46 protein-coding genes, 3 pseudogenes and 1 CRISPR repeat array (2 of these 50 only partly in view) are annotated in these 56874 nt (G+C 69.3%); of the genes and pseudogenes, 33 read left to right on the top strand and 16 right to left on the bottom strand.

Annotation, left to right across the window (positions count from 1 at the left end; translation table 11 throughout):
- The 7 genes in view from DFQ15_RS06785 to cas2e are tightly spaced (at most 29 nt apart) and all read left to right on the top strand, a layout consistent with a single transcriptional unit that may run on beyond the window.
- Positions 1–1481, top strand: the 3' portion of a protein-coding gene (locus tag DFQ15_RS06785) for a type I-E CRISPR-associated protein Cse1/CasA (RefSeq protein WP_110465245.1). 142 nt of this gene lie to the left of the window's left edge; 1481 of the gene's 1623 nt are visible here — the last part of the coding sequence; its start codon lies off the left edge, out of view; it ends in the stop codon at positions 1479–1481.
- Positions 1474–2025, top strand: a complete 552-nt coding sequence (casB, locus tag DFQ15_RS06780) for a type I-E CRISPR-associated protein Cse2/CasB (RefSeq protein WP_199399827.1) — start codon at positions 1474–1476, stop codon at positions 2023–2025. Before DFQ15_RS06785 ends, casB begins: the two co-directional genes overlap by 8 nt.
- Positions 2026–2054: 29 nt before the next feature.
- Positions 2055–3236, top strand: a complete 1182-nt coding sequence (cas7e, locus tag DFQ15_RS06775; protein WP_110465243.1) for a type I-E CRISPR-associated protein Cas7/Cse4/CasC — start codon at positions 2055–2057, stop codon at positions 3234–3236.
- A 2-nt stretch (positions 3237–3238) separates the two neighbouring features.
- Positions 3239–3979 carry a type I-E CRISPR-associated protein Cas5/CasD gene (gene cas5e, locus DFQ15_RS06770; RefSeq protein WP_110465274.1) on the top strand — a complete coding sequence of 247 codons (741 nt, stop codon included), beginning with the start codon at positions 3239–3241 and terminating at the stop codon, positions 3977–3979.
- Positions 3976–4743: a type I-E CRISPR-associated protein Cas6/Cse3/CasE gene (cas6e, locus tag DFQ15_RS06765; protein ID WP_110465242.1), complete on the top strand. Its 768-nt coding sequence runs from the start codon at positions 3976–3978 to the stop codon at positions 4741–4743. The genes cas5e and cas6e overlap by 4 nt, the downstream gene beginning before the upstream one ends.
- Before the next feature lie 9 nt (positions 4744–4752).
- Positions 4753–5646, top strand: a complete 894-nt coding sequence (cas1e, locus tag DFQ15_RS06760) for a type I-E CRISPR-associated endonuclease Cas1e (protein ID WP_110465241.1) — start codon at positions 4753–4755, stop codon at positions 5644–5646.
- Complete coding sequence (gene cas2e / locus DFQ15_RS06755) at positions 5618–5935, top strand: type I-E CRISPR-associated endoribonuclease Cas2e (RefSeq protein WP_110465240.1); 318 nt, start codon at positions 5618–5620, stop codon at positions 5933–5935. Before cas1e ends, cas2e begins: the two co-directional genes overlap by 29 nt.
- A gap of 55 nt (positions 5936–5990) precedes the next feature.
- A CRISPR array of direct repeats spans positions 5991–9740; the repeat unit is 29 nt; unit sequence GGTTGCCCCGCGTGAGCGGGGATAGGCCC.
- Positions 9741–9826: 86 nt separating this feature from the next.
- On the opposite strand, the pseudogene DFQ15_RS18190 reads toward cas2e, so the two are convergent.
- Positions 9827–10300: pseudogene (locus tag DFQ15_RS18190) on the bottom strand (IS66 family transposase); the annotation flags it as partial.
- A 36-nt stretch (positions 10301–10336) separates the two neighbouring features.
- On the opposite strand from DFQ15_RS18190, the pseudogene DFQ15_RS06740 reads away from it, so the two are divergent.
- A pseudogene (locus DFQ15_RS06740) lies at positions 10337–10672 on the top strand (ATP-binding protein); the annotation flags it as partial.
- Between the two features lie 183 nt (positions 10673–10855).
- Here the strand turns inward: DFQ15_RS06740 and tnpB are convergent.
- Positions 10856–11191: an IS66 family insertion sequence element accessory protein TnpB gene (gene tnpB, locus DFQ15_RS06735; protein WP_110465239.1), complete on the bottom strand. Its 336-nt coding sequence runs from the start codon at positions 11189–11191 to the stop codon at positions 10856–10858.
- Positions 11192–11613: 422 nt separating this feature from the next.
- On the opposite strand from tnpB, the gene DFQ15_RS06730 reads away from it, so the two are divergent.
- Positions 11614–12465 (top strand): outer membrane lipoprotein, encoded by an 852-nt coding sequence (locus DFQ15_RS06730; protein WP_110465238.1) that lies wholly within the window; start codon positions 11614–11616, stop codon positions 12463–12465.
- 329 nt (positions 12466–12794) lie between these two features.
- Positions 12795–13736: a YihY/virulence factor BrkB family protein gene (locus DFQ15_RS06725; protein ID WP_110465237.1), complete on the top strand. Its 942-nt coding sequence runs from the start codon at positions 12795–12797 to the stop codon at positions 13734–13736.
- A 95-nt stretch (positions 13737–13831) separates the two neighbouring features.
- Here DFQ15_RS06725 and DFQ15_RS06720 read toward each other — a convergent pair whose 3' ends face one another.
- The 3 genes from DFQ15_RS06720 to DFQ15_RS06710 all read right to left on the bottom strand — a co-directional run bounded on the left by DFQ15_RS06720 (position 13832) and on the right by DFQ15_RS06710 (position 16775).
- Positions 13832–15031, bottom strand: a complete 1200-nt coding sequence (locus DFQ15_RS06720) for an amidohydrolase family protein (protein WP_110465236.1) — start codon at positions 15029–15031, stop codon at positions 13832–13834.
- Between the two features lie 160 nt (positions 15032–15191).
- Positions 15192–15872 carry a TetR/AcrR family transcriptional regulator gene (locus DFQ15_RS06715; protein ID WP_110465235.1) on the bottom strand — a complete coding sequence of 227 codons (681 nt, stop codon included), beginning with the start codon at positions 15870–15872 and terminating at the stop codon, positions 15192–15194.
- A gap of 129 nt (positions 15873–16001) precedes the next feature.
- Positions 16002–16775: a ferredoxin--NADP reductase gene (locus DFQ15_RS06710; protein ID WP_110465234.1), complete on the bottom strand. Its 774-nt coding sequence runs from the start codon at positions 16773–16775 to the stop codon at positions 16002–16004.
- A 384-nt stretch (positions 16776–17159) separates the two neighbouring features.
- Here DFQ15_RS06710 and DFQ15_RS06705 point away from each other — a divergent pair, with 384 nt between their 5' ends.
- The 11 genes and pseudogenes from DFQ15_RS06705 to DFQ15_RS06655 all read left to right on the top strand — a co-directional run bounded on the left by DFQ15_RS06705 (position 17160) and on the right by DFQ15_RS06655 (position 31447).
- On the top strand, positions 17160–18782 hold the full coding sequence (locus DFQ15_RS06705; protein ID WP_110465233.1) for a 6-hydroxynicotinate reductase: 1623 nt from the start codon (positions 17160–17162) through the stop codon (positions 18780–18782).
- A 5-nt stretch (positions 18783–18787) separates the two neighbouring features.
- Positions 18788–19744 (top strand): UPF0280 family protein, encoded by a 957-nt coding sequence (locus DFQ15_RS06700; protein ID WP_110465232.1) that lies wholly within the window; start codon positions 18788–18790, stop codon positions 19742–19744.
- Positions 19745–19764: 20 nt separating this feature from the next.
- Entirely contained in the window at positions 19765–20406 is a 642-nt protein-coding gene (locus DFQ15_RS06695; protein WP_110465231.1) for an amino acid synthesis family protein, read from the top strand.
- 142 nt (positions 20407–20548) lie between these two features.
- Positions 20549–21133, top strand: coding sequence for an amino acid synthesis family protein (locus DFQ15_RS06690; RefSeq protein WP_110465273.1), 585 nt, complete (start codon positions 20549–20551; stop codon positions 21131–21133).
- 70 nt (positions 21134–21203) lie between these two features.
- Positions 21204–22403: pseudogene (locus DFQ15_RS06685) on the top strand (ABC transporter substrate-binding protein).
- A 152-nt stretch (positions 22404–22555) separates the two neighbouring features.
- Positions 22556–24550 (top strand): ABC transporter permease, encoded by a 1995-nt coding sequence (locus tag DFQ15_RS06680; RefSeq protein WP_110465230.1) that lies wholly within the window; start codon positions 22556–22558, stop codon positions 24548–24550.
- Positions 24547–25413, top strand: a complete 867-nt coding sequence (locus tag DFQ15_RS06675; protein WP_110465229.1) for an ABC transporter ATP-binding protein — start codon at positions 24547–24549, stop codon at positions 25411–25413. Before DFQ15_RS06680 ends, DFQ15_RS06675 begins: the two co-directional genes overlap by 4 nt.
- The gene (locus DFQ15_RS06670; RefSeq protein ID WP_110465228.1) at positions 25413–26141 is read left to right on the top strand and encodes an ABC transporter ATP-binding protein; all 729 of its coding nucleotides are present in this window, start codon (positions 25413–25415) and stop codon (positions 26139–26141) included. The genes DFQ15_RS06675 and DFQ15_RS06670 overlap by 1 nt, the downstream gene beginning before the upstream one ends.
- Positions 26142–26332: 191 nt before the next feature.
- The gene (gene pncA / locus DFQ15_RS06665) at positions 26333–27043 is read left to right on the top strand and encodes a bifunctional nicotinamidase/pyrazinamidase (protein ID WP_110465272.1); all 711 of its coding nucleotides are present in this window, start codon (positions 26333–26335) and stop codon (positions 27041–27043) included.
- 76 nt (positions 27044–27119) lie between these two features.
- Entirely contained in the window at positions 27120–27656 is a 537-nt protein-coding gene (locus DFQ15_RS06660) for a (2Fe-2S)-binding protein (RefSeq protein ID WP_110465227.1), read from the top strand.
- The gene (locus tag DFQ15_RS06655; RefSeq protein ID WP_110465226.1) at positions 27653–31447 is read left to right on the top strand and encodes a molybdopterin cofactor-binding domain-containing protein; all 3795 of its coding nucleotides are present in this window, start codon (positions 27653–27655) and stop codon (positions 31445–31447) included. Before DFQ15_RS06660 ends, DFQ15_RS06655 begins: the two co-directional genes overlap by 4 nt.
- A gap of 196 nt (positions 31448–31643) precedes the next feature.
- Here DFQ15_RS06655 and DFQ15_RS06650 read toward each other — a convergent pair whose 3' ends face one another.
- The 5 genes from DFQ15_RS06650 to DFQ15_RS06630 form a co-directional block, all read right to left on the bottom strand.
- A complete protein-coding gene (locus DFQ15_RS06650) occupies positions 31644–33146 on the bottom strand; it encodes a M20/M25/M40 family metallo-hydrolase (RefSeq protein WP_110465225.1) in 1503 nt (500 codons plus the stop codon).
- Between the two features lie 533 nt (positions 33147–33679).
- On the bottom strand, positions 33680–34324 hold the full coding sequence (locus DFQ15_RS06645; protein ID WP_110465224.1) for a bactofilin family protein: 645 nt from the start codon (positions 34322–34324) through the stop codon (positions 33680–33682).
- Between the two features lie 117 nt (positions 34325–34441).
- Positions 34442–35245: a hypothetical protein gene (locus DFQ15_RS06640; protein WP_110465223.1), complete on the bottom strand. Its 804-nt coding sequence runs from the start codon at positions 35243–35245 to the stop codon at positions 34442–34444.
- 72 nt (positions 35246–35317) lie between these two features.
- Entirely contained in the window at positions 35318–36511 is a 1194-nt protein-coding gene (locus tag DFQ15_RS06635) for a glycerophosphodiester phosphodiesterase (RefSeq protein WP_110465222.1), read from the bottom strand.
- Positions 36512–36736: 225 nt separating this feature from the next.
- Positions 36737–38536, bottom strand: a complete 1800-nt coding sequence (locus DFQ15_RS06630) for a putative bifunctional diguanylate cyclase/phosphodiesterase (protein ID WP_110465221.1) — start codon at positions 38534–38536, stop codon at positions 36737–36739.
- A gap of 503 nt (positions 38537–39039) precedes the next feature.
- On the opposite strand from DFQ15_RS06630, the gene DFQ15_RS06625 reads away from it, so the two are divergent.
- A complete protein-coding gene (locus DFQ15_RS06625; RefSeq protein ID WP_233504320.1) occupies positions 39040–40761 on the top strand; it encodes a glycoside hydrolase family 28 protein in 1722 nt (573 codons plus the stop codon).
- 27 nt (positions 40762–40788) lie between these two features.
- Here DFQ15_RS06625 and DFQ15_RS06620 read toward each other — a convergent pair whose 3' ends face one another.
- Both DFQ15_RS06620 and DFQ15_RS06615 read right to left on the bottom strand, forming a co-directional pair.
- The gene (locus DFQ15_RS06620; RefSeq protein ID WP_259292630.1) at positions 40789–41265 is read right to left on the bottom strand and encodes a YidB family protein; all 477 of its coding nucleotides are present in this window, start codon (positions 41263–41265) and stop codon (positions 40789–40791) included.
- A gap of 56 nt (positions 41266–41321) precedes the next feature.
- On the bottom strand, positions 41322–41912 hold the full coding sequence (locus tag DFQ15_RS06615; RefSeq protein ID WP_110465218.1) for a DUF4124 domain-containing protein: 591 nt from the start codon (positions 41910–41912) through the stop codon (positions 41322–41324).
- Between the two features lie 571 nt (positions 41913–42483).
- Here DFQ15_RS06615 and DFQ15_RS06610 point away from each other — a divergent pair.
- Positions 42484–43389 carry a GGDEF domain-containing response regulator gene (locus DFQ15_RS06610; RefSeq protein WP_233504319.1) on the top strand — a complete coding sequence of 302 codons (906 nt, stop codon included), beginning with the start codon at positions 42484–42486 and terminating at the stop codon, positions 43387–43389.
- Between the two features lie 47 nt (positions 43390–43436).
- On the opposite strand, the gene DFQ15_RS06605 is transcribed toward DFQ15_RS06610, so the two are convergent.
- Positions 43437–43787, bottom strand: coding sequence for an H-NS histone family protein (locus tag DFQ15_RS06605; RefSeq protein WP_110465216.1), 351 nt, complete (start codon positions 43785–43787; stop codon positions 43437–43439).
- Positions 43788–44213: 426 nt separating this feature from the next.
- On the bottom strand, positions 44214–45266 hold the full coding sequence (locus tag DFQ15_RS06600) for an NAD(P)-dependent alcohol dehydrogenase (protein WP_110465215.1): 1053 nt from the start codon (positions 45264–45266) through the stop codon (positions 44214–44216).
- 394 nt (positions 45267–45660) lie between these two features.
- On the opposite strand from DFQ15_RS06600, the gene DFQ15_RS06595 reads away from it, so the two are divergent.
- The 3 genes from DFQ15_RS06595 (at position 45661) to DFQ15_RS06585 (ending at position 47481) form a co-directional block, all read left to right on the top strand.
- Positions 45661–46839: a metallophosphoesterase gene (locus DFQ15_RS06595; protein WP_110465214.1), complete on the top strand. Its 1179-nt coding sequence runs from the start codon at positions 45661–45663 to the stop codon at positions 46837–46839.
- Positions 46840–46924: 85 nt separating this feature from the next.
- A complete protein-coding gene (locus tag DFQ15_RS06590) occupies positions 46925–47110 on the top strand; it encodes a hypothetical protein (protein ID WP_110465213.1) in 186 nt (61 codons plus the stop codon).
- A 155-nt stretch (positions 47111–47265) separates the two neighbouring features.
- Positions 47266–47481, top strand: a complete 216-nt coding sequence (locus DFQ15_RS06585; RefSeq protein WP_110465212.1) for a hypothetical protein — start codon at positions 47266–47268, stop codon at positions 47479–47481.
- 102 nt (positions 47482–47583) lie between these two features.
- Here the strand turns inward: DFQ15_RS06585 and DFQ15_RS06580 are convergent, their stop codons facing one another.
- Positions 47584–48552 (bottom strand): recombination-associated protein RdgC, encoded by a 969-nt coding sequence (locus DFQ15_RS06580; RefSeq protein ID WP_110465211.1) that lies wholly within the window; start codon positions 48550–48552, stop codon positions 47584–47586.
- Positions 48553–48782: 230 nt separating this feature from the next.
- Between DFQ15_RS06580 and DFQ15_RS06575 the strand changes: the two genes are divergently transcribed.
- Positions 48783–49379: a Spy/CpxP family protein refolding chaperone gene (locus DFQ15_RS06575; RefSeq protein ID WP_233504318.1), complete on the top strand. Its 597-nt coding sequence runs from the start codon at positions 48783–48785 to the stop codon at positions 49377–49379.
- A 77-nt stretch (positions 49380–49456) separates the two neighbouring features.
- Here the strand turns inward: DFQ15_RS06575 and DFQ15_RS06570 are convergent, their stop codons facing one another.
- A complete protein-coding gene (locus DFQ15_RS06570) occupies positions 49457–49858 on the bottom strand; it encodes a hypothetical protein (RefSeq protein WP_110465210.1) in 402 nt (133 codons plus the stop codon).
- A gap of 215 nt (positions 49859–50073) precedes the next feature.
- On the opposite strand from DFQ15_RS06570, the gene DFQ15_RS06565 reads away from it, so the two are divergent.
- From DFQ15_RS06565 to DFQ15_RS06540, 6 genes are all read left to right on the top strand, one after another.
- Positions 50074–50616, top strand: a complete 543-nt coding sequence (locus DFQ15_RS06565) for an acyloxyacyl hydrolase (protein ID WP_110465209.1) — start codon at positions 50074–50076, stop codon at positions 50614–50616.
- 164 nt (positions 50617–50780) lie between these two features.
- Positions 50781–51572: an endonuclease/exonuclease/phosphatase family protein gene (locus DFQ15_RS06560; protein WP_110465208.1), complete on the top strand. Its 792-nt coding sequence runs from the start codon at positions 50781–50783 to the stop codon at positions 51570–51572.
- Positions 51569–52846, top strand: coding sequence for a cardiolipin synthase ClsB (gene clsB, locus DFQ15_RS06555; RefSeq protein WP_110465207.1), 1278 nt, complete (start codon positions 51569–51571; stop codon positions 52844–52846). The genes DFQ15_RS06560 and clsB overlap by 4 nt, the downstream gene beginning before the upstream one ends.
- Positions 52847–52907: 61 nt before the next feature.
- Positions 52908–53963, top strand: coding sequence for a lysylphosphatidylglycerol synthase domain-containing protein (locus tag DFQ15_RS06550; protein ID WP_110465206.1), 1056 nt, complete (start codon positions 52908–52910; stop codon positions 53961–53963).
- Positions 53964–54045: 82 nt separating this feature from the next.
- On the top strand, positions 54046–55344 hold the full coding sequence (locus DFQ15_RS06545) for a putative DNA modification/repair radical SAM protein (RefSeq protein ID WP_233504317.1): 1299 nt from the start codon (positions 54046–54048) through the stop codon (positions 55342–55344).
- Between the two features lie 511 nt (positions 55345–55855).
- Positions 55856–56874, top strand: partial view of a UdgX family uracil-DNA binding protein gene (locus DFQ15_RS06540; protein WP_407703854.1) — the 5' portion only. 463 nt of this gene lie beyond the right edge of the window; the window shows 1019 of its 1482 coding nt (coding positions 1–1019); it begins with the start codon at positions 55856–55858; its stop codon lies off the right edge, out of view.

Genomic DNA, 56874 nt, shown 5'->3' with positions numbered 1-56874 from the left:
GCGACTTCCCCGCCCTGCGGCCGCACCAGCGCCATCCGTGGCACGCCTTCCTCGCGCAGCTGGCCGCCGTCGCCTTGCACCGGGCAGGCCAGGCCGAACCTTGGGCAAACGCCGTGGACTGGGAGGCCGCCTTGCTGGCGCTGACGCCGGACGATGCGGACGGTGCGGCGTGGTGCCTGGTTGCACCGCCCGAGCGGCCGGCGTTATTGCAGACGCCCGTGCCAGGCGAACGCGTGGACGACTGGAAGAACGTGCTGCATGCCGCCGATGAGCTGGACATGCTGGTCACGTCCAAGAACCACGACCTCAAGGGCGCTCGCGCCTACCGCGCCGAGCCGGACGACTGGCTGTTCGCGCTGATCAGCCTGCAAACGCAGGAGGGTTTCCTGGGCGCCGGCAACTATGGCATCTCGCGCATGAATGGCGGTTTCGCCAGCCGCCCCGGCGTGGGTATTGCCCCGCTAGGCGCTTGGGGCGCGCGCTGGCGCGCGGACGTGCAGACGCTGCTGGCCCAGCGCGATGCCATCGCCGACCAACAGGGCTTTGCGGCCAACGCCGGCCACGCTCTACTGTGGCTGCTGCCCTGGGCTGGGAGCGATTCGCTGGCCATGGCCTCGCTCGATCCGCTGTACATCGAAATCTGCCGGCGCGTGCGTTTGACTGCCAACGACGACCGTCTGAGCGCGCGCGTCACAGGCAGCAAGACAGCGCGCGTCGCTGGCAAGGACCGCAACAACGGTGTCACCGGCGACCCCTGGACGCCGGTCGACACGGCCGACGGCAAGGCGCTCACGGTCTCGGGCGCGGGCTTCGAATACAAGCTCATGGCCGAGCTGCTCACGGGCGGACGCTTCACCCAGGGCGCCGCATGGCACCTGGATGGCTGGCCGCGCGACGCGAGCCTGCAACTCGTTGCCCAGGCGACCGTGCGCGGCCAGGGCAAGACCGAGGGTTACCACGAACGACGTATTCCCATCTCGCCCAAGCTGCGCGGCCGTCTCGCAGGGCCGCAGCGCGTAGCGGTCGCCGAAATGGCCAAGCACCGCATCGCTGCCATCGCTGCCCTTCGCAAGCTGCTATGGAGTTCGCTGGTGATCCTGTTAGCCAACGGTGATGGCGACGACCGCAACGACAGTATCAAAGACAAGGCAGGCCGTTTCGCACGGCCTTTCGAGCTGGGCGAGGACGTGCGCTTTTTCGACGACCTGGCGCGGGAGGCCGAAGCGGAAGACGCAGATTCCGCCGCACTGCGCGTGCAATGGATGTTGGGCTTGGTCGAGCGCGCCGAACGCGTCCTGGAACAAGCCTTCGAGGCCGGTCCGCGCAGCGCCATGCAGCGCTACAAGGCACGCGCGGCGGCACTGAGCCGCTTCCATTGCGCGCTGCGCGGCCCCAAGCCCGTGTTGCCGGAGCTTGCCCAGCACTACGCCCAACAGCGCCGCGACGCGGCGCCCGAACCACAAGGACACGACCGTGCCTGAGACCATCCCAGATTCCTCCGTGGCCGACGCCACCGACACATCCCCTGCACGCGGCAGCCCCTACGGCGCACTGGCCGCGCATGTGCGCAACGCGGGGCCGGGCGACCGCGCAGCGCTGGCGCGCATGGACCCCGACGCGCTGCGCCCGCACGAGATCGCCGCACTCTCGCGTGCGCTGCTCTCGGCCGGCCTGCAACCCGAGACTTGGCGCCCCGAAACCTGGCCGCGCTGGGCGCTCGTCGCCCACGGCATGGCGCTGGCGGGGCACGACGGGGGCGGCCGGCTCGGCCGGCAACTGGCACGGGCGGACGTGGCCGAGTCGCGCGTCACCAAACTGCTCACGGCCCGCGGCGAGGCCTTTCGCCAACTGCTGCCACGCGTGCTGCGGTTGCTGGCTTCCAAGGGCGTGCAGCCCAACTGGTTCGAGCTCGGAGAACTGGTACTCAAGGAAGACAGCAGCGCACACCACGACTTTCAGCGGGCCGAGCAACTGCGCATGCGCATCGCCGGTCCCTACTTTTCCGCTCTCGCGAGCAAGGCTTGAACACCTACCCATCGACTCCAGGAGAAACCATGACACTGCCCCGTTTCCTGCAAATCCATACGCTGCACAACTACCCCGCGGCGCTGCTCAACCGCGACGATGCCGGCTTGGCAAAGCGCCTGCCGTATGGCGATAAGGTGCGCACGCGCATTTCTTCACAATGCCTCAAGCGCCATTGGCGCGTGGCCGACGACGCGTTTGCGCTGAGCCGGTTGGAGGTACCGATGGCCGTGCGCTCACGCGAGACCCCGCGCCTGATCCGCGACAAGTTGGTACAGGCCGGCGTGGCCGAGCCGCTGGCGCAGTTCGCCGTGGAAGGCCTGCGCGCGGCGGGCCTGGTCGACAAGGCCAAGGACCGCAAAGGAAAGGATGCGCTGGAGACGGGCCAGGCCGTGCTGCTGGGCCATGCAGAGATCGAGTACCTCGTGCAGCGGTGTGCCGCGCTGGCCGCAGAACACAGCGAAGAGAAGGCGCTCAAGGCGGCCATTGCCGGCTTCCTCAACAAGGAAGAGAAGAAGAACATCGAAGCCCTGCGCCTGGGCAGCGGGCTGGAGTCTGCGATGTTCGGCCGCATGGTCACCTCCGACGTGCTGGCCAGCCGAGATGCAGCCATCTACGTGGCCCATGCCTTCACCGTACACGAAGCCCAGGTGGAGAACGACTATTTCACCGTGGTGGACGACCTGCTCCAGGAGGCGGGCGAGACCGGCTCGGCCGGCATCTTCGACACCGAACTGGCCAGCGGCCTGTACTACGGCTACCTAGTCGTCGATGTGCCGCAACTCGTCGCCAACCTCGAAGGGGTGTCTATCCAGGACTGGAGCAAGGCCACTCCGGAACAGCGCGCCCTGGCCGGCCGGGTGGTGCAGCACCTGCTGCATCTGGTGGCCACCGTGAGCCCGGGCGCCAAGCGTGGCTCCACCGCGCCCTTCGCCTGGGCCAAGTTCATGCTGGTGGAAGCTGGCGACTGGCAGCCCCGCAGCCTGGCCGGTGCATTCCAGAACGCGCTGCCATCCGACCAGCCCGCCCTGCGCAAGGCGGCTGTTCAGCGCCTTGCGGATGAAATCGCGCAGATGGACGCAGCCTGCGGTGCGCCGCTGTCGCGCCGCTACCTGGCGGTGGACGACGTGCAGGTGCCGGGGGCCGAGCGCCTGCCGTTGACGGCGCTGGCCGAATGGGCGCAGACCGCAGTCACGCGCGCGGAGGCCTGAGCATGGTGCGTCATCTGGTGTTGCGCCTGGCATCGCCGCTGATCGCCTTCGGTGGCGAGACCATCGACAACCAGGGCGTCATCCGTGACTTTCCGGCGTTGTCCATGCTGACGGGGCTCATCGCCAATGCGCTGGGCTGGGACCGTGGACAGGACGCCTTGCATAACCGCTTGCAGCAGCGCCTGCGCATGGGTACGGTGTTGGAGCCCATGGCGCTGCGCGGCGGCGCGGCGCAGGCGCAGCGGCTCATGGACTTCCAGACAGCCGAACTGGGCGCGGACGACAAGGGTTGGACAACGTGGGGCCAGCCGGAGAAACGGCGCGGCGGGGATGGCTCTTACGCCGGGCCGCATCTGCGCTACCGGCACTACCACGCGGAACTCACCGCGTGGGTCGTATTGCAACTGGAGCAAGCCGACGAAACGCCGACGTTGCAACAGGTTGCCGCTGCGCTAGACCGGCCGGCACGCCCGCTCTTCATCGGCCGCAAGCCCTGCCTGCCGTCCGGGCGCCTGGTGGCAGGCTGGCAAGAGGCCCAGCACGTGCTGGGTGCGCTACAAGCATGGTCCCAGCAGCTGCCGGCGCACGGAGAGGGCTGGCATGCACAGTGGCCTGATGGCCAGGGCGTCCTGCCGCTAGATCGCCGCAGCGACCTGTGCGACGAGCGCAACTGGACCAGCGGCTTGCACGGCGGCTGGCGGCCAGTGCGAGAAGGGCTGTTGCCAGTAAGGCAGACCGCATGAACACGCCATCGCTTCATCTGCTGCACACGCAGCCCGATGCGCGTCTGCTGGCCGCGTGGGTGGCGCGCCACCACACGCGGCACGAACGGCAGCCGTCAGACCTCGGCGACGCTTTGCATGGCCTGTTGCGCGCGGCCTTCGGCAAGGCTGCGCCGCAGCCTTTCCGCTACCTGGACGAGCGCCAGGGTCTGCTGGCCTACACAGCGCTGGATGCAGACGCCATGCGCATCCAGGTGGCGCTGGCCGATCCTCTGGCCGCGCAGACCCTGGGCCTGGGAGCCAACGGCCAGCACGATGGCTACCGCCTGCGGCCTTTTCCAACGCAGTGGCCGCAAGGCCAGGTGCTGGGTTTCGAGGTACGGCTGCGTCCCACGGTGCGCGCCGCCAAGGGCGAGCGCGATGCCTTCCTCCATGCCGTGGACCAGGCCCAGGGCGCGCCCTTGCTGCGCGAGGCGGTATATGTGCAATGGCTGCGCGACCATCTGGCGCCGCCCGAGAGTGACGTGCGCGAAGCCTGGCAGGGCGCAGTCGACCTGCTGGACGATGTCCACCTTGCTGGCTACCAACGCCAGCAGGTGGTGCGGCGCACCCAGGCAGCGGGCGCCGAGGCGCGGCGTGGCCGCGTGATCGACGGACCGGATGCGTTGCTCAAGGGACACCTGCGCGTGCGCGATTGCGCGGCCTTCGCGCAATTGCTGGCGCGTGGCATTGGGCGGCACCGTTCCTTCGGCTTCGGCATGCTGTTGCTGAGCCGGCCGGGCTGAGGGGGCAGGGTGCTCAAAGGCCGGCTGGGATTGGAGACGGCGCCCATCCCGCACGCGGACCGCCATGGCTTGCTGTGGCTGTCGCGCGGCGAGCTGTGCGTGATCGATGGCTGTCTCCATTTTCTGCGCGGGCGCGACAGCCTGACGCCTGGCATCGACCAGATTCCGCACCAGGCGGTGTCGATGATCCTGCTCGGGCCGGGCAGCAGCGTGACACATGATGCGCTGCGCCTGCTGGCACGCCATGGCACGTTGCTGGCGGCCGTAGGAGAGGACGGCGTGCGCAGCTACACGGCGCCTCCACTTCTGCCAGACCGGTCCGATATTGCACGGCGCCAAGCTGAACTGTGGGGCAACCCCCGCCGACGTATCAGCGTTGCACGCCACATGTATGCGCTGCGCCTGGGCGAAGTATTGCCGCACCGTGACCTGGACACCCTGCGGGGCATCGAAGGATCGCGCGTCAAGAATTTCTACAAGCTTATGGCGGAAAAACATGGCATTCAGTGGAAGGGGCGCCACTACGACCGCGCCAATCCCAATGCAACGGACCTTCCGAACCAAGCCATCAACCATGCGGCCACGGCGGTTCAGGCCGCTGCGGCTATTGCAGTGCAGTCATTAGCAGCACTTCCGCCCCTGGGATTCATTCACGAAGACTCGGGACAGTCCTTTGTCCTGGATATTGCGGACTTGTTCCGCGACACCGTAACCCTGCAGATCGCTTTCACTTCGGCCAAGCGTGCGGAACAGGTGAATGACTCGATAGACCGGCTGGTGCGACGCGAAGCTGCGACTACGTTTCGCAAACAGCAAGTAATTGGCGGGATGATCGACCGTATCAAGGCGGTTTTGCGGATGGAGGAGCTAAACCATGGCGTTGGTGATGATCGTGATCCGTGACGTGCCAGATCGTTTTCATGGTTTTTTGTCTTCGGTGATGCTGGAGGCAGCGCCCAACGTGTTCGTTTCTCCAAGAATGAATCCCGGCGTGCGTAGCCGCGTTTGGGATGTTATGAGCGATTGGCACGGATGCGAACCGCAGGGCAGTCTGGTCATGATCTGGCGTGACCTGAACGCCGTGGGTGGCGTGGGAGTCGCAAACTTGGGCAATCCGCCAAGGGAATTGGTGGAGGCTGATGGCATGTGGTTGGTCAGACGACGTGGACTATCATGCAAAAGCACTCCTTAAAATTTTGAATGCAATTGGTGCTTTCTCCTTACGGGGCTTGATGTTACATAGGAGGGGTTGCCCCGCGTGAGCGGGGATAGGCCGACAAGGTCAGTCGCACCGAAGACAGGCAGACCGGTTGCCCCGCGTGAGCGGGGATAGGCCCTCCCGAAAATCAGGATCGATAGCAGAAAGCATGGTTGCCCCGCGTGAGCGGGGATAGGCCCCGTCGCTTGAAGGGATGTAGGCTTTGCATGCAGGTTGCCCCGCGTGAGCGGGGATAGGCCCTTCTTTCAAGAAAGATAGATTCGCCGGTTTGCGGTTGCCCCGCGTGAGCGGGGATAGGCCCCAATACGGGATTGGGTGCAGTATCGATCAATGGGTTGCCCCGCGTGAGCGGGGATAGGCCCTTATCGGATTTGGTCTGTTCGGCTTCTGCCGCGGTTGCCCCGCGTGAGCGGGGATAGGCCCCCCTCCGGATACTGCTGCTTGTACAGCTCAGGGGTTGCCCCGCGTGAGCGGGGATAGGCCTTTTTCCTTTGCCAGTGGACCGACTGGCAGCGGGGTTGCCCCGCGTGAGCGGGGATAGGCCCACTTGTTGAGACTGAGACAAGCCCAGCCGCTGGGTTGCCCCGCGTGAGCGGGGATAGGCCGCGTCCGCGAAAGCGGCGCGGGAATGCACGCGCGGTTGCCCCGCGTGAGCGGGGATAGGCCCGTCCAGACGTAGCACGGTGGTCCTACGTCAAAGGTTGCCCCGCGTGAGCGGGGATAGGCCCACTTGTTGAGACTGAGACAAGCCCAGCCGCTGGGTTGCCCCGCGTGAGCGGGGATAGGCCGCGTCCGCGAAAGCGGCGCGGGAATGCACGCGCGGTTGCCCCGCGTGAGCGGGGATAGGCCCGTCCAGACGTAGCACGGTGGTCCTACGTCAAAGGTTGCCCCGCGTGAGCGGGGATAGGCCCTCCGGCTTGTACTTGCGCTCCTCGGTGCTGATGGTTGCCCCGCGTGAGCGGGGATAGGCCGTCCGAATCCGCCTGCCGAGGGACTGCCTACCGGGTTGCCCCGCGTGAGCGGGGATAGGCCCATGGTGATGGTCACCCTGACCTACCGGGGCGAGGTTGCCCCGCGTGAGCGGGGATAGGCCCCGGAGTTAACAATGATCCAAGTATCCGTGACGGGTTGCCCCGCGTGAGCGGGGATAGGCCCGTTGACGTGCTGCTGATCACCCAGAATTTCCGGGTTGCCCCGCGTGAGCGGGGATAGGCCCGCATCCCAGACGTGGGAGGAGTGCGTCAGGAGGGTTGCCCCGCGTGAGCGGGGATAGGCCCTCTTCGGCACGAAATTGCGGGGAATAATTCCCGGTTGCCCCGCGTGAGCGGGGATAGGCCCATCTGCTGAAGGTACTTTTTGGTTGCTTGTGCGGTTGCCCCGCGTGAGCGGGGATAGGCCCGATGGAGCTATCAGCCAAGGTGCCTACGCCACGGTTGCCCCGCGTGAGCGGGGATAGGCCCGTTTAATACTCCCGTAGATACATCTAAGGCTTGGTTGCCCCGCGTGAGCGGGGATAGGCCCTTAGCGGCTTGCGTTGCGGTCTTTTCCCATTCGGTTGCCCCGCGTGAGCGGGGATAGGCCCACCGCCGCTGCGCCACCGGCCAGGGCCTTTCCGGTTGCCCCGCGTGAGCGGGGATAGGCCCTTGTGGCGCTCGGTGAAGCCGAACAGGCCGCCGGTTGCCCCGCGTGAGCGGGGATAGGCCCATGGGGACCATGCCGGCACCGGATTGGCCGGGGGTTGCCCCGCGTGAGCGGGGATAGGCCCTTGGTCGAGATGAAGAAGGGGCGGCGACCAGCGGTTGCCCCGCGTGAGCGGGGATAGGCCCCAATACCGGTAACAGACAAACCGCTAAGGCCCGGTTGCCCCGCGTGAGCGGGGATAGGCCCCCTGCGGACGAACGTTTAGACCAGCTGCGCACGGTTGCCCCGCGTGAGCGGGGATAGGCCCGTTTCGTCTTCGCCGGGTTTATCGTGGATAGGGGTTGCCCCGCGTGAGCGGGGATAGGCCCAGGCGTTGACTCCTCAGCAAGTAGAAAAGCGTGGTTGCCCCGCGTGAGCGGGGATAGGCCCTAACAATAGGTAATCATCATCCGTATCAATTGGGTTGCCCCGCGTGAGCGGGGATAGGCCCTTCACGGCAAGCTTCTTGAGGCCCCAGATGGCGGTTGCCCCGCGTGAGCGGGGATAGGCCCCAGCCAGCGCGAGCAGTGCGACCCAGATCAGCGGTTGCCCCGCGTGAGCGGGGATAGGCCCTGGCAATGCGTGCGGGAGACCTCTGACTGTGGGGTTGCCCCGCGTGAGCGGGGATAGGCCCGGGACTAGAAGAAATCACATTGTCTTTAAAGTGGTTGCCCCGCGTGAGCGGGGATAGGCCCAGGCTACAGCACCCGCACAGGCCCCGGCACCTGGTTGCCCCGCGTGAGCGGGGATAGGCCCCTCGGCCAGAGCCTCATGAGCGCCGGCGTTGCGGTTGCCCCGCGTGAGCGGGGATAGGCCCTACAACAACCTCGGCAGCGATCGCTACTAGGAGGTTGCCCCGCGTGAGCGGGGATAGGCCCCGCCCGCTCAGCGGATCAAGGCCCCGTAGTCCGGTTGCCCCGCGTGAGCGGGGATAGGCCCTGCAGTGCGATGCGGTGTGCGTGTCCCAAAGTGGTTGCCCCGCGTGAGCGGGGATAGGCCCTCGTACGCGCCGTTGGGCTGGTACCCCAGCGCGGTTGCCCCGCGTGAGCGGGGATAGGCCCTATAACGGCCCCGCCAATAGCCGCACCTTTCAGGTTGCCCCGCGTGAGCGGGGATAGGCCCAAAGAATATCCCGGTATGTTTGAATGGGCTAAGGTTGCCCCGCGTGAGCGGGGATAGGCCCAGGCTATCGAAGCCCACCTGGACGACATCAAGGGTTGCCCCGCGTGAGCGGGGATAGGCCCCGCCGCGGCCAGACCTACACCTACCAGGGCCAGGTTGCCCCGCGTGAGCGGGGATAGGCCGCATTTGTCTTTTCCGTTCAAGGCCGAGTGCGAGGTTGCCCCGCGTGAGCGGGGATAGGCCCCAGCATGGGGCCAGTAATTAGCGGCTAAGTAAGGTTGCCCCGCGTGAGCGGGGATAGGCCGTCATGGAAGACGGCGTGTGTACCACCCCAAAAGGTTGCCCCGCGTGAGCGGGGATAGGCCCGACTCTTTCGAGCTCCGATCGACGGCTGCCTAGGTTGCCCCGCGTGAGCGGGGATAGGCCGTATCTGCAGCATGAATTCCCCCATCGCCGAAGGGTTGCCCCGCGTGAGCGGGGATAGGCCCTGCAGAGCCGTATCCTGTTCCGTCGTGCTGACGGTTGCCCCGCGTGAGCGGGGATAGGCCCCAGATGAGCAGCGGGATCAGCACCAAGCAGAAGGTTGCCCCGCGTGAGCGGGGATAGGCCGTAGCCCACGCCGTCGAGTGGAAGAACACGTCCGGTTGCCCCGCGTGAGCGGGGATAGGCCCTGGTGAGGTCCTTGCCGCCGAATTTGCGCCTAGGTTGCCCCGCGTGAGCGGGGATAGGCCGCCGCTCCAGCCAGCGCCAAAGCAGTCCACCTGGGTTGCCCCGCGTGAGCGGGGATAGGCCCGTCGAGGCGGAAGAATCCGGCCCACTCGATGAGGTTGCCCCGCGTGAGAGGGGATAGGCCCCGGCTATGCCGAAGTCGGCTGCGACACGCCCGGGTTGCCCCGCGTGAGCGGGGATAGGCCCGGCCGGTGATCGACGTAGGCCCTGCACGCCGCGGTTGCCCCGCGTGAGCGGGGATAGGCCGTTCTTCGTAAGCGTCCGACGAACACGCCCTTGACGCAGCGCGCCGCAGTGAGCTGATGGCAGAGGCTGCCACCGGTGCGGCAGCAGTTCAGCGACGAAGCGCACCTTGTGCGTCGGCAAGCGCTGCAGCACATCCTTCAGATACGCATGCGGGTCGAGCCCCTTGAGCTTGGCCGACTGGATCGAGCTCATCACGGCCGCGGCGCGTTGACCCGCGCGCAGTGAGCCCGCGAACAGCCAGTTCGAACGCCCGAGTGCGATCTGGTTCTCGACCCAGTTGTTGTCGATCGGGAGCTGCCCGTCGTCGATGTAGCGCGTTAGCGCAGCCCATCGCTTGAGGCTGTAGTCCAGTGCGCGCGCCAGACCTGTTGCGTCCGTCGCGCGCAGACGTTGCGCGAGCATCCAGGCGTGCAGCGAATCCGCCAGCGGGTGCGCCTTTTCTTGTCGCAGCCGCAGTCTCTGGCTCGTATCCAGGGTCCGCGCTTCGCGCTCGATCTCGTAGAGTTCGCCGAAGAACCTCAGGGCCTGCTCGGCCACCGCACTTCCGGTGTTCGCATGCAGCTCGAAGAACTTGCGCCGTGCATGGGCTGCGCAGCCCAGAACCGGCTCAGGGATTACTCCAATCGCGCGGTGCGCGGGCCGAAGCTGCTGGTGGTCGACGAGATCGGCTACCTGCCCTTCGGGCCGGACGAGGCCAATCTGTTCTTCAACGTCGTGGCCAGGCGCTACGAACGCGGCTCGATGGTGTTCACCAGCAATCTGCCGTTCACGCAGTGGCACAGCGCCTTCGCCGACGACCAGACGCTCACCGCGGCGATGTTCGACCGGCTCCTGCACCACGCCCACATCGTGCAGATCAGCGGCGAGAGCTACCGGTTGAAGGACAAGCGCAAGGCCGGACAGACGGCCAGGAGGGTGACGGCGGCGGCATGACCGGCGCCGCGCTGCTCGGCTGCTACGGGTTTCGCCCTGCGCAGCCGAGCAGCGCGAGGAAGCAGACCCTGGGTGGGTCAGATTTACTTCGGCGATCCGACGGAAGGTGGGTCAGATTTAAATCGGCGTTGACATACTGGCACACGCCCCAACTGAACAGGCGGACCGGGTGGCGTATTTGGCTCAGGCCGGAGTGATGCAGCCGTGTTCGCCCAGGCGCTGCCACGGCAGTCCGAGCACCAGCGCATCAAGCTGCTCACGGCTCAGTCCGGCCTGTGTTCCGAGGATGCTCGACATCCAGCTGAAGCGGCCTTGCTGCAAGCGGCGAGCGCACAGCCAGACGCCGATGCCGTCGTGCACCAGAAACTTCATCCGGGTGGCACGTCGATTGGCGAAGAGGTAAGCATGGTGCGGCTCGGCGGACTCGAAGACCTGAATGACACGGACCAGCGCGGTGTCGGTCCCACAGCGCATGTCGAGGGGTTCGGCGGCCAGCCAGACGGCGTCGATACGTATCACCGGAGCAGTTCGCGCAGCCAGGCTTTGCACGCGGGTGGCGCCGACACGGGCCAGGCCACCTCGATGGCCAGACCACCCCGAGTGAAGTTCGACGACCAAGTCTTCGGCTGGTGCCTGGACTGTCGGCGAAGGCGCGAGCGTGAGTGATGAAGGATGTCGCAGACAGCGGTGCCGATGCCAGCCGCCGCCACTTGTGCACCAGGTTTGCGTTGAGGCCGTAATCGCCGTCGAACCGGTTACTTCGCGTGGATGGAGATGGCTGGCCCCCAATCTGTGAGCAGATGAACCGGCCCGCCCTGTGACAGGGGCCTTGCCGCTTACCGCGCCTTACAAAGCGACAACCGGCGATTGCCGTGCGCTGTGTACCTTGACCGCATGCCGAACGTTTCATCCGGAACAACGGTTTCGATACGAGGAATGCCATGAACACTGTCCCCGACACCCTGACCCCGCACACCGGCCCTTCGCAGCCGGCCCTGAAGCCCTTGTGGATCGCGATCGGCGCACTGTGCGCAGCCGTGGCGGCGCTCGGCGGCACCCTGGCCTACCAGAACCTGCACGGCGACCATGCGGCAACGGCCCCGGTGGCCGGCACCGCGAGCGCGGTCGCACCCGGCATGGCGGGCGTTCAAAGCCCGCGCGACGACCTGATCGAAGCGCCCCGAAGCACCGCGGCCGTGGTGACGGCCCCGCCCGCTACGGCGTTGGTCCCCGTGACCCAGACGCCCGCACCGGTTCGGCCCGTGCCCACCCCGGTAGTACGTGCACCGACGGCACCTTCCGGCTACCAGCATACCCCCGCCTACTCGCCCGGTTACCCGAATACGCCGATGCCGGTCGCCCAAATCTGCGCGACCTGCGGGCGCATCGAGTCGGTGACGCCGGTGCAGCGTTCTTCGCCGACACCCAACGTTGCGGGCCTGGGTATCGGCGCGGTGACCGGCGGCGTGCTGGGGGGCTTGCTGGGCAACCAGATCGGCCACGGCTCCGGCCGGGCTGCAGCCACGGTGCTGGGTGCCGTGGGCGGTGGCTACCTGGGCAACACGGTGGAACAGCGCGCCCGCACCGTCACCGCGTATCAGGTGCGGGTGCGGATGGACGACGGCTCCACCCGTACCTTCGAGCGCGCCCAGGCCGTGCCGGTCGGCGAGCGTGTCACGCTGGAGGGCCGCGGCTTCCGCCTGGGCCAGGGCGCTACCTACTCGTCGAACGATCCGTACTACCGCAGCGTGTCGCAGCCCCAAGGCAGTTACTCGACCACCGGCCAATACTGAGAAAGTGTGAGAGGACCCACCGCGCGACCCGATTGAGCGGCGGTGGTCCTCGCCGCACACTCGGGCCGCTCGCTACGGTTCTTCCCCACCCTCCGGGCTGGACAACCCCCGGTGCCGCCGGCCCGGTTTGCGGCACACGCCTACCCACCCGGTGGTGGCTCTCGGCTAAGAGCGGCTAACACAACCCAGCGAAGCGGTTCTGGCTAGGCGCCGCATCGCAGACAGTACGAGTAGTACGACAAGGTGCGGCAACGACGCCAGAAGGGTTGTGTTAGCCGCTCTAAGGTCGATGCATCCTGTTCGATGCCGGCCTGCCCGGCGCGTGTGCCATGCTTTTTTCCCACCCCGCCTTCGACCGTGCCCATGCCTTGGGCACCCGCGCCCTGCGACCGACACAGCCCGGTGTGCGGGCGTTCCAGCTCTGGATGGATGCCGACGGCCTGCGCATGAGCGCGGCGATGTCGTTCTACGGCGTGCTGAGCCTGGCGCCCCTGTTGGTGCTGCTGGTGGCGGTACTGGGCTGGTGGCTGGACCGCAGCTATGTCGAGACCGAGCTGTTCGACCAGATCACCGCCGTGATCGGCCCGCGCGGTGCCGACGGCGTGCGCCAGTCGCTGGCCAGCGCGCAGAAGCCGTCGGACGGCATCGTGGCCTCGGCCATCGCGTTCGCGCTGCTGCTCTTCGGTGCGACCGGCGTGTTCGCCGAGCTGCAGTCGGCTTTCGAGCGGGTCTGGCAGCAGGGCCGGCCGCCGGCGCCGCCGAGCAAGTGGTGGTACGCCGCATCGCTGCGGCTGCGCGGCGTCGGCTACATCCTGGCCTTCGGCTTCTTGCTGATGGTGTCGCTGGTGATCACCACGGTGCTGGAGGTGGTGTCGGGCTGGGCCGGTGCCTGGCTGCCGCTGGAGCCGCTGCTGCGCATCCTGAACCAGCTGATCGCCTTCGCCTTCTGCACCGCGCTGTTCGCCGGGATGATGCGGCTCTCGACCGGACCGAAGCCCTCGCTGCGCTACATGGTGATGGGCGGCGCGATCGGCGCCACGCTGTTCACCGTCGGCAAATACGTGCTGGCGCTGTACCTGTCGCGGGCGGCGCTGGTGTCGGCCTACGGCGCGGCCGGCTCGCTGGTGGTGCTGCTGATGTGGATCTATTTCTCGTCGGCGATCCTGTTGCTGTCGGCGGGATGCGCGCGGGCGCTGTCGGATGCGGCGGGGGAGGGGGAGGCGGAACTGCGTGAGAAAGAGAACGCGGCAGCAGAGACGGCAACACGGTAAAGACGTCTTGGATAACGGAGCGATTTTGAAAGATAAGTAGCCATAGTCGGCGCCAATCGCCGGCTTCTAGCTATAAATTAGATAGCATTCTTTGCTCAGTGCGCGCCCACCACCACCACCGGTATCTCCGTGGCCGGCGGCGTGTTGCGGCTGCGGCCGCAGCGCACGACGCCGTCGATCATCACCATGCCGACGCCCGGGATGTCGCCCAATCGCACGCTCTCCAGCAGGCCCGGCGCGGGCGAGTACTGCGCCCGGTCCATGAACACGAAATCGGCGGCGCGGCCCACTTCGACCAGCCCGCAGTTCAGCTGGCGGATCTTCGCGGTGTTGCCGGTCGCGAAGCAGAACACCAGCTCGGCCGGGATGTTGGCGATCGAGGACAGCATCGCCACCATCCGCAAAATGCCCAGCGGCTGAACGCCCGAGCCGGCCGGGCCGTCGGTGCCGAGGATCACCCGGTGCGGGCACTTCAGTTCCAGCGCGGCACGGGCGGCGGCGATGGCCACGCGCTCGTTGCCGTTGTGCACGATCTCGATGGCGCGCGACGATTTCTCGCACAGCTCGCAGACGTGCGCCTCGGGCAGCGAGGTGTGGCCGCCGTTGATGTGGCCGATGATGTCGGCGTCGGCCTCCAGCACCACGTCCTTGTCGATCAGGCCCGAGCCGGGGATCGACGGACCACCGGTGTGGATGGTGCTTTGGATGCCGTACTTGCGCGCCCAGCCCACCATCTCCTTGGCCTCGTAGCCGGCCTTGACCGAGCCCAGGCCCACCTCGCCCAGCAGGCCCACGCCGGCCTCGGCCAGCTCCATGAAATCGCTCTCGACCATGCCGCGTTCGATGATCGGCGCGCCGGCCAGCACCTTCACGCCGCCGGGGCGGAAGTTGTCGAAGGCGCGCTGCGCGGTGATCGCCAGCGCCTTGAGGCCGACGATGTCCTTCGGCCGACCGGGCAGGTGCACCTCGCCGGCCGAAATCATGGTGGTCACCCCGCCGTGCATGGTGGAGTCGATCCAGCCCATCTGCCCCTGGCGCGGCGTCCAGTCGCCGAAGACCGGGTGCACGTGGCTGTCGATCAGGCCGGGCGCCACGCAGGTCTGGCGGCAGTCGATGACGGTCTTGGCGCCTTCGACGTCGCAGTCCTTGTATTTGCCGACCGCGGTGATCAGGCCGTCCTGCACGACGATGGTGTCGGCGTCGAGGATCGGCCGGCCGATGTCGCCCGAGAGCAGCAGGCCGATGTTCTGGATGACGACCTTGCCGGAAGTCGCACTGGTGGGGATGTCTGCCATGAAAGCTCCGGGCGGGCGCGGGCGGTGGGCCACCCTGCGGGGGATGGGTTTGGTGTAGTGGATACTACATAGACCGTCGCCCGCATGCAAGCTGCGTGCCGTGGGCGACATCCGACGTCGCCCAATGCGGCGGCGCCGGGGCCGCAGCGCAGGCCCGCAGCTAGCCAGCCGACACCGGCGCCACCGCGCGCAGCACCACGTCGATCATGAAGGCGTCCCAGTGCGCCAGCGCCTCGGGCTGCTCGATTTCCTCGCCGAGGAAGGCCGACAGCGTGTAGCGGTTGGACTGGTAGAAGTAGCCCATCGACGCGATCAGCAGGTACAGGTCGCGCGCCTGCATGTCGTGCCGGAAGACGCCGGCGCGCACGCCGCTCTCCTGCACCTGCGCGATAACCGAGACGGCCGGCGACGAGTATTCGCGCGCCCGTATCGATTTGGAGATGTGCTTGCCCTTGTGCAGGTTCTCGGTGTTGAGCAGGGTGACGAATTCGGGGTGCTTGCGGTAGTAGCCGCTCACGAAGCGCACCACCGCCTTGAGCGAATCCACCGGCGTGTCGAGCCGGATGTCGAGCGCCGCCTCTGCCTCGTTCATGCGGCTGTAGATCGTCTCGATCACCGCGATGAACAGGCCCTCCTTGCTGCCGAAGTAGTAGTAGATCATCCGGTCGAAGGACTTGGCCGCCTTCGATATCTTCTCGACGCTGCCGCCTTCGTAGCCGTAGCGGGCGAACACCTTGGTCGCCGCCTTCAGGATGTTGTCGCGCGTGGTCTGCGCGGCCAGCTCCCGCACGCCGGTGCCGCGGGTGCCGGTCTTCTTCGCGGCGGGCTTGCGTTCAGCCATGGCGCACGGAACGCACCGGGCATCGTCCAGCACGCGCCCGCCGCCGGGCCGCCCCACGGCGCGGCGCAGCCCGCCCCTCGGGGGATGGTGAACGACACGCAGCGCAGCGAAGTGAGAAGCCGAGGGGCATCATTTCTCGGCGAAGGCCCGTTCGATGACGAAGTCGCCGGGGGTGGAGGTATTGCCTTCCTTGAAGCCGCGGCTCTCCAGCAGGTGCTTCAGATCGGTCAGCATGTGCGGGCTGCCGCAGAGCATCACCCGGTCTTCGGCGGCGCCGATCGGCGGCAGGCCCAGGTCCGCCTCGAGCTTGCCGGTCTCGATCAGCTCGGTGATGCGGCCCATGTTGCGGTAGCTCTCGCGGGTCACCGTGGGGTAGTAGAGCAGCTGGCTGCGCACCAGGTCGCCCAGGAACTCGTGGTTGGGCAGGTGCTCGGTGACCATGTCGTGGTAGGCCAGCTCGTCGACCTGGCGCACGCCGTGGACCAGGATCACCTTCTCGAACTTCTCGTAGGTCTCGGGGTCGCGGATGATCGACAGGAAGGGAGCCAGGCCGGTGCCGGTGCCCAGCAGGTACAGGCGCTTGCCGGGCAGGGTGTAGTCGGTCAGCAGGGTGCCGGTGGGCTTCCTGCCGACGATGATCGTGTCGCCCACCTGGATGTGCTGCAGCCGCGAGGTGAGCGGGCCGTTGTCGACCTTGATGCTCAGGAACTCGAGGTGCTCCTCGTAGTTGGCGCTGGCGATGCTGTAGGCACGCAGCAGCGGCTTGTCGTTGACGCGCAGGCCGATCATCGTGAAATGGCCGTTGGAGAAGCGCAGCGACGGGTCGCGCGTCGTGGTGAAGGTGAACAGGCGGTCGGTCCAGTGGTGGACGGAGAGAACGCGTTCTTCGTTGAAGGCACTCATGGGCGTGGCAAAGGCGATTGAAGGATGGAGGAAGGCCGCCGGGTTCCGCGCAAGCCCGGCGGCGAGAGCGGGTTGTCTCCGGTGTCCATCGTGGCGGCCGGCGGCAGGGCAGCCGCGGATACCGCGATGGTAGGGCATCGGCCGGGCATGCACCGAACCCAGGCGTCGGGGCCGTCGCGGTGCGTGCGCGGCGCCCTGGAAAAGTGCGGAAAAACACCGGTTGCGGCTCCTGAACGAATGCGCTACATTGATCCGAAATGTAGCGCTCACAACATTTTGATGTAGTGAATGCTACACAAAATGACAGGCGTGTTCAAGCGGTGCCGGCGGCGACTTGCCGGCACCGCGATTCGCCCCGGTGCCCCACGAGCTGACATCCCACGCATGACGGAACACACCAAGACCGACGGCCTGCCCGGCATGGACATGCCGGTGCCGACGCCCCCGCCGGAGGCCGCCGCCCCGCGCAGCGCCCGGCCCGTCGTGCCCAAGATCGAGTGCAACGCCTGCCCGGTGCTGTGCCAGATATCGGAGGGCCGCACCGGCGCCTGCGACCGCTACGCCAACCAGGCAGGCGCGCTGGTGCGGGTCGATCCGGTGGTGCTGCTGCGCCGCACGCTGGCCGCCGGCGAGGCCGGGCTGGTGGCTTTCGCGCCGCCCGATGCCGAAGCCGTCGAAAGCGCGGACGACACCGCCCCGCCGACCGCCGCCTGGAGCGGCGACCTGCTGCATGCCGACGAGGTCTTCGTCACCGGCGTAGGTTCCTCCACCACCTACCCCGACTACAAGCCCGCGCCCTTCATCGTGTCGTCGAAGGCGCAGGGCGTCGACATGGTGACGGTCGTCACCGAAGGCATCTTCAGCTACTGCAGCTTCAAGGTGAAGATGGACACCGACCGCTTCCTCGGCCCCGAGCAGGCCGACATCCGCTGCAAGGGCGAGGTGGTGGGCCATGTGACGACGGCCGAGTATGGCTCGCAGATGCTGTCGCTCGGCGGGGTGCACCACCTCACCGGCGGCAGCAAGAAAGAGGGCCGCATCACCGCCGAGATGATGCAGCTGCTGGGCAACAAGCAGGCGGTGGAGCTGACCATCGACGGCGGCTCGCAGATCGTGGTGCAGGCCGGCCGCGCGCCCATCGTCAACGGGGTGCAAGAACAGCGGATGCGGGTCGGCTGCGGCTCGGCCACCATCGGCATCTTCGCCAAGCAGCTGCTCGGCCATGTGGACGAGGTGGTGGTGGTCGACGACCACATCACCGGCGTGCTCTCGGAGCACCAGGCCGGCCGCTGCCTCGACATGCGCAGGTCGGGCATCAGGATGCTCGGCCGCAAGTCGACGCCGGGCCGCTACTTCCAGGTGGCCAACCCCGGCACCGGATGGGGCGGCACCGACATCGCCGAGCCGCTCTCGATCATCGAGGGCTGGGACGACGGCACCGCCTGGCCGGGCCTGCGCCTTTTGATGACCTCCACCACCGGCGAGCATGCCGCCTGGTACGTGCTCGATGCGCAGCTGCAGCCGGTCGAGCAGCCGATGCCCGCCGAGGTGCGCGCGGTGGTCGAGCGCATCGGCGAGAACTGCGAGCCTTCGCTCTGCACCGTGCTGTTCCTGGGCGGCGCCGGCGGCAGCCTGCGGGCGGGCGTCACCGACAACCCGGTGCAGCTCACCCGGGCGATCAAGCAGGCGCTGGTCAACGTGACCTGCGGCGGCGCGCCGGCCTATGTCTGGCCCGGCGGCGGCATCACCGTGATGGCCGACGTGATGCGCATGCCCGACGACAGCTTCGGCACCGTGCCCACGCCCGCCATCGTGGCGCCGATCGAATTCAGCATGTCGCTCGACGACTACGGCCTGCTCGGCGGCCACCTGGACCATGTGCGGTCGCTGGAGCAGGTGCTGCGCACCGGCGGCTGGCACACCGACGGCGCGCCCCGCGCCCTGCGCTGGGTGCCGCAGCCGGCCGCCAATCCCTGGCCGCTGGGCCACGCGCCGCTGCTGGGCTGAGCGCGGTGGCCGCCTCCCGCGCGACGCTCCCGGACGGCCGCTGGCATTTCCAGCACGGCCCGATCGACCTGGTCATCGGGGCCGAAGGCGATGCCGCGGACGTGGCCGATGCGCATGCCGCGGCCTGGCGGCGCTTCCTGCCGCTACTCGACGAGCTGGTCGCGGAGTTGCCCGCGCTGCGACGGCCGATCGGCGCCGACTGCCCGGTGCAAGGCCCGGTGGCGCGCCGCATGTGGAGCGCCTGCGCGCCGCACCGCGCCGTCTACCTCACCCCCATGGCGGCGGTGGCCGGCAGCGTGGCGCAGGAGATCGTCGCCTGCTACGACCGGCCGGGCATCCGCCGCGCCTGGGTCAACAACGGCGGCGACATCGCGCTGCACCTGGCGCCGGGCGCGCAGGTGCGGGTGGGCCTGGTGGCCGACGTGGCGCGCTTCGGTCCGGCCGAGATGGACCGGGCCGCAGGGCACGGCATCGCCACCGACGGCCGGTTCGCCGTCGACGCGGCGCTGCCGGTGCGCGGCATCGCCACCAGCGGCTGGCGCGGCCGCAGCTTCTCGCGGGGCATCGCCGACAGCGTCACCGTGCTGGCCCGCACCGCGGCCGAGGCCGATGCCTGCGCCACCCTGGTCGCCAATGCGGTGGACGTCGACGATGCCCGCATCCAGCGCCGCCCGGCCTGCGACCTGAAGGACGACAGCGACCTGGGCCGCCTGCCGGTCACGGCAGAGGTGCCGCCGCTGGGCGCCGACGCGGTGCGCCGCGCACTCGCCGCCGGCCTTCGGGAGGCCTGCCGCCTGCGCGACGCCGGCCACCTGTGGGCGGCCGCGCTGGTCTGCCAGGGCCGGCTCGTGGTCGCGCAGAATGCGCATGCGGCGCAGCGGCCCCCGCCGCCGCCGACAGAGGCGGCGCGCACCACCGGCGCACCCGCCGAGCCGCTGCGGGTTGGTTCGGTATTTGCTTAACGAATGGCAGGATTGCCGGCATGATCGAGATACGACGCACCTTCACCCACGTGGAAGACATCCGCCACGAGTTCGGACCGCCGGCGCGCGTGCCGCTGCGCCGCGGCTTCGTCTGCGCGGTGCTGGCCAACCCGTACGCCGGCCGCTACGAGCAGGACATCCTGCCGATGATGGACGCGCTGCAGCCGGTCGGCCTCGACATGGCGCGCCGCCTGCTGGCCGCGATGGACGTGGCCGTCGAGCGCATCGCCACCTACGGCAAGGGCGCGATCGTCGGCGCCGCCGGCGAGCTGGAGCACGGTGCGCTGTGGCACGTGCCCGGCGGCTATGCGATGCGCGAGCTGCTCGGCTGGAAGGGCGACCGCGCGGCCTACGCCAGCGGCACCATCGTCGAGAAGAAGGGCCAGCCGGCCAACGCGCTGTCGATCGTGCCCTCGACCAAGAAGGTCGGCCCGCCCGGCGCCATGCTCGACGTGCCGCTGACCAACATCAACGCCAGCTACGTGCGCGGCCAGTTCGACGCGATCGAGGTGCGGGTGCCCGGCGCGCCGGCATCCGACGAGATCGTCTTCGTGCTGGCGATGACCACCGGCTACCGTGTCCACGACCGCGTCGGCGGCCTGCGCGCAGAAAACATCAAGCAATGGGATGGACTCCGATGATTAATTTCGAGCAACGGCGCGCAACGGCGCCCGGCCCTTCAGAAACACCGTGGAACCGGCTTTGCCGGGCCACTGGTGTTGACCCCTGCAAGGGGGTTGGCGAAGCGACACGCAGTGCGCGAAGCCTGGGGGTGTGGCAATGATTTCAGCAAGCATTAGAAAAATCGTCGTCCAGGTGGACGAGGTGCGCATCGAGATGGGCCGGCCCGTCGACCCACCGACCCGCCGCGCGCTGGCGATGGCGGTGATCGCCAACCCGTACGCCGGCCGCTACTCCGAGAACCTGGACGAGCTGGTCGCGATCGGCGAGGAGCTGGGCGCGCTGCTGGGCCGCAAGTGCGTCGAGGCGCTGGGCATCGCGCCCGGTGCGGCGCAGAGCTACGGCAAGGCCGCGATCGTCGGCGAGGCCGGCGAGCTGGAGCATGCCGCCGCGATCCTGCACCCCAAGCTGGGCGCGCCGCTGAGGCACGCCGTCGAGAAGGGCGCGGCCCTGGTGCCGTCGGCCAAGAAGCAGGGCGGCCTGGGCACCGCGGTCGACGTGCCGCTGGGCCACAAGGACGCCGCCTTCGTCCGCAGCCACTTCGATGCGATGGAGGCCCGCGTGGCCGACGCGCCGCGCGCCGCCGAGATCGTGGTGGCGGTGGTCGTCACCGACAGCGGCCGTCCGCTGCCGCGCATCGGCGGCCTGCAGGCCCACGAGATACAGGGCACCGACGGCCTGCGCTGAGCGCGCGCCGCAGACTGCACCGCATTCACCCCCTCCCCCACCCGTTCACCATCCGCAAGGAGCAGCTCCCATGAAGACGACATTGCACCTCAGCGCCGCGCTCGCCGCTGTCATGGCCCTCTCGGCCGCAGCGCATGCGCAGGGCACGATCAAGATCGGCGAGATCAACAGCTACAAGGCGCAGCCCGCCTTCCTCGAGCCCTACAAAAAGGGCATGGAGCTGGCGGTGGACGAGATCAACGCCGCCGGCGGCGTCAACGGCAAGAAGCTGGAGCTGATCACCCGCGACGACAACGCCAACCCCGGCGACGCGGTGCGGATGGCCGAGGAGCTGATCTCGCGCGAGCAGGTCGACGTGCTGACCGGCTCCTTCCTCTCCAACACCGGCCTGGCCCTGACCGACTTCGCCAAGCAGAAGAAGTTCTTCTACCTGGCCGGCGAACCGCTGACCGACAAGATCGTCTGGCAGAACGGCAACAAGTACACCTAGCGCCTGCGCCCCTCCACCTACATGCAGGTGGCGATGCTGGTGCCCGAGGCGACCAAGATGAAGAAGAAGCGCTGGGCGCTGGTCTACCCCAACTACGAGTACGGCCAGTCGTCGATCGCCACATTCAAGAAGCTGCTGAAAGAAGCGCAGCCGGATGTCGAGTTCGTCGCCGAGCAGGCGCCGCCGCTCGGCAAGGTCGATGCCGGCAGCGTGGTGCAGGCGCTCTCCGACGCCAAGCCCGACGCGATCTTCAACGTGCTGTTCGGCGCCGACCTGTCGAAGTTCGTGCGCGAGGGCAACACCCGCGGCCTGTTCAAGGACCGCGAGGTGGTCAGCGTGCTGACCGGCGAGCCCGAGTACCTCGACCCGTTGAAGGACGAGGCGCCCACCGGCTGGGTCGTCACCGGCTACCCGTGGAGCAGCCTGCAGACGCCCGAGCACAAGGCCTTCCTCGCCGCCTACCAGGCCAGGTTCAAGGACTACCCGCGCCTGGGCTCGGTCGTCGGCTACAGCGCGATCCAGTCGATCGCCGCCGGTGCCAAGAAGGCCGGCAGCACCGAGACCGAGAAGCTGGCCGCGGCCTTCAAGGGCCTGCCGGTCGACACGCCCTTCGGCAAGATCGTCTACCGCGCGCAGGACAACCAGTCGACCATGGGCGCCTATGTCGGCAAGACCAAGAACGACGGCGGCAAGGGCGTGATGGTGGACTACACCTACCTCGACGGCGCCAAGTTCCAGCCCACCGACGACAAAGTCAAGAAGCTGCGCGCCGCGGACTGAGTCCGAACGGCCCCGTGGGCGCTTTTCCAGAAGAAAAGTGGCTGTAGCCGGCGTAATGCGCCGACTTCTAGCTATCATTTATGTAGCATTGCGAGTGGCGCGGCCCCGGCTGCGCCCTCGACACCGTCTTCGGCTGCACCGCGGGGTTTCGCATGACTTTCTCAGGCTTCGTCGTTCAGCTGCTCAACGGGCTGGCGGGCGCGTCGTCGCTGTTTCTGGTGGCGGCGGGGCTGTCGCTGATCTTCGGCGTCACGCGCATCGTGAACTTCGCCCACGGCTCCTTCTTCATGGTGGGCGTCTACGTGGCCTACAGCCTGGTCGAGCGCCTGGGCGGCATCGGCGGCGGCGTCGGCGTCGGCGTCGGCTTCTGGGTGTCGCTGCCGCTGGTGGCGCTGGCGGTGGGCGCGCTGGGCGCGCTGATCGAGGTGGTGCTGCTGCGCCGCATCTACAAGGCGCCCGAGCTGTTCCAGCTGCTGGCGACCTTCGCGCTGGTGCTGGTCATCAAGGACGGCGTGCTGTGGCTCTGGGGCGCCGAGGAGCTGCTCGGCCCGCGGGCGCCGGGCCTGAAGGGCTCGGTCGAGATCCTGGGCCGGCAGTTCCCGGCCTACGACCTGTTCCTGATCGTCGTCGGCCCGGTGGTGCTGGGCCTGCTCTGGCTGCTGCTGACCAGGACCCGCTGGGGCACCCTGGTGCGCGCCGCCACGCAGGACCGCGAGATGGTGAGCGCCCTGGGCGTCGACCAGGCCTGGCTGTTCACCGCGGTGTTCGCGCTCGGCGCGCTGCTGGCCGGCCTGGGCGGCGCGCTGCAGCTGCCGCGCGAGCCCGCCAATCTGGAGATGGACCTGAACACCATCGGCGCCGCCTTCGTGGTGGTGGTGGTGGGCGGCATGGGCTCGATCCCCGGCGCCTATGCGGCGGCGCTGCTGATCGCCGAGATCAAGGCGATCTGCATCTGGCTGGGCGTGGTCGAGGTGTTCGGCATCCCCGTCTCGTTCTCGAAGCTCACGCTGGTGGTCGAATTCCTGGTGATGGCGGTGGTGCTGGTCTGGCGGCCGTGGGGCCTGTTCGGCCGCCCGCAGGCGCCGAGCCGGCACCTGGGCCTGCAGGAGGAGCCGCTGCGACCGGCCAGCCGCAGCTACCTGATGGCCGCCGCGGTGCCGGGCCTGGCGCTGGTGGCGCTGCCCTGGCTGACCGCGGGCGCGCCCTACGCCGCGGTGCTGGCCATCGACCTGATGGTGGCGGCGCTGTTCGCGGTCAGCCTGCACTTCATCATGGGGCCGGCGGGCATGCACTCGTTCGGCCACGCGGCCTACTTCGGCCTGGGGGCCTACGGCGCCGCGCTGCTGGTGCGCTCGGCCGGCCTGCCGATGGAGGCGGCCTTGGTGCTGGCGCCGCTGGTGGCCGCGCTCGGCGCCTTCGTCTTCGGCTGGTTCGCGGTGCGGCTGTCGGGCGTGTACCTGGCGATGCTGACGCTGGCCTTCGCCCAGATCGCCTGGGCGGTCACCTACCAGTGGGACGCCTTCACCGGCGGCAGCAACGGCCTGACCGGCGTCTGGCCCGCCGCGTGGCTGGCCGACAAGCGGGTGTACTACTGGCTCACCCTGGCGCTGGTGGGCGCGGGCATCCTGTTCCTGCGTAGGGTGCTGTTCTCGCCCTTCGGCTACGCGATGCGCGCCGGCCGCGATTCGCCGCTGCGGGCCGACGCGATCGGCATCGACGTGAAGCGGATGCAGTGGGTCGCCTTCATCCTGGCCGGCACCGTGGCCGGCCTGGCGGGCGCGCTGTACGCGTTCTCCAAAGGCAGCATCTCGCCCGAGACGCTGTCGGTCTCGCGCTCGGTCGACGGCCTGGTGATGGTGCTGCTGGGCGGGCTGCAGACGCTGGCCGGGCCGGTGGTGGGCGCGGTGACCTTCACCTGGCTGCACGACACGGTGGCGCGCAACACCGATTACTGGCGCGCGATGCTGGGCGGGATCATCCTGCTGCTGGTGCTGCTGTGCCCGCAGGGCATCGCCGGCTTCGCCAAACAACTGGCGGATCGGCTGGCTCGGCGCAACCCTCACCCCAGCCCTCTCCCGCCTGCGGGAGAGGGAGCAATACCCGTCGGCCCGCGTGGCGCGGTGGCAAGCAAGGGAGCCAAGACATGAGCACACCACTTCTGCAGGTCTCCGGGTTGGGCAAGTCCTTCGGTGGCGTGAAGGCCGTCGACGGCATCGACTTCACGCTGCACAAGGGCGAGCTGCTGGCGCTGATCGGCCCCAACGGCGCCGGCAAGTCGACCACCTTCAACATGGTCAACGGCCAGTTGCCGGCCGACCGCGGCTCGATCAGGCTCGAAGGCCTGGAGCTGATCGGCCGCCGGCCGCGCGCCATCTGGCGCATGGGCGTGGGCCGCACCTTCCAGATCGCCGAGACCTTCGCCTCGCTCACCGTGGTCGAGAACGTGCAGATGGCGCTGATCTCCTACGACGACAGGCTGTTCGCCATGTGGCGCCGCGCCGCCGACCACCGCCGCGCCGACGCGCTGGCCCTGCTGGAGCAGGTCGGCATGCGGCCCCAGGCCGACCGCCCCTGCAGCGCGCTGGCCTACGGCGACGTGAAGCGGGTCGAGCTGGCGATCGCCATGGCCAACGACCCCAAGCTGCTGCTGATGGACGAGCCCACCGCCGGCATGGCGCCCAAGGAGCGCAACGACCTGATGGCGCTGACCAAGCAGCTGGTGATCGACCTCGGCATGGCGGTGCTCTTCACCGAGCACAGCATGGACGTGGTGTTCGCCTATGCCGACCGCACCATCGTGCTGGCACGCGGCCGGCTGATCGCCGAAGGCAAGCCGCTCGAGATCCGCGACCATCCCAAGGTGCAGGAGGTGTATTTCGGCACCGGAAAAACTTTCGAAAACCCCCAGGCTGCGCGGCCTTCGGTCCGCTCCGCCACCCCCCTTGCAGGGGGCAACGCCCGCGGCCCGGCAGAGCCGGTTCCGCGGCGTTCCACGGAGGAAACCCCGTAATGTCAAACGCTTTGCTCGAAGCACGATCCCTCTGCGCCTGGTACGGCGCCGCGCAGGTTCTGTACGACGTGGATTTGCAGGTGCGGCGCGGCGAGGTGGTGGCGCTGATGGGCCGCAACGGCGCGGGCAAATCCACCACGCTGAAGGCGGTGATGGGCATGCTGGCCAAGCGCCGCGGCCGCATCGCGTTTCGCGGCCACGACATCTCCGCCACCGAGCCGCACCATGCCGCGCGCCTGGGCCTGGGCTTCGTGCCGGAAGACCGCCGCGTCTTCACCGACCTGACCGTGGTCGAGAACCTGGAGGTGGGCCGCCAGCCCGCCCGCCAGTGGGACGACGGAACCTCTGCCCCGGTGTGGACGCCCGAGCGCCTGTTCAAGCTCTTCCCCAACCTGGGCGAGATGCCGCAGCGCCCCGGCGGCCGCATGAGCGGCGGCGAGCAGCAGATGCTCACCGTGGCCCGCACGCTGATGGGCAACCCCTACCTGGTGCTGCTGGACGAGCCTTCGGAAGGCGTGGCGCCGGTGATCGTCGAGCAGATGGCCCACATGATCCTGGAGCTGAAGAGCCAGGGCGTGAGCATCCTGCTGTCGGAGCAGAACATGCACTTCGCCGAGCTGGTCTCCGACCGCGCCTATGTGCTGGAAAAGGGCCAGATCCGCTACCAGGCGTCGATGGACGCGCTGGCCGCCAACGAAGAAGTGCGCCGCAACTACCTGTCGGTTTGAGAAGGTGCGAGAGGGTGCGAGAGAACCTGCTGCGCGGCCCGATTGCGCGCCTGCGGTCCTCACCGTACAGCAGTACGGCTCCGGTCCTCGACGCACACTCGGGTCGCTCGCTACGGTTCTTTCACGCTTTCTTCCGCTGCGATTTTTTCCCTCTGTTGTTGTTCGCAAACTTTTGAAAGGGGTCCACCATGATGCACCGCAGACAGCTTCTCCAGTACGGCACCGCCCTCGGGCTGGCCGGCACCCTGCCCACGCTCCGGGCCGCGGGCATCGAGCCCGGCCCGCAGGCCGCGCTGATCGTGGTGGACGTGCAGAACTGCTTCGTCGACGGCGGCACGTTGCCGGTCAAGGGCGGCGCGGAGGTGGTGCCGGTCATCAACAAAATCGCCGCCGCCTTCGAGACCATCGTGCTCACGCAGGACTGGCACACCGCCGGCCATGCGTCCTTCGCCAGCACCCATGCCGGCAAGAAGCCGTTCGACAGCATCCAGCTCAAATACGGCCAGCAGGTGCTCTGGCCCGACCACTGCGTGCAGGGCACCGAGGACGCCGCCCTGCACAAGGACCTGCGGCTGCCCACCGCCCAGGTGATCGTGCGCAAGGGTTTCCACAAGGACGTGGACAGCTATTCGGCCTTCGAGGAGGCCGACCGCAAGACGCCCACGGGTCTCTCCGGCTATCTGAAGGAGCGCGGCACCAAAACCGTCTACGTCACCGGCCTGGCGACCGATTTCTGCGTGGCGTGGACGGCGCTCGACGCCCGCAAGCGCGGCTTCGACGTCTACGTGGTGGAGGACGCGACCCGCGCGATCGACCTGAACGGATCGCTCGCCGCCGCCTGGAAGCAGATGCTCGCCGCAGGCGTGAAGCGCATCCAGTCGGCCGACATCGCCACCGCTTGACGCCGGCGACCGTGCGGCGCGCGCTGCCGCCGGCGTAGGTCCCGCTTCCTCTTTCCTCTTCCTGTTCGGGTCCCGCATGCATCCTCCCCCGGCCGCCCACCTGTCCGCCGTCGCCCTGGTCGTCAACGGCCGGCCGGTCGCGCCGGCGGTGGGCGAGCAGGCCACGCTGCTGCACCTGCTGCGCAACGACCTGGGCCTCAACGGCCCCAAGTACGGCTGCGGCCTGGGCCAGTGCGGTGCCTGCACCGTGTGGGTCGACGGCGTGGCGGCGCGGGCCTGCGTGATCCCGGCGGCGGGCGTGGCCGGCCGCAGCGTCACCACGCTGGAGGGCTTGGGCACCCGCGCCGCGCCGCACCCGGTGCAGCAGGGCTTCATCGACGCGCAGGCCGCGCAGTGCGGCTACTGCCTCAACGGCATGGTGATGACCGCCGCCGCCCTGCTGGCGCGCGAGCCGCATCCCACCGAGGACGCGATCCGCCGCGAATTGGCGCACAACCTCTGCCGCTGCGGCACCCATGTCGAGATCGTGCGGGCGGTGCAGCGCGCGGCGGACCTGCTGCAGCAGGCCCGCGACGCGGACGCCGACGCGGCCCCGAACCAGGCCGCCGCATGACCGCGCCGCGCCGCGCCGACACCGCCCTCACCCGGGCCGATTTCCACGCGGCCGAGGGCGTGCTGCTGGTGGTGCGCGATCCACCGCCCGCCGCCCCGCCCGCGCAGGGCCAGCCCGCGGCGGTGCCCGGCAATCCGCAGGAGGGCGTCGAGATCCTGGTCGCCGTCTGGGACGACGGCAGCGCCACCGCGCTCAACGGCCATGTGGACCTGGGCACCGGCATCCGCACCGCGCTGGCGCAGATCGCCGCCGAGGAACTGGACCTGCCGCTGGAGCGGCTCAACATGGTGCTGGGCGACACCACCCGCGCGCCCAACCAGGGCGGCACCATCGCCAGCGCCTCGATCCAGATCCACGCCCAGCCATTGCGGCGGGCGGCGGCGCAGGCGCGGGCCTGGCTGGTGGCCCGCGCGGCCGAGCGGATGCAGGTGCCCGCCGAGGCGCTGGAGACGTTCGGCGGCACGGTACGGCTAGCGGCCGATCCCGCCGCCGCCATGGGCTACGGCGAGCTGGTGGCCGGCGCGCACACCGCGCTGCTGCTCGACCTGGCCGCGCCGGTGAAGGACGCCGCCGCCTACACCCTGGTCGGCACCCGCCAGCCGCGGCTCGACATCCCGGCCAAGGCCACCGGCGAGCAGGTCTTCGTGCACGACATGCGCCTGCCCGGCATGCTGCACGGCCGCGTCGTGCGGCCGCCGTACGCGGGCGCCGACCACGGCGACTTCATCGGCAACTCGCTCGCATCGGTGGACGAAGCCTCCATCGCCCACATCCCGGGCATCCGCGCGGTGGTGGTGGTGCGCGACTTCGTCGGCATCGTGGCCGAGCGCGAAGAGCAGGCCGAGCAGGCGCTGCGCGAACTGCAGGTGCGCTGGAAGCCCTGGCCCGGCATGCCCGACCTGTCGGACCTGGAGCACGCGCTGCGCACCCACCCCGCGACGCACCGGCCGCTGATCGACGAGGGCGACGTCGATGCCGCCCTGGCCGGTGCCGCGCAGCCGATGCCGCGCACCTACGTCTGGCCGTTCCAGCTGCACGCGTCCATCGGCCCGTCGTGCGCGGTGGCCCACTGGCAGGCCGATGCGCCGGGCGGCCCGCGCATGGCGGTCTGGGCCGGCACCCAGAACCCGCACGTTCTGCGGCTCGACCTGGCGCGGCTCATGGGCATTCCCGACGTGGCGATCGACCTGGTGCGGATGGAGGCGGCCGGCTGCTACGGCCGCAACTGCGCCGACGACGTGGCGGCCGACGCGGCGTTGCTCGCGCGCGCGGTGAACGCCCCGGTGCGGGTGCAATTGACCCGCGAGCAGGAGCACCAGTGGGAGCCCAAGGGCGCCGCCCAGCTGATGGAGGTGCGGGGCGGCCTGAACGCCGACGGCAGCGTGGCGGCCTACGATTTCCAGAGCAGCTACCCGAGCAACGGCGCGCCCACGCTGGCCCTGCTGCTGACCCACACCATCGAGCCGGCGGCCCAGGCCTACGAGATGGGCGACCGCACCGCCCGGCCGCCCTACGCCTACGACCACCTGCGGGTGGCGGTCAACGACATGCCGCCGATCGTGCGCGCCTCGTGGCTGCGCGGCGTGTCGGCCCTGCCCAGTTCGTTCGCGCACGAGAGCTACATCGACGAGCTGGCCACCGCCGCCGGCGCCGACCCGGTGGAATTCCGGCTGCGCCATCTGCAGGACCCGCGCGCCTCGGAGCTGGTGCAGGCCACCGCCGACAAGGCCGGCTGGCGGCCCCACACCGCGCCGCAGCAGCAGGGCGCCGACGGCGATTTCCTGCGCGGCCAGGGCTTCGCCTACGCCCGCTACATCCACAGCAAATGGCCCGGCTTCGGCGCGGCCTGGGCCGCCTGGGTGGCCGACGTGGACGTGGACCGCCGGACCGGCGAGGTGCATGTGCGCCGCGTGGTCGTGGGCCACGACGCCGGGATGATGGTCAACCCCGCGGGCGTCGAGCACCAGATCCACGGCAACGTGCTGCAGACCACCAGCCGCGCGTTGAAGGAGAAGGTCGATTTCGCGCCACGCGGCGCGCCGAACCCCGGCACCGTGGAAAACCGCGAATGGGGCAGCTACCCGATCCTGAGCTTTCGCGAAGTGCCGGTGATCGAGGTGGTGCACATGCCCCGCCAGGGCGAGGCGCCGCTGGGCGCCGGAGAGTCGTCCTCGGTGCCCGGCACCGCGGCCATCGCCAACGCGATCTTCGACGCCACCGGCGTGCGTTTCCGCAACCCGCCCTTCACCCCCGAGGTGATCCGCGCCGGCCTCGCATCACTCCCTCTCCCGCACGCGGGCGAGGGCGCTCCGCCACCCGCCGACTACGCGGACTCGCCCCCTCTCCCGCCTGCGGGAGAGGGCCGGGGTGAGGGCTCCCCGCTCCCGCCCACCGCCCCCTGGCCCCGCCGCCGCAGCGCCTGGGCCCGCGGCAGCGCGCTCGTCGCCGGCACCCTCGGCCTGGGCGCCGCCCTGCTCGGCTGGCGCCCCACCATCGCCCCGATCGCGCCCGTCACTCCCGACAGCGCCTCGATCTACACCGCAGCCACCATCGAACGGGGCCGCCAGCTGGCCGCCGCCGGCGCCTGCGCCGTCTGCCACACCGTGCCCGGCGGCGCGGTCAACGCAGGCGGCCGGGCGATGCAGACGCCCTTCGGCACCCTCTACACCACCAACCTCACGCCCGATGCGGACACCGGCATCGGCACCTGGTCGTTCAGCGCCTTCCAGCGGGCGATGCGCGAGGGCACCTCCCGCGACGGCCGCCACCTGTACCCGGCCTTTCCCTACACCGCCTTCGCCAAGACCAGCGACGAGGACCTGACCGCGCTCTACGCGTACCTGATGGCCCAGCCCGCGGTGCGGGCCGAAACGCCCGCGTCGCAGCTGAAATTTCCGTTCAGCGTGCGCCCGCTGATGGCCGGCTGGAACGTCCTGTTCCACGACGCCACGCCCTACGAGGCCGACCCGGCCCGCACGGCCGAATGGAACCGCGGCGCCTACCTGGTCGAGGGCCTGGGCCACTGCGGCGGCTGCCACACGCCGCGCAACGCGCTGGGCGCCGAAAAGGGCGGCAAGGCGTACCTCTCCGGCGCGATGGTCGACGGTTGGGAGGCGCCCGCCCTCACCGCCCTGTCGCAGGCCCCGGTGCCCTGGAGCGCCGACGCCCTCTACCGTTACCTGCGCACCGGCCACAGCGCCGAGCACGGCACCGCAGGCGGCCCGATGGGCCCGGTGGTGCACGAACTGCAGCAGCTGCCCGATGCCGACATCCGCGCGATGGCGGCCTACCTCGCCTCCTTCAACGCCGCGCCGGACGCCGCGGTGCAGCCTGCGCCGGCGTCCCTCGGACGCGACGCACTGGTGGCACCGCGGCAGGCCGCACCGCCTGCGCAGGAGGCCGTGCGAGCCCGCCAGGTCGTCGCCGACGCCGCCGCCCGCACGCCGCTGCCCGGCACCGGCCCGCGCATGTTCCAGGCCGCCTGCGCCGCCTGCCACCACGACGGCGACGGGCCGAAGCTGCTCGGCGCCAACGTGCCGCTGGCGCTCAACACCAAGCTGCACAGCGACCGCCCCGACAACCTGCTGCGCACCATCCTCGACGGCGTGCAGCAGCCCGCCACGCCCGGCATCGGCTTCATGGCCCCGTTCCGCGACGCCCTCGACGACCGCCAGATCGCCGAGCTGGCCGGCTACATGCGCCAGCGCTTCGCACCGGCCAAGCCCGCGTGGGAAGGGCTGGAGGGCACCGCGACCCGGCTGCGGGCGGAGCCGGTGCACCGGCACCGTTGACGGACCTCTCGGGCCGCAGCCAGGGGCGGCGCGATGCCATTGCCCATGCTATCGATGGCCGCTCGCGCAGGGCCCCGGGCATACGATCTCCGCTGGCCGTCTGCGCGTCGGCAGCTCGCTGCGTTCCACCCCGTTCATGGAAACCCCGGGTGTCGCGCTTCAGGTTCGAACCGGCCCGGGCCCGGATATTTCGATGTTATGTCGCAGCGGTGGCGGGCTTGGCGGGCGCGGCCATGGCGGCGATGACCTCGGCCACCGCCGCCGTGAGTTTGCGCGCATAGGGTACATGCAGAAACTCGTTGGGCCCGTGGGCATTGCTTTTCGGACCCAACACGCCGCAGACCATCATCTGGGCCTGGGGAAAGCCTTCGCTCAGCATGTTCATCAGCGGGATCGTGCCGCCCTGGCCGATGTAGCCGCAGGGGGCGCCGTAGTGGGCCTGGCTGGCGATTTCCAGCGCGCGGGCGAACCAGGGGGCGGTGGCCGGCGCGTTCCAGCCGGTGGCGCCGCCGCCGCCTTCGAAGGTCACCTTGGCCTGGTAGGGCGCGTTGTCTTCCAGCAGGGCTTTCAGTTCCTGCACCGCAGCGGCAGCCTCGACCAGCGGCGGCAGGCGCAGGCTGAGCTTGAAGGCGGTGTAGGGCCGCAGCACGTTGCCGGCGTCCTTGAGCGCCGGGAAACCGTCGGCACCGGTCACGCTCAGCGTGGGCCGCCAGGTGCGGTTGAGCAGGGCCTCGACCGGGTCGGTGGTGGTGGGCAGCGCGAAGGCGGTGGAGCCGCCGCAGTCGTAGTGGGCCCAGGGAAAGCGCTTGTAGATCTCGTCGCCCAGGATGCCGGCGGTGACCTGCGCCTGGGCCAGCCGCTCGGCCGGCACTTCGCAATGGAAGCTGGCGGGCAGCAGGCGGCCGGTGGCGCTGTCCTCCAGCCGGTCGAGCACGTTGCGCAGGATGCGGAACGACGAGGGCACCAGGCCCGAGGCGTCGCCCGAGTGAACGCCCTCGGTCAATATCTCCACTTTCAGCATGCCGCCGGCCATGCCGCGCAGGCTGGTGGTGAGCCACAGCTGGTCGTAGTTGCCGGCGCCCGAATCCAGGCACACCACCAGGCCCACGTCGCCCAGCCGGGTGCGCAGCGCTTCCACGTAGGGCAGCAGGTCGTAGGAACCCGATTCCTCGCAAGTCTCGACCAGGCCGACGATGCGCGGATGCGCGACGCCCTGCGCCTTGAGGGCCTGCACCGCGGCGACGGCCGCATACACCGCATAGCCGTCGTCGGCGCTGCCGCGGCCGTAGAGCTTGCCCTCGTCGTAGACCGGCGTCCAGGGCCCCAGGCCGCTGCGCCAGCCGGTGAATTCGGGCTGCTTGTCGAGATGGCCGTACATCAGCACCGTCTCGGCGACGGTGGTGCCGGTGGCCGGCACCTCGAAGAACAGCACCGGCGTGCGGCCCGGCAAGCGCACGATCTCCCACTGCAGGCCCTCGACTTTCTGCGCCTCGACCCATTCGGCGGCATTGCGCACCACGGTGTCGAGGTAGCCGAGCGCGGCCCAGTCCTTCTCGAAGGCGGGCGACTTGGCGGGAATGGCGATGTAGTCGGCGATCCGGCGCACGATGTCGCCGTCCCAGCGGGCGGAGACGTCGTCGAGCAGGCGGGCGCTGTCGAGCAGGCCGGCGGGGATTTCGCGGTGCAGGGGGGCGTTCATGACAAAAAGGCTTTCCGTGGGCGGCGCGGCGGCCGGGCAGGCGACGGTTTTCGACTGTACGCCGGTGCCGCCGCCAGAGCGTGTCATGCATTTTGAGGTACCCGCGTCAAAGTGCATAACACGCTCCGGGGTGGGGTATCGGCAGCAGCAGCTGCCCGCGGAAATCTACGGCCTGCCGCCGCGGCGATGTGCCGAACGTGCGGCACCCCGGCTTCCGGAATCCGGCCCTGGCCCGACGGCCCGACACGCGAGGTGTTCGTGTACTTAGAGCGGCTAACACAACCCTTCTGGCGTCGTTGCCGCACCTTGTCGTACTACTCGTACTGTCTGCGATGCGGCGCCTAGCCAGAACCGCTTCGCTGGGTTGTGTTAGCCGCTCTTATTGACGGCGCGCAGAGCGGGCGCCGGCCGCGGCCCAGGCATTGCTGCGGCGTCTGGACCATCGCACCGCTCGGTTGAACGTTACCGACCCGTCAACGAAAAACCGCCCAGGCCCTTCGCGGAGCGCAGCCGGTCGCAGACAGGAGAAAAACTTATGCGGCCTGCAGCGCCGCGTTGGAGTTGGCGCCGTAGGACGGCGCGGCAGCCGCACCGGTGGTGGTGTTGCCGCTACCGGCACTACCGGCGCTACGTGCGGCACCGTTGAAGCCGAAGGTGATCTCGCCCGACAGCTGGCCGCCTTCCTCGACCACCAGCTTGCCGTAGCGCACCGTGCCGGTCACCTTGCCGGTGGCGTGGATCACCAGCTTGTCGCGCACCGTCAGCGTGCCGTCGAAGGAGCCGTGGATTTCGGCGATGTCGATCTCGGCCGAGCCCTTGAACGCGCCCTGCTCGGCGATGTGGATCACCCGCGAATCCATCGTCGCCTCGACCAGGCCTTCGACCACCAGCGTGTCGCAGTCGGTGATCTCGACGCCCTTGAGCTTGATGTTGGGGCCGACGGTCAGCTTGCTGGCGCTCGGCGCCGCCGCTTCGGCAGCCGAGACGACCGCCGCAGCCGTGGCCGCGCGGCTGTCGGCCGGGGCGCCGACACCGCTCAATGGCGAGGAACCGGCCGACGAAGTCGACGCCGATGCCGACGACGGCAGCGCCATCGAGGACGAGCCGGCAGGCGGGGTGGGACGTGGGTTCAAGGGTTCAGCCTCTCGTTTGCCAAAGAAGGGGGATTGCAGCGCCATGTGTACTCCGAAAAGGACCGATGCTAGGGATGCCGTCCGCCCAAAGCTCCACCAGATTTCGCAAGAGAGGTAACGCAATACATCTGCCGCCCGCCGAGCGCGCCGCGCCGCGGCCGGTCAACCGCGCGCCGGTGGCGGCGTGCCGAGATCGCCAGGAAGGAAAGGCAGCAGCGCCTTGGCCGCGTCGATCCGCAGCGGCAGCGCAACGGTGGCATCGCCCATCACCCGCAGCAAAAAGCGGCGGGGGTCCTGCTCCGACGGACCGTCGGCCGCCGACGGCCGCAGCCCATGCGGCACGGGCACGGTCGGACGCTCCGGGGCGGGCGTCGCCTGCGACGGCGCGGCCAGCAGGGCCGTCGCCGCATCGAACGCGGCCGGTTGCATCGGCGTCAGCGCGCGCAGCAGCGTCGCCTGGCCGTCTTCGTTGGGCGGAATGTCCAGCCAGGGCGTGTCGGCGAAGACGGGCGCCAGGTCGTATGCGACGAAGGCCGACCAGTTGCCGCCGGGCGCCTGCAGCGCCGGCACCGGCGCGGCGTGGCGGCCCGGGTGGGCGGCGTCCGGCAGCAGCCGCAGCCGGCTGCGGGCGACCTCGGCCAGGAAGCGCAGCCTCAGGCCTTCGAGGAACGCCTGCGCCCGCGCCACCGCGACCGGCTCGGCCAGCGAGAACCAGAGCTGCAGCCCGTCGGTGCCCGACACCGCGATCGCCGGCGCCGGCAGCTCCATCGCGGCCTGTACGCCCTGCCAGACCGCGCCGAGCAGCTTCCAGCCCGGCGGCCGGGCCAGCTCCATCACCATGCAGCGGACGCGCCCGTCGCTGCCGAAGAAGGGCGACGCGGTGGGCGCGAGCGCCTCCGCCCGCGACTCGGGTTGCGCCGACAGGGGCAGGTAGAGGCGGCGGATTTCGGACTGCAGGGGCGTCATGGGATCGGACGGAGGCGGCGGGGTTGCGACTCTAACCGGCGGCATGCACAAGCGGGTTTCGGCGATCGCCCGTCAAGCCTTTCGCGATGCCGGGAACGCCGCGATCGCCGCGCGCCCTACCGCGGGATCGTCGGTGAAAAAGCCGTCTACGCCGGCCCGCAGATAGGCGTCGATCTCGCCCGCGCTGTCTCCCCGCGCGGTGCCGTCGGCCACCGGCGCGCGCCGATAGCCGGCGGGCAGGAAGCCGTTCTCGGGTCGCAGCGTCCAGATGTGCACCGCGAGGCCGGCGGCATGCGCGTCGGCCACCAGCGGCGTGGGCGGGCCCGCGCGGCCGGCCTGCACCGGGGCGACCAGGGTCTTGTAGGGCGCCACCACGTCGGCATACCGCCGCATCGCGCGCAGGGCCTCGGGCGCCAGCAGGTCGGCGTAGCGCCGGGTCTCGGCCGCGCCGCGGGCCACGAAGTCGTAGGGCCGGCCGCTGGCGCCGAGCAGCTGCACCAGGCGCACCGGGGTCAGGCCGCGCAGCTGCCGCAGGTTGGCCACCTCGAACGACTGCACGAAGACCGGGGCGTCACGGTGGTTCAGCCCGTTTTTCTCCAGCAGCGCGACCAGCGGGGCCTCCAGCGGCTGGCCGATCGACTGGAAGTAGGTCGGGTGCTTGGTCTCGGGATACACGCCGACGGTGCGGCCGTGCCGTTGCGATTCGGCGCGGACCAGGTCGATCACCTGCTGCAGCGTGGGGATGGAGAACTGCCCGTCGTAGCGGGCATTGGCCGGCCGCAGCGCCGGGATGCGTTCCCGCGCGCGCAGGGTCTGCAGTTCGGCCAGGGTGAAGTCTTCGGTGAACCAGCCGGTGATCGCGGTGCCGTCGATCGTCTTGGTGGTCTTGCGCGCAGCGAAGGCGGGGCGGTCGGCGACGTCGGTGGTCGCTTCCTTGACCGAGCCGTCGGGGTTCAGGATGGCGATCGCGTTTTCGTGCCGTACCACCAGCACGCCGTCGCGGGTGACGACCAGGTCGGGCTCGATGATGTCGGCACCGTCGGCGATCGCCTGGGTATAGGCGGCCAGGGTGTGCTCGGGCCGCAGGGCCGATGCGCCGCGGTGGCCGATCAGCGTGGGCACCGGCGGCCAGGCACCGCCGCCGCTGCGCTCCCACGGCGGAGCGGCCGCAGCCGGGGGCGCCGGGGCGGTACAGCCGGTGCCTGCCAGGGCGGCCACGCCGGCCAGCAGGCTGCGGCGCGTGAGGGGTACGGGGGCGTGCGGCATGGCGTGTCTTTTTCGTTTCGGACGAGGCAAGGACCATGCTAGGCGAGCGCCGTGTCGTCCGGCCGACAGTGTCGACAGCCAGGAACCGACAATATCCCGAGCCACGAGCAATGCTACAAAAAATATAGCTATATCCCGGCTAGAAACGCCGGCTACAGCCACTTTTCACTCTCGAAACATACCCTGCGATCGGGCCAGGCCCCCCGCCCGGCGCGGCTCCGGCCCCTACTCCTCCAGCGCCACGCTCGCGTTCCACTGCTGCACGAACGGCAGCACCGCGTCGGCGGCGACGGGCCGGCAGAGGTAGTAGCCCTGCATCTCGTCGCAGCCCATCGCCACCAGCTGGTCGAAGACCTCGGCGGTCTCCACGCCCTCGGCCAGCAGCCGGTAGCCCAGCGTCTGTCCGATGGAGATCACCGCCCGCAGCACCGCCAGGGCGCGGACGTCGGTGGCGATCGGGTCGACCAGGGAGCGGTCGAGCTTCAGCAAGCCGGCAGGCATGCTGTGCAGGCATGCCAGGTTGCAGTAGCCGACGCCGAAATCGTCCAGCGCCACTTCCACGCCCAGCGCCCGGGCACGCTCCAGGGCCTGCACCGTCGCGCTGCCGGTCAGCACCGCGTTCTCGGTGCATTCGATCTGCAGCCGCGCGGGGGCGATGCCGTGCAGCGCGCAGGCGTTGGCCAGCATCCGCGCGAAGCCGGGATGCTCCAGGTTGCGCGCCGACACGTTGACCGCCATGCCGAGCGGCGTGCCACCCTCCGCGTCCCAGCGGGCCAGCTGCGCCAGCGCGGTGTGCAGCACCCATTCGGTCAGCAGGTGGATCAGCGCGGTGCCCTCCACCAGCGGGATGAACTCGAAGGGCGAGACCAGGCCGAAGCTGCGGTGGTTCCAGCGGACGAGCGCCTCCACGCCGGTGTAGCGCAGCATGGCGACGTCGAGCTTGGGTTGGTAGACGAGGAAGAATTCGCCCTCGCCCATGGCCCGCTGGAGATCGTGCAGCAGCGCGTAGGAGCGGCGGTAGCGCGCATCGGCCCCGGCTTCGTAGTAGACGAGGGTGCGGCCCTGCAGCTGGGTTTCGTGCAGGGCCACACTGGCCTTGCGCGCTACGTCCTGCGCCTCGTCGGGGGTGAGGGCGAAGAGCACCAGACCGGCGCGCGGCTGCAGCTCCAGCATCGTTACGTCGCCCGGCACCGGCGCCGCCACCTCCTCCAGCAACCCGTCGACGAATGCCGTCTGCCAGGCCCGGCCGGCTCCCTGCAGAAAGAACGCGAAGCGGGCCATGCCCACGTGGTAGAGCCGCGAACGCGCGTTCACCCGCTGCTGCAGCATCCGGGCGGCGCTGCGCATCCGCTGGTCGAGCGGCCCCCTGCCCATCGCCCGCGAGGCGTCGAGCAGTGCGTCGTATGCCAGGAACTCCGCCATCACCAAGGTGCGCTCCTCGCCCGGATGGGCCAGGCACAGGTCCTGCAGATCGTCTTCGAAACGGGCGAGGTTGGGCAGATGGGTCGTCTCGTCGACCCGGCCGAACATCCGGGCGATGTCGATCTGCGTTACCGTCAGCGCCGCCAGGTCCTGCAGCTGGGCGCGCTGTGCTGCGCTGAAACTGCGCGGCTGCCGGTCGATGATGCAGAGGCTGCCCAGCGCATGACCCGACTGGAGCACCAGCGGCGCGCCCGCATAGAAACGGATATGGGGCTCGCCCAGCACCAGCGGATTGCGGCTGAACCGCGGATCCAGCAGCGCATCCTCTACGACCAGGATGTCCGCGGGCTGCTCGATCGCGATCGAGCAAAAGGAGTCCCGCCGGTGGGTCTGGCCCACAGCCAGGCCGACTCGCGACTTGAACCACTGGCGCTCCCGGTCGACCAGCGATACCAGGGCGGTCGGCACGCCGAACAGGTCCGAGGCCAGGCGGGTGATGCGGTCGAACGCCTCGCTGGCCGGCGTGTCGAGCAGGCCGGTGCTCTGCAGCGCGGCCAACCGTGCCTCTTCCTCCAATGGGTCGTCCCGTTTGCATTGCGCCATTGTTGGTGTTCTCCCACAAGTCGGGCTCGATGCCGCGTGCCGAGGCTGGCATGCACACTATTGCAGCGGCAAGCCGCCAGAAAGTGTAGTGGCTCGGGCAGCCGCACTACGGCCCGGTCCGAAAAGCGCCGGCGGAGGGTGCGGGCTGCTTGGTGGAGGGAGGCCGTACATCTACTAACCTTATACGGGGAAAGTGTTGCGCTTCGGTTTGCATCCGCTTCTTGGATAGGTCGTTTTCGATAGAAGATGCGCGCGCGTCGGGCCAGCGGAGCCATCCGCTCCGGCAACGACGCATGCATTCAACCAAGACAGGGAGTTTCCAATTGAAGTTTGCAATGAGAACCTTGGCCGCTGGGGCCGCCATACTCGCCGCCGGTGGCGCGCACGCACAGCAAGAGCCGCCCGGATATTCTCGATGCGCCACGCAGGGCAATTATTGCGATGCCGGATCGGAACCGCACGTGGTGTCTTTCGGTGCATACCAGCAACAGGTCGAGAAAACCTTGACCAGCAAAGTGCGTTGCACCGTAGAGAACTTCGGCTCCGACCCGGCGCCAGGCAAGCCCAAGGTGTGCGCCGTGGCACCCGGTCCATCTGCCGGAACGGCCCAGCCGTCGCGTTCGCATTCCCGATCGCGCGGCAACACGCTGTCGGAGGATCCGAGCGTGGAGACGCAGTGGGGCACGGTAAAGAAGCCCGCCCTGCCCGACACCGTGTGCGGCACACCGCTGCGGGCCGCACTGGTCCCCACCGAGGGCAGGATCGATGCGCTGGATGAAAAACCCGGCATGTCGAAACCCGACACTGCCCGCATTCAGCAGGCGATCGACGCCTGCCCTGCCGGTCAGGCCGTCCGGCTGATCGCGGGCGACGAAGGCGAGTCGGGTTTTCTGACCGGCCCGCTGAAGCTGAAATCGGGCGTGACGCTCTGGATCGACGACGGTGTGACCCTGTTCGGCTCGCGCAACCCGCGTGACTACGACAAGGGCCCGGGCACCTGCGGCACTGCCGTCGCCACGCACCAGAACACCAGCGCATGCGCGCCTCTGATCCTGGTCGATGCGACATCCGGCAGCGGCATCGTCGGCCACGGCGCGATCGACGGCCGCGGCGGCAGTCTGCTGACCGCCGGACCCAATGCCGGCAAGCGGTCTTGGTGGGACGTGGCCTACCAGAGCAAATCGGATCTGCTGTACCAACAGAACCCCCGCCTGATCCAGGTCAACGACAGCAGCGACTTCACGCTCTACGGGATCACGGTGATGAACTCGCCCAAATTCCACATCGTCACCAGCCGCGTGAAGGGTGTCACCGCCTGGGATATCAAGATCCTGTCGCCCAGCCTGGCCTACACCAAGCCCGGCTATGCCTGCCCCGCCGGATCGACGCCCGACAAGATGACGCCGGCCACCTGTTTCACGCCCGACACGATCAAGAACACCGACGGCTTCGACCCCGGCCTGAGCCAGCAGGTGCTGCTGGCCTATTCGTACATCAGCACGGGCGACGACGACGTGGCGGTGAAATCGTCGGGCGTCATCACGGACGACTACGACGGGGCGGGTAAATCGTCGGGCAAGCCGGGCACGCGGCAACTCCACTTCGCGCACAACCATTTCTACTACGGCCACGGCCTGTCGGTCGGCAGCGAACTGAACTCGGGCGTGTCCGACATGCAGGTGGTCGATCTGACGATCGACGGCCACGACAGCCCGAACGGCATCGGCCTGCGCATCAAGTCCGATTCGTCGCGCGGCGGCAAGGTCGACCAGGTCGGCTACAGCGGCATCTGCATGCGCAACGTCCAACGTCCGCTGGTGTTCGATAGCTACTACAGCGCGAAAACCGGCACCGCTTATCCGAGCTTCACCAACGTGCGAATCACCGGCATGCACAACCTGGGCAGCCAGGCGTACGCAGGCGGCGCGCTGACGTTCGCCGGCTACATGGGCCACGGGCAGGACAATCCGATCACGGTCACGCTCGACAACGTGGTATTCGACAGCGATCCGACGTTGGACCCCGGCAAGTTCGGCAGCTCCAAGGCACCCGATACCGCCACCCACTTCACGCTAGGTCCCGGCCCGGTGAGCTTCGCGTCGTTGATCGCAACGTCTTCGCACGACGACGTGACCGTCAACGGGACCCCCGGCGAGATGACGCCGGTCGATTGCAGCAACGCCTTCGTACCGTTGAAGTCGGTGCTGCCCGCCTCGCCGATCTGAGCGCGGACCGCGGACGCCGGCAGGTTGCTACTTTTTTTGCAGCAAACTGCCGAGCGACGCCAACAGGTCCTGCGAAATTCCCGAGGCTGTGCCGTCGACCGGCACCCCGCCCTGCGGCGTGAGCTTGTCGACCAATACCGGCAACCACTGGGCCAGCTGCGTCTGGAGCTGCGCCGGGTCCATGCCCAGCCGGGTGGCCAGGCCGGCCAGCAGATCGCCGCCGAGCGCGTCATGCACCTGGGCGCCGCTCACCGGCAGGTTGGGACCGTTGCCGACCCAGGACGCCGCCAGGTGGCCCAGGCCGCCCTGCTCGAACCGGTGCAGCAGACCCGGCAATCCGCCGAGCGGGTTGTTGGTGGAGGCCAGCATCGGCCCCAGGACGGACGCCAGCGGCCCCAGGCCCGCGCCCGGCGCGCCGGCGGCGTGGCCCATGACGGAACCGACGACGGAATCGAGCAGACCCATGGTGTCTCCTTGTGTGCTGCGTTTCAGCGAAGCACGCATTGTCGGCCGTCTGCCGCCCGCGCGTGTATCCAGGAAAGGCGGCGCCGCGCGCCGCGTCATTCGCAGTCCAGGTGCTGCCGCAGGTCGTCCACGCTGCGCTGCTCCTCGGGCAGCAGTGGGGAGTCGGTGCCGGTCTGCGGCTGCATCGCGCGGCCATACAGCTCCGCCGCCCGGCGGTCGAGCATGGCGCAATCGGCGGCCTGGCGGGCGGGCATGCCGGCGTTGAGCGGTGGCGGCTGGTAAGGTTGCTGCGCGATCGGGGGGGCGGGCGGCGGCCGGCGGGATTCGAAGGCGGAGGGCGACGGCACTATCGCGGGGATCGGGGTGGTCTCCACCACGTTGCTGTCGGGCTCCACCTGCAGCGCCGCGCCGCGGGTGCCGGCGGGGCAGGCGCTGTCGGAATAGGTGACCCGGCCGTCGGCGCCGGTGCATTTGCTGAGTGTCTGCACCCGCGGCCCGGGCGCGCCGGGAGGCGCAGTCGCGGCGGCCCGGGCATTGCCCGCGGCGGGTGCCTGCGCCCCGGCCGGCAGGCAGGCGCCGAGTGCCAGGAAGGCGCTGCAAAAAGCCCATACCGCCGCACGAAGCCCTGCACGGAGGGCGGTGGCCGGCACAAAAGGGCGGGGGAAGCGCGACTGCGAAAGTTCCATGGCCGGGTCGTTCTGGAAAGGAAGCTGGCGATGGTGCCCGATAGCGCGGCCGTGCGCGTGTCTCCCGCGGCATACACCCCTTTCTTCCGACGACCGGCGCAGGTTCGCGGCACTTGCGCAGCCCCGCCCGCGAAACGAGACGATACGAGACGGCACCGGTTCACCCCCGGTCGAACCGCAAGTTCCAACATGCCCTTACGCATGAGGTATGCCAGAAACAGTTCGGTCCCATCCAGTGGGCGCCCTCGGCCGTAAATTCTGTAGGACAGGACAGATTACCAACGGGGCTGCCGTCCTTCGCCGTCGCGCCGCGGCGCTGATTACCTTTGTTCCCTCGGACCTGAAAAAGCCCTTGGTGGTGCCCCCGTACCGGCAGACCATGACGGCCCCGCAATCTTGCGGGGCTGGCGCTTTTCGTGGCCCAGAAATGGATCTCACGGTGCATAAGACTCCTGTCGACACGGCATACCACGGTGGTCAACCGTACATTCCGCCCCCCCAGCCCTTGGCGGAGGGGCCCGCATTGCGCCGGGAACCCTCCGCGACTTCTCAGAGACAGCGCGTCTTGCTGGTGGACGATTCCCACACCAGCATGGCCGTCATGGCCGAACTTCTGGCGACCGCCTATGAAGTCCTGACCGCCTCCACCGGCCTGCAGGGGCTCGAAATGGCGCGCGCCTGCCGGCCCGATCTGGTGCTGCTCGACGTGGTGCTGCCCGACATCAACGGGTTCGAGGTGCTGCAGCGCCTGCGGGCCGACCCGGCCACCGCGATGGTGGCGGTGGTGTTCGTCACCGGATTCGACCGCCCCGGCGACGAGGCACGCGGCCTGATGCTGGGTGCCTCCGACTACATCCTGAAGCCGGCCGAGCCGCCGGTGCTGTTCGCCCGCGTCACCGCGCAGTTGCGGCTGGTACGCCAGCGCACCGCGATGGAGGAGCTGGCCCACCTCGACGAGCTGACCGGCATTCCCAACCGCCGCCAGTTCGACGAAGTGCTGGCCGCGGAGTGCCGCCGGGCCGACCGCCAGAAGCATCCGGTGTCGGTCGCGATCTTCGACGTCGATTTCTTCAAACAGTACAACGACTGCTACGGCCACCCGGCCGGCGACCGTGCGCTGAAGGCCGTGGCCCGGGTGCTGCGCGACGGCATGCACCGGCCCGGCGACCTGGCCGCCCGCTACGGTGGCGAGGAGTTCGCGCTGGTGCTGGGCGGCACCAGCCGGCAGGGCGCGATGGCACTGGTCAACCGGCTGCGCCAGGCGGTGGGCGGTCTGCAGATCGCCCACTCGGATTCTCCGATCGCGCCGCACCTGACCGTCAGCGTCGGCGTCGCCAGCACGATCTCGACGGCCGCCAGCAATCCGCAGATCCTGGTACAGCGGGCCGACGACAGCCTCTACCGCGCCAAGGAATTCGGCCGCAACATGGCGGTATTCGACGGCGACTTCGGCCACGCGTCGCTTTCGGCCGCCTGAGCGGGCGCGCCGGCCTGCCGGCACCCTCGCTGTGGGTGTCTATCGACTTACAGATGGCCGCGCTGCGCGGCCGCAGCTGCCGCCATTTCCGCCAGAAACGGCCCGCGCGGGGCCTCGACCGGCTTGTCGACCAGGAACTCGTTCCGGTCCTTGCCCGCGATCCACTTCGGCGGCTTGCCCCGGCCCGTCCAGGTGGCCCCGGTTTTCTCGTCCAGGTATTTAGCCGCGACCTTCCTCTCGGGTAGTTTCCAGGGAAATACCTGCTGGGCGGTGAAACCGAATTCCGAGACCAGTTCCCGTACCTTCGCAAGCGCCGCTTCAGATTCGAGCTTGTAGGCCCTGGCGATATCCGCCTCCAGTTTGGCACGCGCGCTTTCCAGATCTTTCAGATTATTCATGTCGATTTATAAATTACCGATGCGATGAAAAATGTTGTCGACAAAAGGACCGCAGTCCCGCGTCGATTTTCAAATTGTGCGAGTCATGAGCCCGCATTCCGATCTGCGCTGGGTTGGAGGGAGCCAAGGCCCGCGAGTTGCAAAGTTTTGCCGCATTGCCCGCCAAGCCGCCGTTTCCCATGCCGATGCCCACTCAATCTCGCACTATGGAAATGATAGCTGTGTTCCGTTGAACGGCAAAGGCCGAACCTCCATTTATCCTCGGTCACCCCGACGCATAACCGACACCCAGCCGGCAGCGGCCGACTGCCGACCCCGCGCGCCTTCCCTCGGGATGCGCCGAAGAGCGCAGCGGCGGGCGAAAAGCGCGGCAAGGCAGGCGATGCCGGATCACCGACTCGACAGTCGTCAGGCGCAGGTCCTGGTTCAGGCCAGGCTGGCCATGTCCACCACGAACCGGTACTTCACATCGCTCTTCAACATGCGCTCGTACGCCGTGTTGATCTCGTCCATCCGGATCGCCTCGATATCCGACACGATCCCGTGCTCGGCGCAGAAATCCAGCATCTCCTGCGTCTGCCTGATCCCGCCGATCAGCGAGCCGGCCAGCCGGCGGCGCTTCATGATCAGCCCGAACACGTTGGGCGAGGGATGCGGGCTGTCGGGCGCGCCCACCAGCGTCATCGTGCCGTCGAGCTTGAGCAGGCCCAGGAACGCGTCGAGGCTGTGCGGTGCCGCCACCGTGTTCAGGATGAAGTCGAAGCTGTTGGCGTGCGCGGCCATCTCGTCGGCGTTCTTCGACACCACCACCTCCTGGGCGCCGAGGCGCAGCGCATCCTCGCGCTTGCCGGGCGAGGTGGTGAACAGCACCACGTGGGCGCCCATGGCGGCGGCGATCTTCACGCCCATGTGGCCCAGGCCGCCCAGTCCCACGATGCCGACCTTGTGGCCGGGGCCGACGCCCCACTGGCGCAGCGGCGAATAGGTGGTGATGCCGGCGCACAGCAGCGGCGCCACGGCGGCCAGGGAGGCCTCGTCGTGCGAGATCTTCAGGACGAAGGATTCGCGCACCACCATGTGGTCGGAGTACCCGCCGTAGGTGTTCTCGCCGCCGCCGAACATCGGGCCGTTGTAGGTGCCGGTGAAACCGTTCTCGCAGTACTGCTCCAGGCCGTCGGTGCACGGGGTGCAGTGCTGGCAGCTATCGACCATGCAGCCGACGCCGACCAGGTCGCCGACCTGGAACTTCGACACCAGGTCGCCCACCGCGGTCACGCGGCCGACGATCTCGTGGCCGGGCACGCTGGGGTAGACCGTGTTCTGCCACTCGTTACGGGCGGTGTGCAGGTCGGAATGGCAGACGCCGCAGTGCAGCACGTCCAGCGCCACGTCCAGCGATCCAGGGGTGCGGCGCTCGAAGGTGAAGGGCGCCAGCGGGGTGGTGGGGGCGGTGGCGGCGTAGCCGTGGGCTTGGGTCATGAGAAAGTCCTCGGAATAAAAGAAAAATAAAAAAGCCGGATACGGAAGGGGCCGCCACGCACCTTATCGCCGCGGCCTGCGGACCGTGCGACACCCCGGCGACGACCCCAGGGACCGCGGGTGCTTGGATATACGGTCAAAAGTGCTCTCGGCCGTCGTCCCTTGTCGACCATTAGCTATAGAAATAATAGCTAAAGAGTGATGGTGCAGCCCGAACGTCCTGCCAGCCGCGCCTGCAGACATCGGCATATTCCCGCGCTGCCGGTCACCGCCGCCCCGCCCCCCCTGCGGCCTGCTTCGCGCCCCGGACCCGCCCGCCTGTTCCATTCGGGGCAACCGCCCGCATCTGCGCCTTCAGGCCGCCGCCGGCTGCCACCTGCCGTGCCGTGCCTCCATGCCGATCAAGCCCTTCTTCTTACTCACCGCCCTGCTGCACGCCTACGTCGCCCTGCGGCTGGTGCCGGGCCTCGCGCCCTGGTGGCCGGCGGGCATCGGACTGGGCGCGTTGCTGCTGGTGTCGGCGGGGGCGCTGCCGGTGCCGCTGCGGGCCCGGCGCACGCCGCTGCACCCGGCCTGGCAGTGGCTGGGGGCCATCGCGATGGGCTGGTTCTCGTCCCTGCTGGTGCTGACGCTGCTGCGCGACCTGCTGCTGGCGGCGTGGTGGGCCGCCGGCGCGGCGGGCCTGGCGGCGGCGCCGGCCCCTGCGGCGTGGCGGCACGGCAGCGCGGCGGCGGTGGTGCTGGCGGCGGTGTCGGCGTCGGCCCTCGGCCTGTGGAACGCCCGGCGCACCGCCCGGGTGCGACGGATTGACATCGCGCTGCCGCAGCTGCCGGCGGCGCTGCAGGGCTTCACCATCGCCCAGCTGAGCGACCTGCACGTGGGCCCGACCATCGGCCGCGGCTACATCGCGCGCATCGTCGACCGGGTCAACGCGCTGCAGCCCGATCTGGTGGCGATCACCGGAGACCTGGTCGACGGCAGCGTGCCGACGCTGCGCGACCGGATCGCGCCGCTGGCCGGCCTGCGCTCGCGCCACGGCAGCTATGTCGTCACCGGCAACCACGAGTACTACGCCGGCGCCCACGCCTGGATCGACGAACTGCGCCGCATAGGCCTGACGGTGCTGATGAACGAGCACGTGCTGCTGCGGCCCGGCAGCGCCGTGGGAGCGGCGGAGGGCACGGGCCGGGGCGATGCCGACGCATTGCTGCTGGCGGGCGTGACCGATTTCCACGCTGTGCACTTCGACGCAGCCCACGCCAGCGACCCGGTGCGCGCCCTGCAAGGCGCACCGACGGCCAGCACCACCCGGGTGCTGCTGGCCCACCAGCCGCGCAGCGCGCCGGCCGCGGCCGATGCGGGCTTCCAGCTGCAGCTCTCGGGCCACACCCACGGCGGGCAGTTCTGGCCGTGGAACCTGTTCGTGCCGCTGCAGCAGCCCTTCGTGGCCGGCCTGCACCGACTGCGCGGCCTGCAGGTGTATGTGAGCCGCGGCACCGGCTACTGGGGGCCGCCCAAGCGCCTGGGCGCGCCGTCGGAGATCACGCTGCTGCGGCTGGTGCGGCAGGGCTGACCGGCGCGAGGCGGCCGCGGCGGAGCGGTCGCTGCGCCGCCTCACCGAGACGCTGGAGGCCCGGGTCCGGGAGCGCAGCGCCGAGTTGCTGCGGGCCGTAGGAACGGCAGGGAGCTGGCCCGGCCTGCCGGTGGTGCCGACCAGCGGCTACAGCGAGGTACTGGCCGCCGACACCCGCCACGGCTTCGAGCTGGTGCAGAAGCCGTATTCGGTGGCGGCACTGTCGCGCGTGATCCAGCAGGCGATCCGCAACCGGGTGCCGGACGGCTGAGCGTCGTCGGGAACCGCGCGGCGTGGCCGGGGGCCCGGGCGGCCCAGGAGCGCCACCGCGTTTTGAAACGTACCGGCCCGCAAAAAAGCATGTAATGGCGGCTGCAGGCGCCCGAGCGCACGACGAACACACACCAACCTACCGAGGAGCTTTCCATGTCCCAGTTCGCCACCGTCACCGGCGATGTCACCTACACCCCGGGTGACGGACTGCCCCTGCCCATCCCGCACGGCAGGATCGAAGTCGAGTTGGCCCCCGACAGCGCCACTCTGAGCTGGGAAGAAGCCAGCGGCGTCGTCGGTCTGGCCGCGATCCCGCGCACCACTTTCGACGAGTACGTGCGCGACGGCAAGATCAGCCTCGACGCCTGATCCGGCACCGCCGCCGAAGGGCCGTCGGACCGATCGGCCCACGACGCGCGATGCTCCTGATTCGATAGCCGTTGTCCGGCACCGGCCGCAGCCACTTTTCTTCTAGAAATCCTCGCCTTCGACGGCCAGCGGTCTGCCCGCGGCCGGCCTAGCGTCGGCCGGGGGCGTCGGCATCGCGCCTGCGGGCACCTCGCCGCCCAGGGCCAGTATCAGGTCGGGGATCAGCTTCTGCAGCTCGCCGGTGGAGATGGCGGCGTCGGCGTCGAAGCCGTCTTCTTTCTCCTGCGAGGTGCCGTCGAACACGCCGTCGAGGAAGGCGATCTTCTTGATCTGCAGGCCCTCGGTCAGCACGAAGGAGACGCGCTCGTCCCAGGTCAGCGCCAGCTTGGTGGGCAGCTTGCCCTGCTCGATGTGCAGGCGGATCTCGTCGATGTCGAGCGGGTGCCGCGCGTAGCGCACCACCGCCTTGCTTTCGTCGCTCGCCTTCAGCTCGCATTCGCGGTCGATGCTGAAGCCGGCGGGCGGCTCCTGGCTCACCAGCCATTCGGACATCGCGGCGACCGCGGTCACGTTGGTGTCGACCAGCGCCACCGACAGGCCCGGCGCCGCCTCGACCAGCGCGGTCACCACCTCGTCGGCGCGGCCCTGGCTGCCGGTGCCGACCACCAGCCAGCGCTCCTCGGTATCCATCCAGACGGTGGTGGCGCCCTGCTTGGTGAAGGCCATCGGCAGCAACGCGAGCAGCGCGTCTTCCTTCAGCTCCTTGGTCTCCTTGCGGCCGGGCCTGCGGCCGGTGGATTTCTCGATTTCCTCGGCGCGTTTCTGCACCTCGCGCTTGACCACCGACGACGGCACCGCCTTCGCCTCGACCATGAACTTCAGGATCCACTGTCCGCCGACCGATTCGGCCAGCGGGCCGTCGGCATCGCCGCGCGGCTCCAGCCAGCCGGCCGAGCGCTCCTGCGTGGCGGTACAGGGCGCGAAACGGGTCCGGCCCAGGTTCTCTTCCAGTTGCTCCAGCGTACCGGCCCAGCCGGGCGAGATGCGGTAGACGATCACGTTCTTGAACACTTGCGCTCTTCCTCTCGGACGCCGCCCGGACAGCGGGCGGCAAACCGCCTATTGTCCGCGCCCGGCGCTCCGCGGACTTTGTACGGGGCTGCCGCAGCGGTAACGAAATCCCCGAAAGGCTTTACACAGACCTCACCTGCGGGCCACGGCGCGCTTACACGCGGCGGCAACACTGGCTCCCAACCTGATGCCACCCACGGCACCGGGCCTTCACCCGAAAGGACGCTTCCATGACATTCGCTCACCGCAAACTCCTCGTCGCCAGCACATTGGCATCCGCCGCGTTCATGGCCCTGGCCCAGACTCCTGCGCCACCCGCAGCACCACCCGCCCCGACGGCGGTCGATGCGCAACCCGCACCGGGCACGCCCCGTGCAGGCGGTGCCGACCGCCGCGACCCGGCCGTCATGCAGCAACGCATGGAACAGGGCCTGGCCCGCGAGAAGGCGCGGCTGCAGATCACCGCCGCGCAAGAGCCGGCCTGGAACGCCTTCACCGCAGCGATCCGCCCCGACCCGGCGCAGTGGGCCCGGATGCAGGCCGAGCGCGGCGAATGGGCCAAGCTCACCACGCCCGAGCGGATCGACCGGATGCGTGCCGAGCGCAACCAGCGCGATGCCGAGATCGACCGCCGCGGCGACGCCACCAAGACCTTCTACGCCGCGCTGACGCCAGCCCAGCAGAAGCTGTTCGACGAGCGCCCGATGATGCACGGCGGCCCTGGCAGCCCCGACGGCAAGGGTGGTCCGGGCCACGGACACGGCCCGCACGGCGAACACGGTGCCCCCGCGGCGCCCGGTGCCGCGGCGGTCCCCGGCGCCCGCTGATCCACCACGGAAGTCCAGACGTCGAAAGGGCCCGCGTGTGCGGGCCCTTTCGCGTTGGAAAAACGGCAGCGCCGGGCTTACTTGGCCTTTTCGGCTTCGCGTGGCGTAGTGCGGGCTGCCGCCTTGCCTTCGGCACGCTTCATGTCGCGGGTAGTGGTGGAGGTCTGGCCACCCATCGTGCTGGGTGCGGTGCCGGCCGGTGCCGCGTTCGGCTGGCTTGCCGGACCGGTCGTGCTGGCTTCGCCCTGTGGCGTGGTGGAGTTGGCACCGCTGCCCTTGTTGGCAGCGGCGGCTTCGCTGCGGACTTCCGCACGGGTCGTGTCGGAGGTACGTGGCGACTTGTCGGGGCCGTTGATCTTGCCGTTCATCTGGGTCGTCGCTTCGCCACCCTTGGTGGTGTTGGGCACCTGTGCCGAGGCCACGGCGGCCACGGTCATCAGGCTGGCGAGAAGCATGGAATGGGCGATCGTCTTATTCATGGTGATCCTTTGGCAGATGCAGTAGTTGCGGGGTTATCGACCCCGTTGTCAGGGGTGTGTAGACAATACGAAACGGCCGTGGACCGATTTATCGGACCATGCGCCCGCGAACTGTAGGACGCTGACGCGAAGGTCCGCGCCCTTTCGGGGCCGCGGTATGGAGGGCGCGGTTTGTTCCCTACACTTGCCGCATCGCCAGCCTCCTCCATACGCCCATGAAAGCCTCCCTCCTGTCCATCGCCGCCGCGAGCCTCGCGCTGGTGTTCTCCTACGCCCATGCCGAGCCGACCGTGATGTCGGGCGTCTACGGCCAATACGGCCGCACCGCCAGCGATACCAACGTCGGCACCATCGGCATCACCGCGCCGATCGACTGGAAGAGCGCGCTCTGGGGCACCAGCGTCGGCGCCTACTGGGACCTGGGCTACAGCCGCCTGCCGTCCGGCATCGACAACAACGACACCACCCACCTGCTGAGCCTGAAGCCGGCCTTCCGCTTCCGCTTCGCCAACGGTGCCTCGCCGTGGTTCGCCGATGCGGGCATCGGCGCCACCTATACCAACGCGCGCTACCGCACCGCCGACAAGGAGTTCAGCACCCGCTTCAACTTCGCGTCGCACATCGGCGCCGGCTACAGCTTCGGGCAGCGCCGCGAGCACGAGCTGATCCTGCGGGTGGAACACACTTCCAACGCCAGCATCAAGAAGCCCAACCCGGGCGAGAACTTCGTCCAGCTGCGTTACGGCTACACCTTCTGAGGCATGCCGGCGCAGAGCGCTCCTGCGGCGCAGGGGGAAATCGGCTTGCCGTCCTACACCCCGCCGCACGGCGGAAATCCGAGAATTCGACCCCCTCCGAAAGGGCCGCCGGCCACGCGTCCCCTTCGGTCGGTGCCTTCCGTACCGCGACCGACCAGACTCTCATGACCGATGCCTCCCCTCCAGCGCCCGCGACCGGCGCGCCGGCACCCTTCGACATCCGGGTGCTGACGGTCAACATCCACAAGGGCTTCACCAGCTTCAACCGCAAGTTCATGCTGCACGACCTGCGCGACGCGGTGCGCAGCGTGTCGGCCGACATCGTGTTCCTGCAGGAGGTGATGGGCACGCACATCAAGCACCAGAACCGCATCGCCGACTACCCGCAGACGCCGCACTACGAATTCCTGGCCGACAGCATCTGGGAGCAGTTCGCCTACGGCCGCAACGCGGTCTACGACAACGGCCACCACGGCAACGCGCTGCTGTCGAAATTCCCGATCGTCCACTACCGGAACCACGACGTGTCGATCAGCGGCCCCGAGCGGCGCGGCCTGCTGCACTGCGTGCTGCGGGTGCCGGGCCGCGAGACCGACGTGCATGCGATCTGCGTGCACCTGGGCCTGGCCGAGAACCACCGCAAGAAGCAGCTGCACCTGATGTGCGAACTGATCCGCAAGGAGATCCCCGACGATGCGCCGCTGGTGATCGCCGGCGACTTCAACGACTGGCGCTGCAGCGCCCACGCGATCCTGCAGAAGGGCGCCGGCCTGCGCGAGGTGTTCGTGCAGGCGACCGGCAAGGCGGCCCGCACCTTCCCCGCCAAGATGCCGATGCTGCAGCTCGACCGCATCTACGTGCGCAACGCCTCGGTGCAGAAGCCCTTCGTGCTGCCGCGCCGGCCGTGGTCGCACCTCTCCGACCACGCGCCGCTGGCCGCCGAGCTGACGATATGAGCAGCACCCCGCTCCGCAATGCCCGCTGGGTGCCCGGCAACCGGTTCACCCTGCTCGAGAACGGCGAGGCGTACTTCCCGCGTGTCTTCGAATGCATCGCTGCCGCGCGGCAGGAGGTGCTGCTCGAGACCTTCATCCTGTTCGAAGACAAGGTGGGGCTGGCACTGCGCGACGCGCTGGTGCGGGCCGCGAAGAACGGCGCCAAGGTGGACGTGATGGTCGACGGATACGGCTCGCCCGACCTGAGCACCGAGTACCTGCATTCGCTCACCTCGGCCGGCGTGCGGGTGCGGGTGTTCGACCCGGCCGAGCGCATTTTCGGCCAGCGCTACAACGTGCTGCGGCGGATGCACCGCAAGCTGGTGGTGGTGGACGGCACTCGGGGCTTCGTCGGCGGCATCAACTACTCGGCCGACCACCTGGCCGACTTCGGGCCGGAGGCCAAGCAGGACTACGCGGTCGAGGTGACCGGCCCGGTCGTCGGCGACATCCGCCGTTTCCTGCTGCATGCGATCGCGATCAGCGGCCCCGGCCGCCGCTGGCTGCGCCGCCGGACCGAGGCCCGGACCGCGGCCGATTCCGGACCCGCCGCCGGCCCGGCCGACGCGATCTTCGTCACCCGCGACAACCACCGCCACACCAACGACATCGAGCGTCACTACCGCGCCGCGATCCGCGCCGCGCGCCAGCGGGTGGTGATCGCCAACGCCTACTTCTTCCCCGGCTACCGGCTGATCCAGGAAATGCGCCGCGCGGCGCAGCGGGGCGTCGACGTGCGGCTGATCCTGCAGGGCAAGCCCGACATGCCGATCGTGAAGACGGCCGCCACCCTGCTCTACCACCACCTGCTGCACGCCGGCGTGCGCATCTACGAATACTGCGAGCGTCCGCTGCACGGCAAGGTGGCGCTGGTCGACGGCGCCTGGTCCACCGTCGGCTCCAGCAATCTCGACCCGCTCAGCCTGTCGCTCAACCTGGAGGCCAACGTCGTGATCCGCGACCCGGCCTTCAACGCGCACCTGTACGAGCGGCTAGACCACCTGATGCAGCACAGCTGCAAGCGCATCCAGACCGAGCATCTGGAAACCGAATGGAGCGGCTGGCGCCTGGTGCGCAGCTTCTTCGTCCTCCACTTCCTGCGCTGGTACCCGACGCTGGCGGTATGGCTGCCGAGCGGCCGCAAGAGCGTGCTGCCGGTCCCGGTGGTGGCCCTGCCCGATACCGCCCAGGGCGGCGCGGCGTCCGACGGCCCCACCCGCACCGGCGCGGCCTGATCCCCCGTCGGCGCCCTGCTCCGCCCACTGCGCCGCATCCTGTCCTCTTTGCTCCCGCACGATGGCCACTCCTTGCGCCCCGGCCTCCGTCGCGCCTGCGCCCCTTCCCGTGCCGGCGGCGTCCGCCCACTGGTTCATCCGGCTGCGCGCGCGGCCATGGTGGACCTGGTCGGTCCGGCTGCTCGGCATCGCCTTCCTGCTGCTGGTCGCTTTCCTGCTGATCCGGCAGGCGCGCACGGTGGACTGGCCCGCGGTCTTCCGGTCGATGAAGGCGCTGCCCCTGCAGGTGCTGGCCGCGGGCGCCGCTTTCGCCGCGGCGAGCCACCTGCTCTACAGCACCTTCGACCTGATCGGCCGGCATTTCAGCGGCCACACGCTCTCGGTGCCGCGCACCATGGGCATCACGCTGATCAGCTACCCGTTCACCCTCAACCTCGGCTCGCTGGTCGGCGGGGTGGCGGTGCGCTTGCGGCTGTATTCGCGCAACGGGGTCGACACCGGGCAGATCGGCCAGATCATCGGTACCAGTATCGTGACCAACTGGGTCGGCTACTTTTTGCTGGCCGGCGCGGTGTTCCGGCTGTTCACCCCCGCCCTGCCCGAAGGCTGGTCGATCGCCCCCGGCCAGCTGCACGCCATCGGCATCGGCCTGGGCGCGATCACCGTCGCCTACCTGCTGCTGTGCCTCTGGCGCCGCGGCCGGCCGCTGGCCCTGCGCGGCCGCACATTCGTGCTGCCCGGCCCCGCATTCTCCCTGGTGCAGGTGGCGATGTCGGCAGGCAACTGGATGCTGATGTCGGGCGCCGTCTGGGTACTGCTGCAACAGCAAGTGGCCTACCCGGCGGTGCTGGGCACGATGCTCTTCGGCGCGGTGGCGGGCCTGGTCTCGCGGGTGCCCGCCGGGCTGGGCGTGCTGGAGGCGGTGGCGGTAGCGGTGCTGGCCGACTACGCCCCCAAGGACCAGATCCTGGCCGCGGTGCTGGCCTACCGGGCGCTGTACTACTTCGCGCCCCTGGTGCTGGCGGCGCTGGCTTTCGGCACCGTGGAATGGCTGCGGCGGGGCGAAGAAAACAGCGACGGCGCTCCGGTGGCGGACATCGGCACCCCGCGCCGTTGACGGCGGCGCCGACGCGCCTTCCGGCCGGGTCCGCCCGCCCTTTTTTCCAGCAGGGCCTTCGGCTTATCTGTATATTCATACAGTGAACACAGACGCCATTCCCGCCCACCCGCTGCACCGCAAGCTGGCCATCCTGGCCGACGCGGCCAAGTACGACGCCTCGTGCGCCTCCAGCGGGACAGCCAAACGCAGCTCGGTCGGCGGCAAGGGCATCGGCTCGACCGAGGGCTCGGGCATCTGCCACAGCTATGCGCCCGACGGGCGCTGCATCTCGCTGCTCAAGATCCTGCTGACCAACTTCTGCACCTACGACTGCCTCTACTGCGTCAACCGCGTCACCAGCAACGTGCCGCGCGCCCGCTTCAGCGTCGACGAGGTGGTGCGCCTCACCCTCGACTTCTACCGCCGCAACTGCATCGAGGGGCTGTTCCTCTCCAGCGGCATCATCCAGAGCCCCGACTACACGATGGAGCAGGTGGTCGAGGTGGCCCGGGTGCTGCGCGAAGACCACGACTTCCGCGGCTACATCCACCTGAAGACCATCTCCGACGCGTCGCCCGAACTGCTGCAGCGCGCCGGCCGCTATGCCGACCGGCTGAGCATCAACGTCGAGCTGCCGACGGTCGAGGGCCTGGCCAGCCTGGCGCCCGAGAAGGACGGCGACGCGATCCGCCGTTCGATGGCGCGGCTGCGGCTGCACATCGACGACGCCAAGGGCCAGGCACGCGAGGCCGCCGCCCAGCCGATGGTCTTCGTGCCCCAGGCCCGCCCCAAGCGCGCCGCGGCGCCCCGCTTCGCGCCCGCCGGCCAGAGCACCCAGATGATCGTCGGCGCCGACGCCACCGACGACGCCACCATCCTCACCACCAGCGCCACCCTCTACGGCAGCTACCGGCTGCGGCGGGTGTACTACTCGGCCTTCAGCCCGATCCCCGACGCGGCCCGGGCCCTGCCGCTGCAGGCCCCGCCGCTGGTGCGCGAGCACCGGCTCTACCAGGCCGACTGGCTGATGCGCTTCTACGGCTTCGCGCACGACGAGATCGTCACGCCCGGCGCCGACGGCCGGGCGATGCTCTCGCTGGACGTCGACCCCAAGATGGCCTGGGCCTTGGCCCACCGCGAGCGCTTCCCGGTCGACCTGAACCGCGCCCCGCGCGAGATGCTGCTGCGCGTACCCGGCCTGGGCGTGAAGGCCGTCGAGCGGCTGCTGATGGCCCGCCGGGTGCGCCGCCTGCGCGCCGCCGATCTGGGCCGGCTCCACGTGCCGCTGAAGAAGGTGCTGCCCTTCGTGCTGACCGACGACCACAAGCCGACCCGCGCGATGGAAACCGCCGTGCCCGCCCTGGCCCCGCCCGCGCCGGTGCAGGCATCGCTGTTCTGAGGGCGGTGGCGGCGACGGCACCACGGCGTGCATCGGCTCTTTGCTATCATTTAAATAGCTAGAGGTCGTCACGGATCGCCGGCCACAGCCACTTTTCATTCATAGAAACGGCGCGATGGCCACCTACACCGTCCTCCTGCCTTCCGAGACCGACCTGACCGCCTTCCGCGCCCAGGCCCGTCGCCTGCTGACGGCCGGCGTGCCGCCCGAGGCGGTGCAGTGGCAGGTGGAGGGCCGGGCCGCCGGCGATCTGTTCGCGCAGGCGGCGCCCGAGTGCCGGGAGGCCGCGCTGTCGCCCGGGCTGTCCGGTGCGAAGGTGTCCGAGCCTGGGCTGTTCGACGATGCGCCGGCCACGCCCGGCCTGTTCGGCGCCGGATCGTCGACGCCCGCCATGGGACAGCTCTTCGCCGACCCGGCCGACCTCGCCGCCGGGGAAGCACCCGACGGGCCCGACACGGCCGTCGCGACGGCCTCGGACGAAGCCTCGGACGACCCCGAAGACCCGGCCGACCTGCGGACCGACAGCCCCGGTGCCGAACCGCTTTCCGCCGCCCGCCCCATCGGCACCGTCTCCCCCGCCCTGCCCGCCCTCTCCGCCGCGCGACCTGCGCGAGCCGTCTCTGTCCCGCCCACCTTCCTCACGCTCTGCGCCACCGTAGTCCTGCATGCCGACCCCAACCGCTTCGGCCTGCTGTACCGCCTGCTTTGGCGCATGGCCCACGAGCCCGGCCTGCGCCACGACCCGCTGGACCCCGACCGGCTGCAGGCCGAGCAGATGGCCAAGGCGGTGCGGCGCGACATCCACAAGATGCGCGCCTTCGTGCGCTTCCGCACGGTGGCCGACGGCGGCATGGCGCCCGCGCAGACGCCCTCGCAGGGCGCCGCGGCGCCGGGCCGCCCCGAGCCGTCGGCGCGCCCCCTGGAGGGGGAGGGCGAAGACGCGCAGCGCGAAGCCTGGGGGAGTCTTCATGTCGCCTGGTTCGAGCCGTTGAACCACATCGTCGAAGCCAACGCGCCGTTCTTCAAGCGCCGCTTCACCCAGATGCGCTGGGCCATCCTCACGCCGCGGCGCTGCGTGGCCTGGGACGGCCGCACGCTGACCTTCGGCCCCGGCGCCCGCAAGGAAGACGCGCCGCCGGCCGATGCCGGCGAAGGCCTCTGGCTCACCTACTACGCGCACATCTTCAACCCGGCGCGGCTCAAGCTGAAGATGATGCAGAAGGAGATGCCGCGCCGCTACTGGCCCAACCTGCCCGAGGCGAAGCTCATCGGCGAACTCTCGGCCCAGGCGATGGCCCGCAGCGGCGGCATGATCGACCAGGCCGCCACCGTGCCCGCCCGCCGCATCCGCAGCGTCGTGCCGGTGGTGGTCGCCGGCCACACCGGGGCCGCCAGCCGGCCCACGCTGCAGCACCTGTCCGACCTGCAGGACGCCGCCAACCGCTGCCGCGCCTGCCCCATCGGCGCCGGCGCCACCCAGGCGGTGGTCGGCGAAGGCCCGGCCAATGCCGCCTTGATGGTCGTCGGCGA

It is taken from the genome of Xylophilus ampelinus, assembly GCF_003217575.1.
GTDB lineage: Bacteria > Pseudomonadota > Gammaproteobacteria > Burkholderiales > Burkholderiaceae_C > Xylophilus > Xylophilus ampelinus.
The sequence above is the reverse complement of the archived record's forward strand: the minus strand, read 5'-3'. Positions and strand labels throughout refer to the sequence as shown.

What these genes read in the sequence shown, in the direction of transcription:
- DFQ15_RS06705 (WP_110465233.1), top strand. Translation starts at nt 17,160, where the DNA reads ATGACGGAACACACCAAGACCGACGGCCTGCCCGGCATGGACATGCCG.
- DFQ15_RS06630 (WP_110465221.1), bottom strand. Translation starts at nt 38,536, where the DNA reads ATGGCGCAATGCAAACGGGACGACCCATTGGAGGAAGAGGCACGGTTG.
- clsB (WP_110465207.1), top strand. Translation starts at nt 51,569, where the DNA reads ATGAGCAGCACCCCGCTCCGCAATGCCCGCTGGGTGCCCGGCAACCGG.
- cas7e (WP_110465243.1), top strand. Translation starts at nt 2,055, where the DNA reads ATGACACTGCCCCGTTTCCTGCAAATCCATACGCTGCACAACTACCCC.
- DFQ15_RS06730 (WP_110465238.1), top strand. Translation starts at nt 11,614, where the DNA reads ATGAACACTGTCCCCGACACCCTGACCCCGCACACCGGCCCTTCGCAG.
- DFQ15_RS06635 (WP_110465222.1), bottom strand. Translation starts at nt 36,511, where the DNA reads ATGCCGCACGCCCCCGTACCCCTCACGCGCCGCAGCCTGCTGGCCGGC.
- DFQ15_RS06680 (WP_110465230.1), top strand. Translation starts at nt 22,556, where the DNA reads ATGACTTTCTCAGGCTTCGTCGTTCAGCTGCTCAACGGGCTGGCGGGC.
- DFQ15_RS06720 (WP_110465236.1), bottom strand. Translation starts at nt 15,031, where the DNA reads ATGGCAGACATCCCCACCAGTGCGACTTCCGGCAAGGTCGTCATCCAG.
- cas2e (WP_110465240.1), top strand. Translation starts at nt 5,618, where the DNA reads ATGGCGTTGGTGATGATCGTGATCCGTGACGTGCCAGATCGTTTTCAT.
- DFQ15_RS06645 (WP_110465224.1), bottom strand. Translation starts at nt 34,324, where the DNA reads ATGGCGCTGCAATCCCCCTTCTTTGGCAAACGAGAGGCTGAACCCTTG.
- DFQ15_RS06715 (WP_110465235.1), bottom strand. Translation starts at nt 15,872, where the DNA reads ATGGCTGAACGCAAGCCCGCCGCGAAGAAGACCGGCACCCGCGGCACC.
- DFQ15_RS06725 (WP_110465237.1), top strand. Translation starts at nt 12,795, where the DNA reads ATGCTTTTTTCCCACCCCGCCTTCGACCGTGCCCATGCCTTGGGCACC.
- DFQ15_RS06670 (WP_110465228.1), top strand. Translation starts at nt 25,413, where the DNA reads ATGTCAAACGCTTTGCTCGAAGCACGATCCCTCTGCGCCTGGTACGGC.
- DFQ15_RS06615 (WP_110465218.1), bottom strand. Translation starts at nt 41,912, where the DNA reads ATGGAACTTTCGCAGTCGCGCTTCCCCCGCCCTTTTGTGCCGGCCACC.
- DFQ15_RS06570 (WP_110465210.1), bottom strand. Translation starts at nt 49,858, where the DNA reads ATGAATAAGACGATCGCCCATTCCATGCTTCTCGCCAGCCTGATGACC.
- cas5e (WP_110465274.1), top strand. Translation starts at nt 3,239, where the DNA reads ATGGTGCGTCATCTGGTGTTGCGCCTGGCATCGCCGCTGATCGCCTTC.
- DFQ15_RS06660 (WP_110465227.1), top strand. Translation starts at nt 27,120, where the DNA reads ATGCATCCTCCCCCGGCCGCCCACCTGTCCGCCGTCGCCCTGGTCGTC.
- DFQ15_RS06695 (WP_110465231.1), top strand. Translation starts at nt 19,765, where the DNA reads ATGATCGAGATACGACGCACCTTCACCCACGTGGAAGACATCCGCCAC.
- DFQ15_RS06675 (WP_110465229.1), top strand. Translation starts at nt 24,547, where the DNA reads ATGAGCACACCACTTCTGCAGGTCTCCGGGTTGGGCAAGTCCTTCGGT.
- DFQ15_RS06585 (WP_110465212.1), top strand. Translation starts at nt 47,266, where the DNA reads ATGTCCCAGTTCGCCACCGTCACCGGCGATGTCACCTACACCCCGGGT.
- DFQ15_RS06565 (WP_110465209.1), top strand. Translation starts at nt 50,074, where the DNA reads ATGAAAGCCTCCCTCCTGTCCATCGCCGCCGCGAGCCTCGCGCTGGTG.
- DFQ15_RS06600 (WP_110465215.1), bottom strand. Translation starts at nt 45,266, where the DNA reads ATGACCCAAGCCCACGGCTACGCCGCCACCGCCCCCACCACCCCGCTG.
- DFQ15_RS06650 (WP_110465225.1), bottom strand. Translation starts at nt 33,146, where the DNA reads ATGAACGCCCCCCTGCACCGCGAAATCCCCGCCGGCCTGCTCGACAGC.
- DFQ15_RS06710 (WP_110465234.1), bottom strand. Translation starts at nt 16,775, where the DNA reads ATGAGTGCCTTCAACGAAGAACGCGTTCTCTCCGTCCACCACTGGACC.
- DFQ15_RS06575 (WP_233504318.1), top strand. Translation starts at nt 48,783, where the DNA reads ATGACATTCGCTCACCGCAAACTCCTCGTCGCCAGCACATTGGCATCC.
- DFQ15_RS06550 (WP_110465206.1), top strand. Translation starts at nt 52,908, where the DNA reads ATGGCCACTCCTTGCGCCCCGGCCTCCGTCGCGCCTGCGCCCCTTCCC.
- DFQ15_RS06620 (WP_259292630.1), bottom strand. Translation starts at nt 41,265, where the DNA reads ATGCGTGCTTCGCTGAAACGCAGCACACAAGGAGACACCATGGGTCTG.
- DFQ15_RS06640 (WP_110465223.1), bottom strand. Translation starts at nt 35,245, where the DNA reads ATGACGCCCCTGCAGTCCGAAATCCGCCGCCTCTACCTGCCCCTGTCG.
- cas6e (WP_110465242.1), top strand. Translation starts at nt 3,976, where the DNA reads ATGAACACGCCATCGCTTCATCTGCTGCACACGCAGCCCGATGCGCGT.
- DFQ15_RS06655 (WP_110465226.1), top strand. Translation starts at nt 27,653, where the DNA reads ATGACCGCGCCGCGCCGCGCCGACACCGCCCTCACCCGGGCCGATTTC.
- DFQ15_RS06605 (WP_110465216.1), bottom strand. Translation starts at nt 43,787, where the DNA reads ATGAATAATCTGAAAGATCTGGAAAGCGCGCGTGCCAAACTGGAGGCG.
- DFQ15_RS06595 (WP_110465214.1), top strand. Translation starts at nt 45,661, where the DNA reads ATGCCGATCAAGCCCTTCTTCTTACTCACCGCCCTGCTGCACGCCTAC.
- DFQ15_RS06560 (WP_110465208.1), top strand. Translation starts at nt 50,781, where the DNA reads ATGACCGATGCCTCCCCTCCAGCGCCCGCGACCGGCGCGCCGGCACCC.
- pncA (WP_110465272.1), top strand. Translation starts at nt 26,333, where the DNA reads ATGCACCGCAGACAGCTTCTCCAGTACGGCACCGCCCTCGGGCTGGCC.